Genomic DNA, 55439 nt, shown 5'->3' on the forward strand with positions numbered 1-55439 from the left:
TTCAATATCGGTCAGGCCAGTGCGCGAGAACGGCGACAGCGCCGCAGCGCTCTTGTGATAGTTGACGGCATCCTCGCCCTCGGCGGGGTAGAAAAAGGGCGTGTCCATTGGGCCTGGCCCCACTGCAGTCACCGAAATGCCACGAGGTCCCAGCTCTTTTGCCGCCGCCCGAGTGAACTGTTCCACGGGCGCTTTGCTGCCGGCATACGCCGCATAGAACGGCGTGAATGCCCCGAGCAATGAGGTGACGATCGTGCAGATCTTGCCGTTGTCATTAAGATGCTTGCCGGCTTCCTTGATAAAAAAGAAAGCGGTCTTGGCGTTGACCGCCATCATCTCGTCGTACTCCGCCTCGGTGATCTCGGCCATCGGCTTCTTCAACACCTTGCCGACCGTGTTGATCGCAATATCCGGTCGTCCCACTGCCAGCACTGCATCGTTGAACAGCTTTTCCACGGCGCCGGCGGTGGTCAGGTCGGCCTGCAAAGCCACGGCCTTGGCCCCAAGGGTTTCAATGGCGGCTACGGTGGCGTGCGCATCGGCCTCACTGGAAGGGCTGTTGTAATGCACGACCACTGCCTTGGCGCCATGCCCGGCCAGGTCGCGGGCGATCAACCCTCCGAGGTTCTTCGCGCCTCCGGCGATCAGTACGACTTTGCCGTTGATTGAATGATTCGGCATCGCAACGCTCCTTGAGCTGAGAAAGGTGTGACCCAGTCTAGAGCGGCGATCGGCAAAGATAAGCAGGGTCGGGCTGGATGCACTGTTCAGCATTGCCAGCCAATCACGACGTCATGCGGACACGCGTTCAACGATCAACCGTCAGGTTGCCTGTAAAGACCCATCGGGCACCCAATGCCGACCGCGTTGGCAATCGTGCGCCACGGTTGCCAACGGGCCTGAAAGTACAGGTACTTTGTTTCGCGCGATACTGAATTGAATGGCTCACATCGCTGGCTTCGAGAAGTCGCCATGGGCCGGTCGCTTTACCCTGCGTCGGGGGGCGGGTCTTGACGGGCACAGATAGCCTCCCGCAGAGGGGAGGCCGTTTCTACGCGGTGCCTGCGTCGTCAGAAGTCGAAGAACACGGTTTCCGCTTCACCTTGAACGTGAATATCGAAGCGGTAGGCCAGCTTTCCGTCAACCGTGCAGCGCCTGGCAATCAGCGATTCGCGCCGCTGGGGTTGTTCGATCAGATTCAGTACGGGGTCCACGGCATTCGCCTGGGCTTCGTCGTCGAAGTACAGCCGGGTCTGCAAGTGGATGTTGATACCTCGGGCAAACAGCGACACGTTGATGTGCGAGGCCATGGCAACGCCCGCGGCGTTTTTCACCACGCCGGGTTTCACGGTGTTGATCGTCCATTCACCGACATCGGTCGTGGCGGTACGGCCAAAACAGTTGAACGGTTTTTCCAGGTCGTAAGCACTGTCATAGACGCCATCGTGATTGGCCTGCCAGAACTCCAGGAACGCGTCACGAATCAGGTGGCCGTTACCGTCATAAACGTGGCCCAGCAGTAAAATGTGCTCACCTGGCGCGCCAGGCTTGGCCATGTCGTTCCAGATTTCCTGTTCGCGCGGCGCATTGCCGGCAGCCTCCAGGGCCAGGCCGATGTGCACATAGGGGCCGGCTGTTTGCGATGGGGTTTCAGGCAGAAGTTGAACGGGCATACGCAGGCCTCCTCAGCGGTTTTCGAAGTGGGTCTTGCGCTGGCCGCGCAGGACGATATCAAAACGATAAGCCAGGCAATCCATCGGATTGGCCATGCTCATGTCCAGTCTGGCGATCAGGCTCTGCACCGCTTCATGATTCGAGATCGATTTGACGATCGGGCACATGGGGATCAGCGGATCACCTTCGAAATACAGCTGGGTAATCAACCGCGTCGCAATGGACGGGCCGCTGATGGAGACATGGATATGGGCTGGCCGCCAGTCGTTGGGGCCGTTGCGCCAAGGGTAGGGACCGGGTTTGACGGTACGGAAGCTGTAGTTGCCATCGCGGTCGGTCAGTGCACGGCCGACACCGCCGAAATTCGGGTCGAGCGGGGCCAGGTAGCTGTCCTTCTTGTGCCGGTAACGGCCACCGGCATTGGCTTGCCACATTTCCACCAGGGTATGGGGAATCGGCTTGCCGTGCTGATCACACACGCGACCGGCGACGATGATGCGTTCGCCAATGGGCAGGCCACCGTGATTGAAGTTCAACAGCAGATCGTTATCGTGCTGTCCCATTTTCAAATGGGAAAAGTCCGGGCCGCTGGTTTCCGACAGGGATTGGGGAATGCTCACCAATGCCTGGCGCGGGGAGCGCAGGATCGACGTCTTGTAGTCGGGGGTCAGGGCTTTTGGATGCCAGTTACGGTCACGAATGACGAAGCGGCTGTCGTGCGCATCAGACATGTCGTTTTTCCTGTTGTTATGGTTGGACGGAGGCGGGCACTGCGTGGGCAGTGACTCGTGACCGCAGTTTCCCCCTGCGCGACCTGATGCAAAATTGAAAAAAACGACTCTATCCATATCCAAATGGTTATGGATATTGTCCTTCGCGATATTCCTGGCCGATCTCGCGCAGGGCTTCCACGCACCACTGCGCCGCTGGCGTCACGGGTAACGCAGGATTGGTGCACAGCCCCACCGAACCGCCAGGTTCGCGCATCCCCAGATCCAGCTCCACCAACTCACCTTGCCTCAAGTCCTGCCTGACCGCGTCATGGGGCGCCACCCAGATCGCCTGACTGCATTGCACGTAGCGCCGACTCAGGGCGACCGACAGGGTTTCCAGGCGCTGGCGCGACGGCGTTATCCCGTGCTGCACAAACAGGCTATCGGCGAATTTGCGGATCGTCGTCCCCGCCGAGGGCAAGACCAGCGGGTAGTCTTCGAGATTTTTATGCCCCTGTGCAGCGGTGAGCGCCGGGTGACCGGCCCGCACCACCAGGGTCATCGACTCGCTGTAGAGATGCTCGAACGTCAGTCCGGAAATCAACGGGCTATCGGTCATTCGACCCACCACCAGGTCCAGTTCGCCGACCCGCAATTGCGAGAGCAAATAGGCGCTAGGCCCGGTCATGACGCTGACCACCAAGGCAGGGTGCCGGTCATGCAGACGGCAGACCACCTCAGGAACCAGTAAGCTTTCGACGGTGGACAGCACGCCGAGCTGCACGGTAATCGGTTCATGCACACCGGAACGCAGACTGTTGACCCCCTCGCGCAGCGATTGCACGCTCGGCCCGGCGTAGCGCAGAAAGGCCGCACCGGCCTCGGTCAGCGTCGAGCCCTTTTTGCCCCGCTCGAACAGGGTGGCCTCCAGCAGGGTTTCCAGTTCCTTGAGGGTTTTGGAAAGCGCCGGCTGACTGATCGCCAGCTTGTCGGCAGCACGTGCCAGGCTGCCCTGGCGCGCCACTTCGAGAAAACACACCAGATGACGGAATTTGATTCGGGTATCGATGTTCAATCAGGTGTTCTACCTTGGTGGTGTGATGCGGCTCGAACCGCAAGTGGACAAAGCTTATTGCAAAATGAATCGCTTGAACCAACGGTATGACAATCAAGCGTGAGTTACGGCCGACCGCGAGTCGGAAATTGCCGTGACTCAATGGGCGTACCCGACTCGATCAAGTCGGCCGCGTATTCGCCGCAGATCGCCGCGTGGGGCCCCATCCGCGAAGCGCAAGACGTGCGCGCGCGCCATCCGGATGGTCGCAGGGGGGCGGCCCCGGCCCGGGTAACAGTTCGTGGTTTCACTTGCTCAACATCAGCAAGTCGACCAGCAACCCGGCAGGCATTTTCTGAGTGATTGAAAGTTGTTGCGGACCGAGGGTTCGATAGCACTCGTCAATCGGCACTCAAATTAGTGTATGCAACCGGGAGATTATTATTGGCCGGTTGTTGTCCGTCTCGAAGGGCAGTAATAGACCGAAAGTAGTCAACTAAATCGCGCCAGATCTTTGGCATTCTTTTGTTCTGGTTTGGGATAGATGCATCGGTCAGGAATAGAGGCAAAGTGTGTATCGGAGTTTGGCTGGGCATCGGCCAGGATTACGAATATGTAACATGTCTTTTTTTTCATGTTCAGCAGTCGCGTTGAGGCGCCGTCTACACTCAGTCCTTATCGGACACATCTACCACAACTGGCAAGTTTGCCAGGATGGTTATCGGGTCCTGCCACCGCGCACACATTCCGAGAGCCTTTCAATGAAACTGAATTACGCTCTGCTCAGGGACAATAACAATGCGGATTTGCTGCGCCTCGTCGCTGCATGTGCGGTCATCTGGGGGCATGCTTACGCTCTCGTTCCTGGGGCCGCGACGACAGAGCCTATAGGGGGGTTGCTTGGATTTGACTATTCGGGATCGCTGGCCGTTGAGTTCTTCTTTTTCTTAAGCGGTATTCTTGTAACGAATAGCTGGATAAACAATAGTTCACCGCTTGATTTTATACTGGCACGGTTTTTTCGGGTGTTCCCAGCCATCCTGGTTAGTGCGGCCGCTTGCGTCTTACTGCTTGGACCGATGCTCACCACACTGCCGTTGAATAGTTATTTTGCTGACAGCTCCGTTTTTTCAGAAATATTCCGGCACCCCTATATCCAATATTCATTGCCTGGTGTGTTTGAAAACAGCAACTTCCCGCTGACCAATGGATCTATTTGGACGATCCGGTATGAGCTTATTATGTACGCCATGTTGCTGGCTGCGGGACTCTGTGGGGTATTCCGTCATAGGCTCTTCGCGACGGTGGTTCTCATCGCAATTCTTGTTACTTCAATGTTTTTCCCGCAAGACATTCAACTGATTGGTCTGATGAACATAGACATTGGTGGGCGCCTCCCGGCCTTTTTTGCTTTTGGTGCTCTCCTTGCGCTTTATAAGGACCAGGCAAGTATCAATATCCGTGTGGTTTCCGGCTTAATCCTCTTCGCTTGGATATTTCGGCATGGATCGGCGTTCCAGTTTGTGTTTTATCCGGCATTTTTGATGACTGCGCTTTGGCTGATGACCACCGGCCCAATCAAGGCATTGCGGCTTCCAGGCGACTTTTCGTATGGTGTGTATGTCTTCGGATGGCCAATACAAAAGGTTATAGCCGCCGAATTCCCGAATTTCAGCATTCATGCAAATCAGGCTGTTACGATCGCCGTTTCTCTTGCGTTGGCCAGTATTTCCTGGTTCGTAATTGAAAAACCCTGTATCCGATTTGGACGCCAGTTAGGTCGGTATTTTGCAGCGTATAACAGCAGTCGCGAAGCCAATTCAGAGGCAACGCTAGCGACTGAACGCAGGCCCAGCGAATAACGACTGGCATGTGAGTTGTCACTGCGCCAAGGGGGGGTGTTTCCTTCAGGGAGCATTCTCTGGGCGGAATGCTTGGGCGGATGTCTGCTCCTGGCCGTTTTCAGCCGGTCGTGATGGTCAGCAACCGGCCAATTGCTGCCTGTCACGAAGCGCCGCAATCCACAACCCAAAGCGGACATCCATTGCCCCTACTGCCCCAACTTGACCGCCTCTTGGTAAACAAAATTGGCAGTGCAGTCAGTCATCAGGCGTGGGGACTCCGTCTGAATGCTTCAGTCCTGCTGCCAGCCATCCTGATTTTGCACACTGCGTCCAAGTTAAATCTCTGTGTTTGTTGACGCAGACGCATTGTTGCCGAAATCCCAGGAAATAGCTGTGGCCTTTACCAATAGGGATCGCAAGTAATAGAAGCTTGGTTCCATGGCTTAAACAGCTCAAGGTTTCAGATCGAACTGGTGGAGTTTCTTCGCTGCCGTGCCGAAGTGCCCAAGCTGGTACACCGCCGCACCCTCTGGCGAGAACGTGAACGTATCAAACGGTTCGGCGATCATCTTGTCCAGGTACTCTCTGGGTGCAAGACCGGTGGTGACGTGCGGATGGTAGTTCTCGCCAGAAGACTTAGGCACGAAGTCCGAAACGTAAGTGATTAAGGCAGGGAGGACCTCAGGAACGTCGCCGGTGACGAACGCGGCTGAGGTTCCAGTTTTCACCGTGAACGGAGTCACCGCGTCGATCACCTGCATTTCCAGTTTGATCAATTCGGGAGTTGGCTTGATGACAATGCCCGAGAGGCCAAGGTCTTTGTCCGGTATGTAGTAATACTTGATAGCTTCCAACTTCAGGCCGGTCACATTGGTGCTGGCGAAGACTTTACCGACGGCGGCATACACTTTTTCAAGATTCTCGGTGAGGACGAAACGCTGTACCAAGGTGATGTGGGGGCGGTGTGTGGCGTCCAGCGCAAAGCCCTTCGGGAAAACTTTGAGCAGGCGGTCATTCACGGCTTGCGAGTGCTGGAGCATCGTATTGTCCGGCTCAAGCAGGATGTCGATGGCCGTGACCGCAGGTGTTGCTTGCTGAGCATGCGCAGTCGCACCCAGAATTACCAAGGCGCAAGCCATCAAGCCTTTCAACACAAAAGGTTTGAGGTTCTTCGTCATGAGTTGCATGGCTGTATTCCTCTCTTCGTTTGCAGATTATTGGCGGGGGCTAACATTAATTATTTGTCGAAGGCAAAAATACGTTTCCAGTCGTCCTTCATGCTGACCACGATCCACCCCTGATTTTTCGCCTGCTCATCTAGCGCGGCAGGGAAGGCACCAAGTTTCACATCTGGCAGTCCGCGAGCCGGGCCGTAGGCATATTCGCGCGTCGCATCATCATGCAGGACCAGTAGCATAAGCCGCGCGCCCTTGCCGCCCTGCGTGTACTCCAGCATTTCTTGATCGCCAATCGAATTGCCAAATGCGGCAATCGGGCGCCGGCCAATAAACTGGTTGATGCCGACGGGCTTTCCGCCCTTGTCGTCAATGAAGTTCAACTCAGGCAATCGCACTATCACCGGTTTTCCGTCACGCAGTTCAAACTGCGTCTTGATGCTACTGCCGACGACCTGTTCTGGAGGCACTCCGTAAACCTGCTCCGTCCACACACGCATGAACTCAATGCCACCGCCAGAGACAATGTAAGTCTTAAATCCGTTCTCGCGCAGATAAGCGAGCACTTCGAGCATCGGCTGATAAACCATTTCTGTGTAGTGCTTGCCAGTTTTTGGATGCGTTGCGGTGGCAAGCCAATCCTTGACCACCTGCTCAAACTCCACAGTAGTCATGCCGGCATGCGTGGCCATGATGAGTTCCAGTAATGCGTGGTCTCCTCCGGCGAGCGCTGTTTTCAGATCCCCCTTGAGCAATGAGCTAAATGGTTCCTGTGTCTTCCACTCGGGATGCTGTGGCGCAAGTGCTTTTACACGGTCAAGCGCGAAGTAAAGCTGAACGGGCATCGGCTGCTCGCACCAGAGCGTGCCGTCGTTGTCGAAAGTAGCGATGCGTTCAGCGGCCGGCACAAAGTCTGGTGAGCCCGGTTTTGTCACCTTCTCCACGAAGTCGACGATGGATTGCTTGGCAATCCCGTCGTGCCACAAGGGCAACGGATCAGCAGCATGGGCGATGTTTGTAGCGAGCACCAACGCGCCAACAAGCGCGATGAAGAGGAATCTAAGTGAACGTACAGTTTTCATGGACACCTCCTGTCAGATTTTAGGGAAGTCCTTCAGTCAATATGGCCTGAACTCAACACATGGGTGCCGCGCAATCAGGGGGGTGGGAACCGATGTTGAATTACCCCTGATTACGCGGTGGACGAGATGCAATTCGCGACCTCGGCTAAGGTCACCACGGCGGTTTCAGTTGTCAGCTGGAATCTGAATTTTGATGCCTTCTTTTTCAAGGTCGTCGCGCACTGACTGGAATTTCTGGTACTTGGACAATTCGATCGGGCCGTCGTAGCTCATGCTTTGCAGTTTGCGAGGAGGATACTGAACATAGGTTTTCATCAGCTTCGCAATTGCTGTGCTGATAGGCACCATGGTCCAGGTATGCTCGGTGTAGTTGTTCATGAAAATGTCATAGCGTTCCTGTGGATCTTGCAGCAAGTCGAATACTTGCGGCACGGTTGCTACGTATTTGGTTGGCCCCTTCCAACCCTGGTTGGTGTCGACGGCCAGACCGCCCGTCACGGCCCCGTCGTCGCCCCTCAGGTTGAACACCGCTTTGTAGTTACCGACACGGGCAGCACCGGGCGACAACTCGTTTTCGGTGAAATAGAACCACTCTTTACGCGGGTCGGGTCCAGTGCCGAGCAGCACCGGTGTCATATCGTAGCTGTCGAAGATGATCGGCTTACCTTCGCGGTCTTTCTCAGGCAGTTTGATGCCGGCCACGGAGGCGAACGTTGCCATCAAATCGAGACCACCGATGATGTCGTGATTTTTTGTGTTCGGTTTGATTTTGTCTGGCCAGGCCATGATCGCCGGAACCCGGTTGCCACCTTCACGCACCGTGCCTTTGGTTCCACGGAAGGGCGTGTAGCCAGCGTCTGGGTAAACATCCTGCCAAGCGCCGTTATCGGTGGTGTAAACCACCAGGGTGTTTTTATCCAGACCCAGCGCTTTTAGCTTGTCCATGATGCGGCCAATGCGGGTATCGAGTTCGACGATTGAGTCGGCGTATTTGGTCTTGGAGATCGACTTGTGCACAAACTCCGGTGCCGGCAAGTTCGGCTGGTGTACTTTCATGAAGTTGACGTTGATGAAGAACGGTTTATTGGATTTTGACGCGGTGTCGAGAAATTCCAGCGTGGCTTTTTCCACATAGTTGTCAAAGAACGGAATGCCGACCACACCGGGTTTGCCATCAATGACCGGCGTGTCTACGTACTGACCGTTGATCTTGAACTCCTCAACCGGCTTTTCCCCGGCTTTGGCAGACAACGCGCCCTTCGTCACTTTGGCAAACATCGCGCGGGTTTCATCATCCATGTCCGGGAACCAGGTAGGGTCCGCGTAGGTGTAGGCGTTCAGGTGATACAGGCCGACGTACTTCATTACGTCGTAACCTTGAGCATTGGGTAGCGCGTAATCGTCTTCGCCCAAGTGCCACTTGCCGGTGAAATAGGTGTCGTAACCACCGGTTTTGAGTACTGATGCCAGTGTCCATTCCGCTGCTGGCAAGCCACCACCCTGACCCTGAAAGGCTACCGTGGTCATGCCGCTACGGTTGGGGATGCGTCCGGTTTGCATGGCAGCCCGGCCCGGTGTGCAACTGGGTTGAGCATAAAACGAGTAAAAGGTGGTGCCTTCTGCGGCGAGTTCATCAATGCTCGGCGTCGGCATGCCTCGACCTACACCCCCTCCGTAGGGGCCCAAATCTCCATAGCCAGTATCGTCGGAGACGATAAACAGAATATTGGGTTTTTCGGTTTGTGCTGCCTGGACAAAACCGTTCATCGCTATCAGCAATGAACAAGCAAAGTAAAACCTGGAGAAGTGTGAGAGCCTTTTCATGCTTGGTTTCCTTTCTCAAAAGCTGATCCTTTGCTCACCCAACAACGCGATGAGTGCAAGCCAAGGATCCTGCGAGGGACCACCCAATCAACAGCCTGGACAGATCTGGAGACTCGCTAACTTCGAAATAGAAATTCCCACACACTATTCAGGGTTAATGTCGAAGCCTAGTACGAAAGGTTTCATGTCGTTTGGTGCCTTCATACCGCTCGTCGAATATGTCGGCTCTAGGGCATTTGTAGCTCGATCAGGCAGTGCAGTGCCGTGTATGGACGGGGGGCATTTCCTCTCTCAATGCCCGCTTTTGGCCGATTGTACCTCTCGCGAAGGGCAGCAAAGGGTCGGTAGCGGTCGCTTGCCAACGTCCGCTTCTGGCCGATTCGTGACTGTTGCGAAGGGCTATTAGCGACCCTGAACCGCCAGTCTCTGCGGGAGAACAGCGCTACCCGCCTGTCATCAATCACATGGGCGTGGCAATGAGTAATATTGCGGTCCCGTGTGCGGCTGTGGCGGCGTTTACCCCGTAGCGCATGCGGATGAAAGAACAGGTCAGGCCCTCAACCAGCGTGAACAATAAAATCGGCCAGCCAATCCGGGTGACGGTTAGCGCCAGGAACGAATGGCAGGCCGCGAAGGCGACAGCGCTGATCAGGGCTGCCCGTAGCGCAGAGGTATGGTGTTCGAGGTGACCTTGCAGGATTCCGCGAAACAGCACCTCTTCGAGCGCATTACCACCGAAAGCCAGCACGACCATGCTTGGCAGCCAAGGCCAATAACCCGCGATCCCGGCAGTATCGATTCCTTGATAAAGGCGCAGCGGAACGCCGATCGCCAACCCTGCCGCGATGCCCAGAGTGAGCCCGACAACCCGATTGCCCTGACTCCAGGCGATGAGTTTCCATAGTTCTGGAGCGATCCTTGCCAGCGCGGCGACGACAGCCAGCGACAGCACGCCCAGTGTGGTTAAGACAAACGGATTCGAAATGAAGCTGATCTGCACGTCGCCACTCAGGGACCATAAGCGCAGCGGGGTCATCAGGTCGCGCATCAGGACGAAGCCAAGCAGCAGGATAACGATGCGCAAACCAAGCTGTGTCTTCGGTGTCAGACAGAACCAGAGGGCGAAGAGGCCAAGACCAGGAAGCAGGTAGGTGCCATAGTCGATGAGCAGCGAAAGTCCGTCTGCGATCATTTGGCTGTCCGCGAGTCTTGAAGTACATGCTGAGCCAACTCATTAAAGGCAGGCCGTGTGACCGGATCATTGGCCGTAACGGGCAACGTTGATGTCTTGCTCGCGCAGACCGCTGAGGTCATATGAGAAAGTGGCGAAGCGATCTTGCCTTTGTAGATGCGTTTGAACAGTGTGCCGAACATCCCCGTTCCCCCAGTGCTATCCATCGCAATATGTTTGAAAGAGGGAGAGTGCGGTACACGGGCCTGCGCGCGCAACAGTACCGCCAGTGGGCGATGGGGCTGGGAAGCCTGGTTGACGTTCAACGCGATCCGACCGGCAGCTTTTGGCCGATTCTGTTGAAAAATTGAATCATCCGAAACGGCCGTTTGCTACCTGTCACAAACGACAACAATCCCTCTTCCTCAATACTCTTCAACACAAATTGTTTGTCGGTTTCATTGAGTATTCGCTCTGTTCACGCCGCCCAGCGCAGTCCGGCGACAAATAAAAATCTCCAGAAATCGGGCTACGACCAGCGGCAACCACGATGCGTTGTCAGTCACTCGATAACACCCCCCAGGCAAGAAAAGCGCGCCGGTCCCCTTGAATTAAAAAAAGCGATCGCTGCGAAGTCACTAGAATCAACGGGGCGCAGTGACTCGGCACGATGACGCATCCCTTTTGAGGAACCTACAACGATGTCTAACAAGTGGCTGGACCCTGCGCTATTGCTGCTGACTGCCCTGACACTGCTGGCGGGCGGCATTGCGCAGGTTGCCCAGAAGCCTGACTGGGCGGCGATGTGCTGGCTCTCCGGGAGCCTGGTCATGGCCGTGGTGCTGCTGGTGGAGATTGTCAGGCGCCTGGCCCGGCGCGAGGCCGGCGTGGACTTGATTGCGCTGTTGTCGATCGGCGCGGCCCTGGTGTTTGAGCAGATGCTGGTGGCGGCGGTCATTGCCTTGATGCTGGCTTCCGGGCGTACCCTCGAATTTTTCACCGCGCAACGCGCCGACCGCGAGCTGCGTGCACTGGTCGACCGGGCGCCGCGCTTTGCCTGGCTGCAGGAACCGAACGACTTGCGCCAGATACCGGTCGAGCAGATCCAGCCGGGTCAGATGCTGCTTGTACGCCTGGGGGAGGTGGTCCCCGTCGACGGCCGTCTGCTCAGCCCCACGGCAACGCTGGACGAGTCGGCGCTCAGCGGTGAGTCGTTGCCGGTCACCCGCCGGGAAGGCGAGGTGTTGCGCAGTGGCGTCGCCAATGCCGGCGCGCCGCTCCAGCTGTTGGCGACGCAGACGGCGGCGCAGAGTACTTACGCCGGTGTCGTGCGGCTGGCCGAGGCGGCACGGCGATCGCGCGCGCCTTTCGTGCGTCTGGCCGACCGTTACGCCTTGCTCTTCATTCCGCTGACGCTGCTCATGGCCGGGCTGGCCTGGCTATGGAGTGGAGACCCTCTACGGGCGCTGGCGGTTCTGGTGGTGGCCACGCCCTGTCCTTTGATCCTGGCGGTGCCGATCGCCATCATGTCCGGTATCTCCAGGGCAGCGCGGCGCGGCATTCTCATCAAGGACGGCGCCACTCTGGAAGCGCTGGCAGGGGCCAAACAGCTGTTTCTCGACAAGACTGGCACCTTGACCAGTGGTCACGCCCGCCTGCAGTCGGTCGAGGTCAATGGCCAGGTCGATCCACAGCACCTGCTGGGCCTGGCCGCTTCGCTGGCACAGGCCTCGGTGCACCCCATCTCCCAGGCCATCGTCGACGCAGCGCGCCAGCTCCGATTGCCGCTCAGCGCCCCGCAAGCGGTTGAAGAAAGCCCGGGCTCCGGGCTGTGTGGGCTGATTGAGGGGAAGCGAGTGCGTCTCGGCACGCTGTCTTTTGCTCATACCGAGGCCTCTGTCAGCGATTGGGCCACCGCGATGCTGCGCCAGATGGATTATTCGGCCTGCGGTGGAAGCTTCGTTGAAGTGGATGGGGCGCTTTGCGGTCTGCTGATTTTTTCGGACAGCCTGCGTCGGGAAACCCCACAAACCCTTCGCCGGCTGCGCAACAGCGGTATCGAACGAATTGTCATGCTCACGGGTGATCGCCTGGAAACGGCCGAAATGATTGCGTTGTCTGCCGGCATCGACGAACTGCGTGCCGGGTTGACCCCGGAGGACAAGGTGCGTGCCGTACAAGAGGGCTGTACGCGCGCCAGCACGCTGATGGTCGGTGACGGTATCAACGACGCGCCTGCGCTGGCGGCGGCCACCGTTGGTGTGGCCATGGGGGCCAGTGGTGCCACGGCCTCTGCGGAAGCGGCGGGTGTTGTGCTGTTGGTGGATCGCCTGGACCGTCTGGTCGAGGCACTGGAGATTGCCCGCCGTACCCGCCATATCGCGCTGCAAGGCGTGCTGGCCGGCATGGGACTGTCGCTGCTGGCGATGACGGTGGCCGCCCTCGGTTACCTGCCGCCACTCGCCGGCGCCGTGGTTCAGGAAGTCATCGACGTGTTCATCATCATTAATGCGTTGCGTGCGTTGGGGTCTTCGGCAGGACCGGGCCTGCGACGACTGGCCGGCGAGCACATTGATCGGCTGCAGGACGAACACAGCCAACTCGCCACTGTGTTGAGTGATCTGCACCAACTGGCCGGCGATTTCGCCCGGCGCCCGCTTGAGCAGGCGCAGACCGATCTGCAGGAACTGGTCGACAAACTGCAAGCCTCCCTGGCCAGCCATGAACGGGACGATGAAAACACTCTGTATCCGCTGCTGACCCTGAGCATGCCGGGCGAGGACCCCTTGTCGGCACTGAGCTATGGACACCGCGAGATTTTTCGCCACATCCATTTGCTGGCGCGCATGAGCAGCGACTTCAGTGCCGACCCGACCACGGTTCCCGCCGAAGAGATTCAGCATCAGTTAATTCGCCTGGATACCCTGGTGCAGTTGCACTTTGACCAGGAGGAGGAACTGTTCCGTTATCTGGATAGGCGCTGAAGGGGCTGGCGGGATACTGTTCAAGAGAGCGGCTAATCGTTGTTGCCTCTCCATTGATAGCGCATGCCCGGCTCACCTTGCGTGAGATAGGGAGGCACTGATGCGGCAGCAAGGGGGCGATCTCAAATGTGCCTGCCGATGCCGGCGGATTCGGAGCTCTTTCCGAAGTCCCGCCGGCTGCAGCATTTTTCGATTGGCTTTTGTGCGGTGCCCTCCACGGCACGGGAGTGAAGACAAGATCAACGTTCGGTTGTCTTGAGGCTCCGGCTCCTTGTGTGAAGGTTCAGCCGTCAGCCCTCAATGCAGAAACTTGACCCAGCCTGCCACTGCAAGTGCCGCAAAGCAGGTCCAGCCTGAGAACAGCCACCGCCAGACAAGCATCCGCGGGACAAAACCCACACCTCTCACAAAGGCCACGCTCATGGCGACGAACAATGCAGTCGCCAGCGCATGGTCAGGCTTCCCATCGGGGGAGACCATCATGGGAGGGTAGAGCGTACACGCGAGCATGATGACGATTGCGATAACCAAACTCGACACTTGAATGTGCGAGGAGGGCGGGGGCGTCGCGACACCCGGCGTCATGACAGTGTCTCGTCATTGTCGCTCATGGCGCGGCCAGCTTCGTTCTCGCCCCACATCGCATTCAATATGGCCAGTAGCAACGCGAAACCGACCCCCAGCATCCAGGCGAAATACCACATGTTTATTACTCCTCTGCCGTCACTTAATAGGCGGAATGTTCGTTGGCTTTGATCTGGGCGACGGTGACCTTGCCGCGCATGACGCGGTACGCCCACGAGGTGTAGATCACGATCAGCGGCATGAAGATCAACGTGGCCCAGAACATGATGGCCAGGCTTAAATGACTGGAGACGCTGTCCCACACGGTCAGGCTGGCCGCAGGCACCGTTGACGACGGCATGACGAAGGGGAACATCGATACACCGGCGGTGCTGATCACCCCGATCACCGCGAGCGACGAGGCGACAAACGCGGCCAGTGTGCGGCGCATCAGCAGCAACAGCGCGGCACCGGCGGCGCCCGCCAAGCCAAGCGCCGGCAGTAGCCACAACGCAGGATAGTGGCCATAGTTGGCCATCCAGGCCCCCGCTTCGCGTACCACGGTCTTGTTGAGAATGTCCGGCAACCCGGCGATATCCACCACCGAGGTAATGCGATAGCCGTCGATCGATTGCAACCAGACGCCGGCAATGACGAATGTGCACAGCAGCACCAGCGCCGCGCCAACCCCGCCCTTGATGGCACGGGACTGGATCACGCCTTCAGTGCGGTGCGCCAGATAAGTACCGCCTTGCAGGGTGATCATGGCACTGCTCACCACGCCGGTCAGCAGCGCGAAAGGGTTCAGCAGTTGCCAGAAACTCCCGGTGTAAGTCGATACCAGCATGTCGTTGAAGTGGAACGGTACGCCTTGCAACAAGTTACCGAACGCGATGCCGAACACCAGCGGCGGCACGGCCCCGCCGATGAACAGACCCCAGTCCCAGGTGCTGCGCCATTTGGCGTTGTGAATCTTGCTGCGATAGTCAAAACCCACCGGGCGGAAGAACAGCGCCCACAGGACCAGAATCATCGCCCAGTAAAACCCGCTGAACGCGGTGGCATACACCACCGGCCACGCCGCAAACAGTGCGCCGCCGGCAGTGATGAACCACACCTGGTTGCCGTCCCAGTGCGGCCCTACAGTGTTGATCGCAACGCGTCGTTCCAGGTCCGTGCGGCCTACAAAGGGCAGCAAGGTGCCGACCCCCATGTCGTGGCCGTCCATGATGGCGAAGCCGATCAGCAGTACGCCGACCAGTGCCCACCAGATAATTTTCAGGGTGACGTAATCAAGCATGGTGGAGTTCCTTCAGGTTGGCATCGTGAGCATAACGGCCGGTTCCGAGGCTGCCGGGCCCTTGGCGGGCGAACTTGACCATCAGGAACATTTCAACCACCAGCAGCACGGTGTAGAAAGCGACGAAGCCTGCCAGCGAGCCATAGAGGTTATTGACGCTAAGGGTGGAGACACTCATGTGAGTGGGCAGCACGCCGTAGATGGTCCAGGGTTGACGGCCGTATTCAGCGACGAACCAGCCCAGCTCGCAGGCAATCCAGGGCGCAGGCAGCATGCAGAGTGCCCAACGCAGCAGCCAGCGGCGGCGTGTGCAGGCCGACTGCAAGGTGCTCCAGAAGGCCACCCCGAACAGCAGGAGCATGGCAAAACCAAGGGCGACCATGATCCGGAACCCCCAGAACATCGGCGTCACGCGCGGCACGGTATCGTTCACTGCCTTGTCGATAATCGCCGGCGTGGCCTGGTTGACATCCTCAACGTACTTTTTCAGCAGCAGGCCAAAGCCCAGGTCCGTCTTATAGGCTTCGAAGGTCTCGAACGCCGCCTTATCGGTGCGATCGGCCCGCAGGGCTTCAAGCGCATTGACGGCGGTAATGCCACGCAGAATGCGCGCGCGGTTTTTCTCTTTGATGTCATGAATGCCAGGGATCTGCTTGCTGACCGAGCGCGTGCCGATCAAGCCCATCACCCACGGCACGTCGACTTCCCAGTTATTTCTGGATTCGGCTTCATTGATGCTGGCCAGCAAGGTCAGGCCTGCCGGTGCGGGTTTGGTTTCCCACATGGCTTCCATGGCCGCCAGCTTGGTTTGCTGCGCCTCACCCACCGTGTAACCCGACTCATCCCCCAGCACGATGACGCTGAGCACGGAGGCCAGGCCGAAAGCCGCCGCCACCCGAAAACTGCGCTTGGCGAACTCGACATCACGACGCTTGAGCAAGTACCAGCTGGAAATCGACAACACGAACATCGAACCGGTGACATAACCGGCGGACACCGTGTGCACAAACTTGGCCTGGGCCACCGGGTTGAACACCACCGCCCAGAAATCGACCATCTCCATGCGCATGGTGATGTAGCTGAACTCTGAACCCACCGGGTTCTGCATCCAGCCATTGGCGATCAGAATCCACAGCGCCGAGAGGTTGGTACCGATGGCCATCAGCAGCGTGACCAGCAAGTGGTGCTCTTTCTTCAGGCGATCCCAGCCAAAGAAGAACAGGCCGATCATGGTCGATTCAAGAAAGAACGCCATCAGGCCTTCAATGGCCAGCGGCGCGCCGAAGATATCGCCCACGTAGTGCGAGTAATACGCCCAGTTGGTACCGAACTGAAATTCCAGGGTGATACCGGTTGTCACCCCCAGGGCGAAGTTGATGCCGAACAGCTTGCCCCAGAAGCGCGTCATGTCTTTCCAGATGACATTGCCGGTCATCACATAGACACTTTCCATGATGACCAACAGCCACACCATGCCAACCGTGAGCGGTACGAAAAGAAAGTGGTAAAGCGCAGTGGCTGCGAACTGCAGCCGAGACAAATCTACCAGGTGTTCTGAAATCACTTGCTTGCCCCTTGAGTCGAGGTGGGTACACCGAAACGGTTGCCGATAATGTTCGGGTCGACACTGACGTGCGAATCCCGGATGAACAGCCACCACAGCACTGTCAGCACCAGTAGTTTGATCACTACTGCCGTGAGCAGATGGCGTCGAAGTCGTTTGTCGGAAATGGTCATGACTTGCAGTTAGCACACGGCATGCCAAGGGGAGGGCGTCTGTTTTTATCGTTTTAAAACAATTACTTAGTGATCAGGGTGAGCTGGTGCGGCAGGCCTTGGCGGGTAAACGCGCTGCCAACCTGCCAGGGTGGCAGCGATTGGCAGTCGTTGGCAGTCATGGGGCGCGAGTGCGATTGGTCAGGCCAAACCTTGTTCTTTCAGTCGTCTGTACAGCGTACGTTCGCTGATGCCCATGTGCCTGGCCAGTTCACTGCGGGTGCCTTTGAAGGTAGCCAGTGTCTGTGCCAGCGAGCTGCCGTCGAAAGGCGTTGAAGCGGGGGGCTGAGGAGATATCGCCACGGATGCCTGGGGTAAATGTGTGGAGCGGATCACTCCATCGTCAGCGAACAGACTGGCTCTTTCCAGCACATTGCGTAATTCGCGGATATTGCCGGGCCAGGAATGGCGCTGCAGTTGTGTCAGAGCCTCCGCCTCTATTGTCAGCCGGCGCTTGCCGGTACCGGCACGTTGTAGAAATGAATTGGCAAGCAAACCGATGTCTTCAACCCGGTTGCGCAAGGGGGGCAACTGAATCGGAAAGGCGCTGATGCGGTAGTACAGGTCCTGCCTGAACTCACCGTTCTCCATCATTTTTTCCAGGGGTTTGTGGGTCGCGGCAATTAGCCTGAAGTTGGCGTGAAGGGTCTCGACACTGCCGACACGGCGATAGGTGCCCGATTCGATCAGGCGCAACAGTTTCACCTGCATGGCCAGTGGAACATCCCCAATCTCATCGAGAAACAAGGTGCCGCCCTGGGCCGTTTCAACCAGTCCGGGCTTGCGCGTGGTGGCCCCGGTGAATGCCCCTTTTTCATGGCCGAACAGTTCACTCTCAAACAACGTTTCGGGCAATCCCGAGCAGTCGACGACGACGAAGGGGCCCGTGGCCCGGTCGCTGTTTTCATGTACGGCGCGGGCGAACAGCTCTTTGCCCGTACCGGACTCGCCCAGCAGCAGTACCGGTAGCATGGATGGGGCCACCCGCTGCAGTTCCGACAGGGCAAGGTTAAAGGCCGGTGAGCGACCAACCAGGCCTTCGTTGCTGGGTCGCGCGGAGGCGCTGCGAACCAGCGTGAGACGCTCCACATAGGCCGTGATGACGCCGTGCTCGTCCAGAATCGGGCGCAGTTCGACGTCGACGTGCTCTGGACCGCGAGGCGTGTGGTGAATGTGCAAGACACGATCCGGTCCGCGCATTTCCTGGGCCTTTTTCATCGGACAGTTCTCACCCGCCTGATCACAAGGAACGTCGTAGTGGTGTGAGATTTGATAGCACTTATGGCCGATAAAGGGCTTGTCAGCGCTGCCAAACTGCCGCTGATAGGCCGTGTTGGCAGCCAGGATGTTGTAGTTAGGATCGAGCACGATCATCGGCTGTGGTTCGTGCTCAAGAAACGAAACCAGTGACTGCACTTGATCCGAGTGCGGGAGTGGGTGGGTTGGGGTGGGCAAGAAAGTCTTCATCGTGGCTCCTGAGAATCCATCCATCCTGTTGTGGCACTGCCACCTCTGTCAACAGGCACTGCCAATGGCAGTGAATCCAGATGGATACAGAAAAAATAAAACTGTATTTAAAAAATAAAACCAACAAAATCAGGTAGATAGGATCATGTTTTGGCTCTGCTTGAGTCTGGCAGACTTATTGCTATGTCAGTCCTTAGTGTGAGCGGCTTGGTAAAAGCCCCTAAGGAGACAGGCCAATGAGTGTAAAACTTCACGTCGAAGGATTCTTCGATTCTGCTACCAATACCGTCAGCTATCTTGTGCTGGATGAGGCGACCCGCCACTGCGCGTTGATCGACAGCGTGCTGGATTACGACCCAAAGTCCGGCCACACCGGCACAACCTCTGCCGACCAATTGATTGCGAGGGTGAACGAACTCAATGCGAGGGTCGACTGGATTCTCGAGACCCACGTCCACGCAGACCACCTGACGGCAGCGCCCTACCTGCAGGAAAAGCTTGGTGGGAAAATAGGCATCGGCAGCCAGATTTCGACGGTGCAGGAGGTGTTTGGCACGCTGTTCAATACCGCTGGCGAGATGCCCCGCGATGGAAGTCAGTTCGATCACCTGTTCGTCAATGACGAGCCGTTCACCATCGGCACGCTGCAATGCCACGCACTCCATACACCTGGCCATACGCCGGCCTGTATGACTTATGTGATCAGCGACGGCACCGAAACGGCGGCATTCGTTGGCGATACCTTGTTTATGCCCGACTACGGTACTGCACGCTGTGACTTTCCCGGCGGCAACGCGCGCACGCTGTTCCAGTCAATCAACAAGGTGCTGAGCCTGCCGGCCAATACGTTGCTCTACATGTGCCACGACTATCAGCCGGGTGGCCGCGAGGTGCAATTCGTCAGTACCGTCGCCGACCAGCGCGACCACAACGTTCATGTGCGTAACGGCATCAGTGAGGAGGAGTTTGTGGCGATGCGCACAAAGCGTGATGCATCGCTGGAAATGCCGACACTGATCCTGCCTTCGGTTCAGGTCAACATGCGCGCCGGGCACTTTCCCGAGCCTGAAGCGAACGGAACGCGCTACCTGAAAATCCCGCTCAACGTCGCCTGACGTTGCCTACCCCAAAAAACGCATAAGAAAAAATACCCATAACGGAGTCACTTATGGACATTCGCCACCTTGCGCCCGGACTGTCGGTATCCGAACAGATTTTTCCCAACCAATTGGCTGAACTAAAGGAAGCGGGTTTTCGCACCGTCGTGTGTAACCGTCCCGATGGCGAAGGCAGTGATCAGCCCTTGTTTGCCGAAATCAAACGAGCCGCCGAAGCGGTCGGCATCGAAGCGCATTACCTTCCCGCGGAATCAGGCAAAGTCACTGATGAGCAAGGTATTGCCTTCGGCAAGCTCCTTGAAACGCTTCCAAAACCCGTGTTGGCCTATTGCCGTTCCGGCATGCGCTCGACCACGATGTGGGCCCTGTCACAAGCGGGCAAACAATCCCTGCCACACATCGTCGAGACGGCCAAAAAAGCCGGGTTCGATATGAAAGGCGTCATTCGCCGGATTGCCAACCAGGGGCGTACGCCGGTCGAAGTGGCTGAGGCGCAGCATGCCGTGGTCATCATCGGCGGCGGTGCGGCCGGTATCGCGGCGGCATCCAGTTTGCTGGCGCGAGAGCCTGGGCTCGACGTCGCCATCATCGATCCGGCAGATGTGCACTACTACCAGCCAGGCTGGACACTTGTCGGCGGTGGCGTCTTCGACGCGCCCCAAACGGCGCGCACGATGGGTACGACCATCCCCCACGGTGTGCATTGGATCAAATCGGCGGTCGCCGCTTTCGAACCCGAGAGAAATGCCGTCATTCTCGATGGGTGCAGAGTCGTTAAATACGAACAACTGATCGTGTGCCCTGGTCTGAAGCTCAATTGGCATGCCATCGAGGGGTTGTCGGACACCCTGGGCCGCAACGGTGTGACTTCAAACTACCTGTATCACCTGGCCCCCTATACGTGGGAACTGGTGCAGCAACTGCGTGGTGGCCGGGCGGTTTTCACGCAACCGCCCATGCCGATCAAATGTGCCGGGGCGCCGCAAAAAGCCATGTACCTGTCGGCCGATCATTGGAAACGTAGCGGTGTACTGGACAACGTCGAGATCGAGTTTTGCAGCGCCGGCGCGGTGCTGTTCGGGGTTCCCGACTACGTGCCCGCACTGATGGAATACGTCGCGGCCTATGGGATCGACCTGAATTTCGGCAACACACTCACCAGCGTGAATGGACCGGCACGGACCGCAACGTTCAACTGCGTTAATCCGGATGGCAGCGCCCATGTCGTGACGCGTGACTTCGATATGCTTCATGTGGTGCCACCACAGATCGCGCCGGATTTCATTCGGATCAGCCCTCTCGCTGACGCGGCCGGCTGGATTGATGTCGACCCTGCCACTTTGCGCCACAAAAGCTGGGCCAACATTCACGCGCTAGGCGACGCTGCCAACTCCAGCAACGCCAAAACCGCGGCTGCGGCACGCAAGCAGGCGCCAGTCGTCGCCCATAATGTGTTGGCGGCAATGGGTAAAGCGAAAGGCAGCGCCCATTACGACGGTTATGGCTCCTGCCCGCTGACGGTCGAGCGCGGCAAGATCGTACTGGCTGAGTTCACCTATGGCGGCAAGGTCGCCCCCAGCTTTCCATCCTGGCTGATTGACGGTACCCGACCATCGAGGCTGGCATGGCTGCTCAAGGAGCGGATTCTTCCACCGCTGTATTGGAAGGGAATGCTCAAGGGCCGTGAGTGGATGGCGAAACCCGAGATGGCTGACGTATGAGATCAGGCCTGCAAACAAGGAGACTGAGATGATCGTCGTCTTACTGCTTGGGCTCACTGTCGGGGTCATTCTGGCGCTGACCGGCGCCGGAGGGGGCATCCTGGCTGTTCCGTTACTGGTGTTTGGAGCGGGACTGAGCATGGCCGAGGCAGGGCCAATCGGTTTACTGGCGGTCGGTTTGGCCGCGACCCTGGGTGCCGTGATGGGCCTCAAAAACGGCACCGTCCGCTATAAAGCTGCGCTTTTAACGGCAGGGGCGGGGATCGTATGTTCCCCACTTGGCCTTTGGCTGGCGCAACGCACGCCTAACCGTCCGTTGACGATCATGTTTGCCTTCGTGCTGATGTACGTTGCGTTCCGGGTATATCGACGATCGCTATCGCCCTCCACGGAATCGAAGGCCCCCTTCACCTCCAAGCCGCCACCATGTCTATTGGATGTGAACCGGGGAAAGCTCAACTGGACGGGGCCGTGTGCATGGGCACTCACGCTCTCTGGCATTGTCGCAGGAGGGTTGTCCGGCCTGCTCGGCGTGGGCGGGGGCTTTGTGATGGTGCCGGCGCTCCAGCGATACACCAATCTGACACCGCAGTCGGTGCTTGCTACGTCTCTTGCCATTATTGCGCTGGTTTCAATTTCCGGCGTTGCGGCAAGCTCTGCGGCCGGGCACTTGCAGTGGGCAGTGGCCATTCCGTTTTCCACTGGCGCATTGGTCGGGATGGTCGGCGGCCGTCTGATTGCGGCACGGCTGGCGGGGCCACACTTACAAAGAGGCTTCGCCGCCGTTTCCATCGTGGTGGCGGTGGCCTTGCTGGTGAAAGCCATTTAGTCATGTGCAAGAGCCGTCCACTTCCAGGCCTCGCCTATAATCCGGGACTTGCGCCCGACTTCAACATCAACCATTTTGCGCCGGAGAAAGCTCATGAATGTCGACTGGCTCAACTTCACTCCCTGGTCATCCCTTGCCGGTGGTGCATTGATTGGCCTGGCGGCCAGTCTATTCGTCGTCGCCAACGGGCGTATCGCAGGCATCAGCGGCCTGATCGGCAGTCTTTTACAGCGTGGGAGCGAGGGAGTCAGTGAGAAAGCACTTTTTCTCCTGGGCCTGCTCATCGCGCCGCTTCTATGGGGCTTGTTCACCGCGCTGCCACAGATTGAGTTCAAAAGTGGCTGGCTCGGACTGATCGCCGCCGGTGTATTGGTGGGCATCGGCACCCGATACGGATCAGGTTGCACCAGTGGCCATGGGGTCTGCGGCATATCGCGCCTTTCGCCGCGATCGATGGTCGCCACGGCGTGCTTCATGTTCAGCGGTTTCGTCACGGTGTTTGTCTTGCGTCATCTGCTGGGGGGTTGAACATGAGCAAACTGACCGCGTTCATTGCTGGCCTGCTGTTCGGCCTGGGCCTGCTTCTGGCAGGCATGGCCAATCCGGGCAAGGTACTCGCTTTCCTGGATCTGGCCGGTGCCTGGGACCCTTCTCTGGGGTTGGTCATGGTCGGGGCCATTGGCGTGGCCATCGGCCCGCTGACCTGGGCCCGCCGACAATCCAGTTCGCTGTTGGGAAGGCCGATGCAGCTACCGATCAAACGTGAGTTGGACCCGCGCTTGATTGGCGGGAGCCTGGTGTTCGGTATCGGCTGGGGAATAGCGGGCATCTGCCCTGGCCCCGCAGTGGCCATTCTGCTGACAGGGCACTGGCAAGTGATCGTGTTCATGTTGGCCATGCTGGCCGGCATGTTGTTGTTTACTGCGCTGGAGAGCCGGCGCAGCCATTGATCGGGAGATCGGCCATGAAAGCGAACATTGGAACCATTGACCGTTGCCTGCGCATTCTCGCGGGTCTGCTTCTCATTGGCCTCAGTCTGTCCGGTGTGATCGGCGCGTGGGGTTGGATAGGTTTAGTGCCGCTGGCCACTGGTATTTTCCGTTTCTGCCCTGTCTATACGTTGCTGGGCATCAAAACCTGTAACCGTCGCTGAACGCCAGCCGTTGCACACTGGCGGGCGCCTGAAGGCGCCCGTGGTGGTTTAGCGCTCGCGTTCCTGGATTTAACCGGTGTCACGAACTGGCGCGGCTGGAGCATGAGCCGGAACGGCGGGTGGAGCGTTTCAAGGTCTAGGAATTCGTCCGGCTCGGTGGAACAGACGCGACCTGTCGATCGTTCAACACCGTGCCGGCGTTGCGTCCCAGCCCATAAATCGCAAGGGCCGCCAGACCGGACGGCACCACCAGTGCCGCAAACACCTGCGCGAAGGTCCAGCCCCAACTCAGCATCTGCGCGCCGGCAAAGGCGCTGAGGATCGCGCCAAAGCGACCGATACCGCTCATCCAGCTGGCGCCAGTGGCTCGCGCCTGGGTAGGGTAAAACGTGGCGGCCAGCGCGTTCATGCCGACGCTGGCGCCATTGAGGCCGAACCCGACCATCCAGGCGACCAAGCACAGCAACAGGAAATGCCCCGTGGCCTGTCCGATCGCATAGATCACACCCCCGCTCAACACGAACACCGCCATCAACACCCGGTATTTATTCCAGCGATCCATGACCCAGCCGACACACAGCGCGCCGGCGGGTCCACCGATCTGGAACATCGCGGTCACAATGGCCGCATCCGCAACGCTATAACCGCCCCCGTCTTTCACCAGGGTCGGTAACCAGCCGCTGAACAGGTAGACCAGAAACAACGCAAGCACATAACCGCTCCACAACATCAACGTGCCGAAGCGATAGGACGGGGACAATACGATCTGCATCGCCGAAGACCGCATCAGCGGATGAGCCGGCAGGCAGAAGGTCGATTTCGCGTCACTGACGCCCGGCGCGAGTTTTTCCACAATGGCGCGGATACGTGTGTTCGGCGCCCGCCTGGCGACCAGGAACGTCACCGACTCGGGCAGTTTGAAATACAGCAGCGGCGCCACCAGCAGGGGCAAGACACCGCCCAGAATCAGCATGCTTTTCCAGCCGAAGGCCGGGATCATCCAGGCTGACAGAAACCCGCCACCGGCGGCGCCCAGGGAGAACCCACAGAACGCCACCGTGATCAGGAACGAACGGCTGCGCTGCGGCGCGTACTCCGACACCAGGGTACTGGCATTCGGCATGGCCGCGCCGAGCCCCAATCCGGTCAGGAAGCGCAGGATCACCATGGTGCTGATGTCCGGGGAAAACGCCGTCGCCAGCGTCCACAGGCCAAACATGGAGACACTGCTGACCAGCACGATCTTGCGTCCGTAACGGTCGGCCAGCGGCCCGGCGACCAGTGCGCCGACCGCCAGACCAATCAGCGCCGCACTCAACACCGGGCCCAACTGCTGGTGGCTCAAGCCCCAGTCCATTTTCAATTGCGGTGCGATAAAGCCCATGAGTGCCACATCCAAACCATCGAGGCCGATGATCAGGAAACCGAGAAAGACCACCCACTTCTGAAAGCTGCCAATGGGGCGACTGTTGATCAGCGCGTGGATGTCGATGGGTTGAGTTGTCAGCATGAAAGTCACCTCTGTGTTGTGGGGGCGCTCAACCACGGCGCCCACTTTTTTATTGGGGTGAAGCGAGGACGGTAACCGGCGGCTCAAGCGCTGCCGAGACTGTGGAACCGCACCGGGCGGATAATCCGGGTTTCCTGGGCAAGGATCAGATGTGCGGAAGCCTGCAGGTAGGCCGGGAAGCGGGGATCGCCATCCCGCGCCTGGCTGCGTCGTTCGAAGTCATCGAGACTGTCGTAGCCCCATAGGTGCACGACTTGGTTCAATGGGCCGATGCTGCTGGTATAAAAGCCCAGCGGCGCGCCCAGATGCTCGAGCAAAATCGGCATCGCCAGACGATCGAAGACCTCAATGAACTCGGGCATGCCCCGTGGGCGGATGGTGTAGATACGGTGGTCGACGACCGGCTTGTGATTCATCAGGCCACCTCCTGCCGAGGGTTGCCCGGTGTTTTTTCGGCGGCCACCCGGGACAGGTGCATCCCGGTGAGATAACCGAAGGTCATGATCGGCCCGAGCGTGATGCCGGCAGCGGGATAGTTGCCCCCCATGATGCTCGCCCGGTCGTTGCCCACCGCGTAAAGCCCATCGATTGCCCGGCCTTCTTGGTCGAGCACTTCACCGCAGACGCTGGTTTTGATGCCATCAAAGGTGCCCAGATCGCCCATGATCACTTTGAGGGCGTAGTAGGGGCCGTCGCCAATCGGCGCCACGCACGGGTTCGGCAGGTTCTGCGGGTCGGCGAGGTAGCGGTTGAAGCTGGTGGTGCCACGGCCGAACTGCCGATCCACGCCTTGCCCCGCCGTGCGATTGTAGTCACGTACGGTCTGTTCCAGCCCGGCAGCGTCGAGCCCGGCGCTACGCGCCAATTCAGCCAGGGTGCGGCCACTGTGCAGGTAGCCGTTGCGCAGCAATGGCGCGAGGGGCATCGGTGCCGGCTTGGCGTAACCCAGTCCGTACTTGGCCATGGTCCGGCGGTCGCAGATCAACCACATGGCGGTTTCGGTCTGGTGGGCACAGGCCTCGATCATCGCCGCGCCGACATCGTGGTAGGAGTTGGACTCGTTGGTGAACCGTTGGCCATTGCGGGTCACACCGATAACGCCGGGCTTGTAGCGATCGAGCAAATGCGGGAAGGCAGTGAACCTGCCGTTACCCATCGGCACTTTCGAGACAGGCATCCAGGCAGCAGCCGCCTTGAGCCGTATATCGACGGTGCCGCCCAGGGCTTCGGCCATACGCGCGCCATCCCCGGTGTTGCCTTGCGGCACCGGTGAGAAATGCTCGCCACCGCGGCGCACATGGGGATAGGCCTGCTTCAACCGTTGCAGGTCATGGGAAAAGCCGCCGCTGGCCAGTACCACAGCGTGGCGGGCTTCAAACCGCAACTCACCGCCCTCGGTCTGAGCGACCACCCCAGTGACCCGGTCTGCGCTTTTCAACAGTTGACGGGCGCTGGTTTGCGTCAGAATCGGAATCCCCAGGTCCAGCGCCGATTTCGCCAGTCGCGCGGCCAAGGCATTGCCGCTGGTCACCTGAATGCCGCGCCGGTAAAGCAGCAACTCTTTGGCGTGAGTCATCAGGCGCTTTGCAACATAGAGGAACGAGGTCAGGGATTTGGTGGCGTTGAAGAAATGCTTGAGGTCGGCATTCGACGAATTGAACATCATCCCGATGAACGTGATGGTTTTGAGCGGCGGCCGCAGACGCGCCATGTCGGCCCCCAGCCTGCGAATGTCGAACGGCGCGGCGAGGATCGAACGGCCGATATCGACGCCCCCGGCCACGTCCGGGTGATAGTCCGGGTAGAGGGTCGGGATGAACTGGACTTCGGTCTCGCGCTGGAAAAAGTCGATCATCTGCGGCGCGTTATCGAGAAACGCATCGACGGCCTCGGCATCGTAGAAATCGCCCGTTTCGTTCTTCATGTAGGTCAGCGCCGCCTCCCGACTGTCCGTGATGCCCTTGGCCTTGGACAGCGCGTTGCCGGGAATCCACAGCACCCCTCCGGAGAACGCGGTGGTCCCGCCGAAGTACGCATCCTTTTCAATCACAATGACGTCCAGCCCCTGCTTGCGTGCAGTGATGGCGGTCGCCAGACCACCGGCACCGGCGCCGATCACCAGAACGTCGCACCGACGGATCGCCTCGGTAGTTGTCGTCGTCATAGTCAGTCTCTCTCGGTAAAAGCCAGCCGAACGCTCGCCGTGGTAGCCATCGACAGCACGACAGGCACAGGTTCGCTGGGGGATTCGGAGTCGGCCATCATCGGCCGAACGGAGGTCAGGCCTGGCGGCTGGCCATGGGGGATCCAAAGCCGGGGCGAGGAATCAACGCCATCAACATGCTTTCCAGGCCACCGTCGACGGTCAACTCGGCAGCGTTGACATACGCTGCCCGCGGGCTCGCGAGGAAGAGGACGGCATCGGCGATGTCCTGGGGCTCGCCGATCCGCTGGTTGGCGGTCATTGCCTTGCGCTGCTGCTCGACCTTGGGGTCGGCGTAAAACGCCGCCGACAGCGGCGTGCGAATCAGGCCCGGGCAAATGGCATTGCTGCGGATGCCCCGTGGTCCCCATTCCGCAGCGATCTGCCGCGAGAGCATGGCGACCCCGGCCTTGGCTGCACTGTAGGCACCGCTGAAGGTTTGCGGGTAATGCGCGGCGATCGAAGCGATGTGCACGATGCTGCCGCTTTGCCGGGCCAGCATCAGCCGCCCGAACGCCTGGGCACACAACAGATAGCCCGTCAGGTTGACCGAAAGCACCTGGTTCCAGTTGTCCAGGGTCAGCTCTTCAAGCGCGCCGGCCTGCAGCACGCTGGCGTTGTTGATCAGCACATCGCAGCGCCCATGGAGCGCCTGCACTTGCTCGGCGGCCTGTTGCACGCTGAGGGGATCGGCAATATCGCAGTGCAGCACAGAGACATCCGCTTCACTGTTTTGCGCCAGTTCGGCGGCCAGTTCGCGGCATTTTTGTTCGTCGCGATCAAGCAGCACCACATGGGCGTTCTGGCGAACCAGCGCGGCGGCAATCGCGGCACCGATACCGCCAGCTGCGCCCGTGAGCACGCAAACCCTGGAATCGAGGTTCAGCCAGCTTTTCTGCAGGTCGTTATTATTCATTGTTATCTCCAACACGCATTTCAAGACAGTTCGCCCACTGCACTGGAGGCAGCAGGCGGTGCTCAGGATAGAAGCGTGGGATGGCTCACAAGAATGGACAAAACCTTCAACCGTCGAGACTTTTCCGACAAATCAACGGCGAATTGCCCAACGCGCGGATTCTTCGCTAAGGTAGAAAACACGTGCCCGTAGAACATAAAAATAATGAACAAGATTCCCAGCTATGCCCTGTACGGCGAGGCGGTGGCGCCGATATGGCACGACTCACTGCATGTCGAATCGATCTCCCTGCGCTCCGGCGCCTATAACTGGGAGATCGCCGCCCATCGCCACGACGGGTTGTTGCAGATGCTGTACCTGCAAAGTGGCGAAGGCGAGGTGCTGCTGGACAACCAGCGAGTCGAGGTCAAGGCACCGTGCCTGCTGTACATCCCTGAGCAGATCGTCCATGGCTTCGCCTGGCACGGACGGGTCGAAGGGCATGTGATCACCGCCGTCCAACACCCGCTGGAAAGCATCGTCCAAGTGCTCTCACCGGGCCTGCTACCGCATATCCAGAAAGCCTGTGTCGTCGCGCTGCCGCAATGGGAGCCGGCCGATAATCCGCTGGAGCCGCTGTATCGGGCGTTGTATGGGGAGTACCACGGTCGTGGTCGGGAACACACCGCGTGCAGCATGTCGTTATTGCTGGCACTGGTGATCCAGATGCTGCGCCTGAGCGAATACACACACGACCTGCAGGCGCCCCGTCACGATCGACGCAGTCAGCAGGTGATCGCCTTCCGCGAACTGGTGAACCGGCACTTTCGCGAACACCTTTCGCTGCACGACTACGCCAATTCCCTCGGGATCACCGTGGTGACCCTGGGACGGCTGTGTCATGAACAACTCGGCATGACCCCCATGACCTTGATCAACGCCCGGCTGATCCTCGAAGCCAAACGCGAACTGGCCCATTCGGCCCAAAGCGTCAAGCAGATTGCCCACGGCATGGGGTTTTCCGATGTCGGTTACTTCAGCCGTTTTTTTCGCAAACACGCCCAGCGCAGCCCCAGTGAGTTTCGCCTTCAGGCCCAGGCCCAGCACACCGGCTCTCATTCCCCCGGCGTTGTTCCGGAGTGAGGCAAGTCTGCTGTCTGTTCACGACTCGCCGCCCACAAGCCTCACCCTGTGGCAGTCAGACGGTCCGAGTTTTTGACCGTTTGATGAGCGAACATCCATCGGCATCAGAGGCTGGCCGGACGCGTTGTCCAACAGCACGGAACGCGTCTCCTGCGGCTTGAACAGGTAACGTTCGCCCCACTGCCGCATGCTGACTACAACCGGAAAGATCTCCCGTCCTTTGTCCGTAAGGACGTACTCCTTGTAGGCGCTGCCATCGGACGCCGGACGCACGTCGAAAACCCCGATCTCGACCAGCGTCTTCAGTCGCGATGCCAGAATATTTTTGGCCACGCCCAGGCTCTTCTGAAATTCGCTGAATCGGCGAATGTCGTCAAAAGCGTCGCGGATGATCATGAGCGACCAACGATCCCCGATGGCCTCCAGTGTTCTTGCTACCGGGCATTCGCTGCAGTGTGGTGAGGCGTCTTCTTCCATTTTTTTGACCTTGCGCAATGTGGTTTCAATTAAAAACCAGATACCGCAACAATGGATACTAGTTTTTAATTGAAACCAGTTTAACGCCATGGAGGTGCACATGACAGTAGAGGCCGACTCAGCCACCAAACGGTTCTCCAGACAGCCTTCAGGATGGCTTCATCCGGATACCGGCGAAAGCAGCAGGGGCGACCGGTCTCCAGGGCTTTCCCCGTCACTCACGTTATTGTTTTCTGTCACCTGTGCACTGGCAGTGGCCAACGTTTACTTCGCACAACCATTACTCGACTCAATGGCCCAGAGCCTGGGTGTGGCTTCATCGATCATCGGCGTTGTGGTGACGGCCACTCAGGTTGGTTACGCGTTGGGGTTACTGTTCATCGTCCCGCTGGGCGATTTGGTAAACCGCAAACGGCTGATTCTGACGCAGGTACTGTTGTCTGCGGTGGCGCTCGCGGCGGTCGGTGCAGCACAGCAATGGCTGGCCCTGTTGGGGGCCATGATCATGATGGGCTTGTTGGCAGTGGTCGTTCAGGTACTGGTGGCATACGCCGCCGCGCTGGCAACACCCTCACAACGCGGGCAGGCCGTCGGCACGGTCACCAGTGGAATTGTCCTGGGTATTCTTCTGGCGCGTTTCACTTCAGGCCTGATTGCGGACATCGCGGGCTGGCGCGCCGTTTACTTCGTGTCCTCGGGATTGATGCTGACCCTCGCGGTGGTGCTGTGGAAAGTGGTTCCTGTCACGGCGCCGTCAAGGCACCAGGACTCCTACCTGGCGCTCATTCGTTCACTTTTCAGACTGTTCATCACCGAACGCACTTTACGCACCAGAGGCCTTCTGGCCTTACTGATCTTTGCCGCTTTTTCTGTGCTGTGGACATCCATGGTACTGCCGTTGAGCGCGCCTCCTTTGTCGCTTTCACACACTGCCATCGGTATGTTTGGATTGGCCGGCGTCGCCGGGGCCCTTGCTGCCAGTAGAGCCGGGCGCTGGGCCGATCAAGGCCTTGGGCAACGAGTGACCGGCATTTCGCTGGGGCTCCTGACGCTGTCCTGGTTGCCCATCACGTTTGCCGAAACGTCCCTGATCGCGCTGGTCTGCGGCGTAGTCCTGCTGGACTTCGCGGTGCAAGCCGTACACGTCACCAATCAGAGCCTCATTTTTGCTGCACGACCCGATGCCCAAAGTCGCATGGTCGGCGCCTACATGTGCTTCTATTCGGTCGGTAGCGCGCTGGGAGCCGCAGCCGCGACCCAGGTTTATGCGCTGTGGGGCTGGATTGCAGTCAGCCTGCTGGGCGCTTTGATCAGCGCAACGGCCCTGGTTCTGTGGTTTCTCACCGTTCATTTTTCAACGGCCCATCAGGGATGATCAGCGCGATTTTCACCGCCTCAGCCCCGCAATGGCCCCGCGTGCTTTTGCTCATTTGCTGGTGGCAGGGGCTGCACTTTCTCGGGCGGTCTGATCGAACCGATGTAAACCGCGAAGATCGTCAATAGCGCTCCGCACACTTGGAAGGTGGAGCTGGCCTTGCCCAGAAAAGTCACGTCGATGAAATAAGTAATCACCGGTTCCAGCAGCAAGATAAGGCCAGCGACCCCCAGGCTGATCGAGCCGATCGAACGGTTGACCAGCAGCCATCCGACAAACTGCACCAACACGCCGTAGATGATCAGCATCACCAAGGTCTGGGCGTCGACGATAGCCAGGCTCTCGCCATTGAATATCGCGTAACCGAGCAGCACCAGCGCTGCCCAAATGCCCAGGTTAAGCATCTGGGCAGTCTTGTCGCCGCCACCGTCAGGTAACTGCGTGTTGATTTTCAGGAAGTAAACGCAAATAGCGTAGGCAAGGCCCGACAAGACACCAAACACGACCCCCTTGATACCCAGCGAACTCGTCATTTCGGGCACCAGCAGCAAATAAAGCCCAACGAACGCGAGGAGGATGGAGATCAGGAAATAGATCGAAGGCCGCTCCTTGAGCAAGCACATTCCCAACACGGTCATGAAAAACACCTGGCAATTGGAGAGGATAGAGCCGATGCCGGGTCCCACCACATAGATACTCTGATGCCAAAGCACCAGGTCTATGGCCAAAAACACCCCCGCCAAACCGGTGTAGAGTTGGGCTCGAAAGCTTTTTAGCAGCACTGGAATCCGGCGGGCTTTGAGCAGCAGGAAACACAATATCGACGCAAACAGCATTCGATAGAACCCAGCGCCTCCGGCACCGATATGAGCAAAAGCCACGGCTAACGCCGAGAGGCTGAGCATCAGCCCACCGACCGTCAATTCGATAATGGCACGGTTATTACTCAGCGACATGTGTACCCCCTTACACGACCCACACGCATTTCTCCTTTCCCTGTTGGACGGATACAACGACGTCCGACAAACAGAAAAGCTCCAAGGGCTTTTCTGTTGCCGCGATCGCTACTTTTATTAGGTCTGAAACATCCGTGCTCAGGCTGAGCCTTACACTTCTTCAGCCGCTTTTTTCAGCCACTGTTGAACCGGCCCGTAAGCCACAACCAGATCCACATACTTTTGCAGTGCTGGCGGCACGCTGATTCCATAACGGCGGAAGCGGAACACCACGGGCGCGAACATCGCGTCCACGATGCCGAACGGGCCGCACAGGAATGCGCTGGATTGGCTCGCTGCCAGCAACCCTTCCCAGATGGAAAAAATCCTGTCGATCTCTTCCTTGGTTTCTGCGGTCAACGCACCCGCATCGTCGCCAGCGCCCAGGCCAAACGCCATTTGTGTGCGCAGATGGGTAAAGCCGGAATGCATTTCAGCCGCGGCGGAGCGCGCCAATGCCCTTAGACGCGTATCTCGGGGCCACAGGTTGGCATCGGGGTAGGCTTCGGCAATGTATTCACTGATGGCCAGGCTGTCGTTGATCACAACGCTGTCTAACAACAGCGCCGGGACTTTCCCTGAAGGTGAGTATTCGCTGATTCGGCGTTGCGTGTCAGGCTGTTCCAGCTTGATCTGTACCGTATCGAATGCAGCATCAGCGGTCACCATTACCAACCACGCACGCAGTGACCAGGAAGACTTTTTGAAGTCCCCTATAACCAGTTTTGCCGTCATATTCTTCCCTAGCGCATGTTATGAAACAGGTGCTAACTTTACGGCCGCATTTTTCAGTCGTATTGCACAAAACTGGACACGTCATGGAAAAGACAGAAGGCCTGAAAGACCCTCTTTATGAAAAGGATTTCGTACGTTTCTGGCGTATTCCCGAAGGCGACTGTGAGCTGTTGTCGGCGCGCTACACCACCCAGTCTTTTGGTCGGCACTCGCACGACCGTTATGCGGTGGGGGTGATAAGCGCAGGGGTTGAAAAACTGTTTTACCGCGGCAGCTATGCCTTGGGCGGGGTAGGCAGCGTTGTTACCATCACGCCTGGCGAGATACACGACGGCCTGCCTGGACACGACAATGGCTGGATGTACCGCATGCTCTACCTGGATCCAGACTGGGTTAATCGCTCGGTGTTCCAAGGGCGCGTGGCCAGCGATCACGTACATCTTTTCCAAGAGGCACTCAGCTCAAATCCAGCTTTTGCCCAGACCTTTCTTCAGCAGCATCAACTAATCGAGCAGACGCCGCCTGGACTGCAGCGCGAGTCCATCTTGCTGGAACTGGTGTGTCAGGTATTCGAGCGCAGCGGTGGCCCTGCCTTGTCAGTCCTGCCATCAGAGCAGCAGGCGGTAAAACGGATCAAACAGAAGTTGGAAGACGAGTTCGCCCGGGACATTCCCTTGGAGACCTTGGCGCAGCTGGTTGATCTTGATCCGCTGTACCTCATTCGGGTTTTCAAGAAGCACGTTGGTGTTTCGCCGCACAGCTATCAAATACAGAAGCGCATCGCGCATGTGCAAAAACTTCTGCGCGCTGGCGCCAGCCTGACGGAGGCTGCCTTTGCTTGTGGATTCTTCGATCAAAGCCACATGACACGGGCCTTCAAAAAAGTAGTCGGGGTCACCCCCGGAAGCTTTCGCAATAACTGAGCGTTTCGAGAGAACACTTGAGGGGCAGTAACCTGTCCATCATGACGTGGTCGTCACAAAGCGTGTAATAGCGCGTTCGTGTACAGCCCGGAAAAAATGCGCTCTACCGGTCCTGTGAGAAAGACAGTACCCACGCCATCCCATTGAACGGTCACTGTTCCGCCATCACATTCAACCTCGACACAATCGTCCAGCAAGCCACGTCGTATGCCGTTCACAACGGCGCCGCAAGAGCATGAGCCCGAACCCAGCGGAATGCCTCCCCAGCGCTCCCAAATTCGCAAGCGAATGTATTTTCGATTAATGATCTGGACGAAATGCACGTTTGTCCTGAGGGGGAAAAGGGGATGGGATTCAATGCCCGGTCCAGTCGCCGCTATATCAATGGCTGTCAGATCATCCACAAAAAAGGTGCAGTGTGGATTGCCCATGCTGCAAGCGGCCGGGGCTCCTGTCAGGGGCAAGGTAGCAGTGTCCATTGCCTGAGCCAGCGGGACCGCCGACCACTCGAACAGTGGCGCTCCCATGGCGACGGAAATAGCGCCGGTCGAGGTTCGTTCGCAAGTGAGCAGGCCACGGTTGGTTTGAAGCGTTATCGACGAACTGTTTGATTCGCGCATCAGCGAATCGGCGGCACCACGCGTCGCGCTGCCACAAACGTCCAGCGGGGAGCCATCGGCATTCCAGAACATCAAACGTGCATCTGCATTGTCGTCATCGAGCATAACCGCAAGTTGATTGAACCCGATGCCACGGTTCCGGTCACCCATTCGCCGAGCCAGGTTGTCTGTCATTGAGTTGGACGAATTGCGCAAGTCCACGATGACGAAGTCATCGCCATTAGCATGCATCTTGTGAAACTTCAGCGGCATAGGTTGACCCTGGCAATGAGAAATGGGGTGAATTGATGTTTGACGTCGATCCATGGCCGAAATCAGTCAGTCAGGAACATCCGCTATCGGCCAAACGCAGCCTGTATCGACGACAGTACATTCTTGTAAAGGGCAGCTACAATCCCTCAAGACTCTTCTGGGCTTTGCTTCAGCCGCTCAAAGGAGCTCCAAAGCAGCACACCTTTGCGATCCAGCGCCTCATGGCGTCAACAGTGATGTCCGATACGCTCCTGTAGAGGATTTCTTGTTGCACCCTGACAGGTCGTACGGACGATTAACCATTTACATGTGGTGCTTTTATGTGGGGGAAAGTTAATGGTGTCGTCACTTTAAGCCTGGTGCTTTCAAGCTGTTTTCTACAGGTGTCCGCAGAGCCGGTTCCTCCAGATCCTGACCAGGCGATTGGCCGCTCGTTGTCCATTATTCGTTCAGCCACAGCGGAGAAGCCGCAGGTCCTGAAAATTCTTTTCTATGGACAGTCGATCAGCTCGCCGGCATGGACCGATCCGGCTATTGCGGCTTTGCGAGTCAAATATCCCAACGTGGCCTTCGTGTACCGTAACCTCGCTTTGGGGGGGTGGAGTGCCGTTCTCCTGGAACAGGCGGTCGCTCGCGACGTGGAGGAGGTCTATCCCGATCTGATCGTTTTCCACGTGTATGGCGATCACCGTGCCTACGAGCGAATCATTCGGACCCTTCGCTCAAAAACGGCAGCCGACATCATCATTCAAACCGACCATGTCGTGAATCCGCTTGAACCGGTGTGTGACACTGGCTTTCATCTTCAATGGTCGCCGCCCGAGGGCTGTACGGGGCATTTCTGGTTCAAGCAAAAGAGCTGGGAGGAGTTCATGTCCAGCGTCTGGAAGCCAGCCATGGCGGCGAAATATGACCTTGCGCTGGAACCGCGTCGCCAGCGCTGGAATGCCTACTTGCAGGAGAATAATCTCCAAATAGCGGATCTTCTCGCCGACCCGCCGCATCCCAACGCCGAGGGGTGGGCCCTCATGGCTAACCTGTTCACCAGTTGGATCGAGGAGCTTGTGGATCACCCTCAAAACAATGGGCGGAACACTTCCGACCAGGTTCGCAGTTTTACTGCGCCTGTTCCTGGCGAAAAGACCCGCTATGAGTTTTATGGCAACCGCGCCGAACTCATTGCTGCGGGGCCCCTGGACGGAAAAGTCAATCTCACAATCGACGGAAAGCCGCCTCGCGAGCTCGACGGCTGCTGGCAAACCAGCCGCGTGACGGGTTTGCCGAATGTCCCGGAATGGCCGGCCCTGAAAAAAGTCGACGTCCGCCAGTCATATCGCGAAGAGGATGTCTGGACGCTTCGGGTACGGAATTTAGACACTTCGCAAGAAAGCTTCGACTTTGACGTCGAGAGCGCGCGTACAGGAGCAGAGGGAAGCGGATCGGGCAAGGACGTTTTCAAGTCGCGCTCGGGGAACGTTACCCTGCAGCCGGACGCCTGGAACTTTTCCTACGCCAAGTTAATATCCGGCAAAGGTCTCGCGGATGAACAAAGCTTTCAATGGGAGCGACGCTTCGTCTGTGGCGACGAGCCGCCGACTGCCCTGGCAAATGGCTCGGTGCAGCAGCGTCATGTACTGGGAACCGGCCTTCCCAATGCACATCATGTCATCGAGTTGACTGTACCTTCCGATACGCCTGCGATATTGGAATTGCGCGCTTATCGGCCGCCCCTTGTTGAGTGATATTGCCCATAATGAACGCGTGATCGGGCAGATCTCCGACAGTACTGTACAGAAACGGGAAACACCTTCATGGATCGAAAAAAAGACCCATCCGCCGCCTCCGACTGGGTCATCCGCAGCGCTCGACCCGGTAGCGTCGAGCGTATCGAAGCGTGGTTCGGCAGCCACGGTTACGACCCGCACCGCCACGATACTTACTCGATCGGTCGCACCCTCGCAGGCGTGCAAAGCTTTCATTACAAGGGTTCGTTGCGCCACGGCGTTCCAGGCAACACCCTCGTGCTTCACCCCGACGAACTTCATGATGGCATGGCCGGCACCGACGCAGGTTTTCGCTACCGCATGGCCTACATCGACCCTGGATCGATCCAGAACGTTCTGGGTGGGGAACCTTTGCCCTTCATCGCCGGGGGGCTTTCGAACGATCCGCGCCTGTACCATGCCAGCCAGGCCTTCGTGCAAGCGGTGGATCATCCCTTGGAAGCGCTGGAGGAGCAGGATGCCCTGTATGACCTGGCGATGGCGTTGCGTGCTGTCGCAGGCAAGCCGCGCGGCCGCAAGAGCCTGGATTACCGCTCAGCCGAACGCGCCAGAGCGTTCATACTGGAGCATTTGCACCTGGGTATTACGCTGGAGATGCTCGAAAATGCCAGCGGGCGCGAGCGCTGGAGTCTGTCTCGGGACTTCAGGGCGCTCTACGGCACCAGCCCCTACCGTTTTGTCACCCTGCGTCGCCTGGATCGCTTTCGCGGGTTGATCCTTGACGGCTTCACACTGGTTGACGCCTCCCTCGCCGCAGGCTTTCACGATCAAAGTCACATGACCCGACATTTCACGCGCTGCTACGGCGTGCCCCCCATGCGTTGGCTGGAACGCTTGCGGCCTGCACGCGGACTTGCAGGATCGTACAAGATCGATGGATTCACGGTTCGATAGGCTGACGACTTCCATTCAAGAGGATCTGTCATGTCTGAGTCCCGTCACCCACACACATCGCTGCCCATCAACCTCGCGCAAAAGGCTTCGCTGATCGAGCAGCAATGGAGCCCCAGAGTTGTAGCGGAAATGAACGACTACCAGTTCAAGGTCGTGCGAATCGAAGGCGAATTCATCTGGCACTCACACCCTGAGACCGACGAAGCGTTTCTTGTGCTGGAAGGCACCTTGCGCATCGACCTGCCAGAGAGCTGCGTCCACGTAAATCCGGGTGAACTCTATGTGGTGCCACGCGGCGTTGCACACCGGACCGCCGCGCAAGGTGAGGCGAAACTGATGATGATCGAACCGCGAGGCATTTTGAACACCGGCCATGAAGAGGGCGAACGAACGGCCTTGAACGACGTCTGGATATGACTTAACGCCGCCGTGCGCCATGGATTATCAAAAAACCTGGAAATATCCACGGGCGCACGCCGGGGTTTACAAGGCAGTCTCACGCGAGGCGTGTTCGAACCGTTCACACAAGAAATCCAGCAATGCCCGTACCCGTGGCGCCAGGTAGCGGCTACGGGGATAGAGCGCGTACACGGGGGCTTCGTCCGATTGCCATTGCGGCAGCACCAGGCTCAAGCGTCCTGCCGCCAGGTCCGCGCTCACGTCCCAGATTGATTTGAGGACGATGCCGTGGCCATCGATCGCCCATTGGCGGGCCAACGCGCCGTCGTTGGTCTCGCGCGCTGCCTCCAGAGGCACCTTGAACAGCATCATTTCCTCGCCACGCTGCAGGCGCCATTCGCTGGACCACCCCGACTGGCCGGCGACAATATGATCGAACTCGTCCAACTGCCGCGGATGCTCAGGGGTGCCCTTGCGTTGCAGATAACTCGGCGCGGCGCACAGGACGCGGCGATTGGCGGCCAGGGGGCGGGCGATCAACGAGCTGTCCGGCGGCACACCGAAGCGGATCACCAGGTCGACATCGTCCGCGATCAGGTGCGACAGCGAGTCGGACAGCAGCAGCGCCGGTACCACCTGGGGATAGCGGGCAGTGAACTCATCCAGCCAGGGATTCAACACATGCCGGCCGAAATCCGAGGTGGCGGACACCCGGATCTTGCCGCGGATTTCCTTTTTCTCCGCTGACAGCGCCGCTCGCGCATCGTCCAGCGCCTGCAACGCCTGACGGCAATGTTGCAGGTAAATCCGCCCCTCATCGGTCAGCCGCAGCTGGCGGGTGGTGCGCTCGAACAGGCGAGTGGCCAGCGATGCTTCGAGCTTGAGCAATCGGGCGCTGGCGGCGGCTGGCGACAAACCCAGCTTGCGCCCCGCAGCTGAGAGTCCACCCAGTTGGGCCGCTTCGACAAACAGGCGGATGGCTTCCAGGTTATCCATCATTGTTCCAGTATTTTTGAAAATCCATCAAAGATTAGCCTAATTATCAAACTCGATCAGTAGTCGCAGACTGAGTCCATCCACTTCATTTGGCTCAGGAACGCTCACCATGACGACCCCTTCAACGTTGTTTGAACCCATCGCCTTCGCCGGCCTGAACGCCCCTCACCGGGTGGTGATGGCACCCATGACCCGGGCGCGCAGCAGCCAGCCCGGCGACATCCCCAACAGCCTCAACGCGCAGTACTACGCGCAGCGTGCGTCGGCGGCATTGATCGTGACCGAGGCGGCGCAGATTTCCCCGCAGGGCAAGGGTTATTCCTTTACCCCTGGCATCCACACCGAAGCGCAGGTGGAAGGCTGGCAGGGCGTGACCGAGGCGGTGCATGCCGAGGGCGGTCGCATCTTCCTGCAACTGTGGCATGTGGGGCGCTTGTCCCATCCGGACTTCCATCAGGGCGCAGTGCCGGTGGCGCCGTCCGCCGAACCCTTTGAAGGGCAAATCTGGAAGGTCGACCCGGTCACGGGGCAGGGGGGCATGTTCGATAGCCCGACGCCTCGCGCGCTGACCAAGGCTGAGATCGCACAGATCGTCGACGACTTCCGTCAGGCCGCACGTCGGGCAATCCGGGCCGGTTTCGATGGCGTGGAGATCCATGGCGCCAATGGTTATCTGGTGGATCAGTTTCTGCGTACCACGTCCAATACGCGGACCGATGAATACGGCGGCTCGCGCAGCAACCGCCTGCGTTTTCTCAAGGAAGTGGTCGATGCGGTCAGCGATGAAGTCGGGGCCGAACGCACGGCGATTCGCCTGGCCCCCTTTCTGACGGCCCGTGGCATGGCCTGCCCGGACATCCTCCCGACCATACTCGAAGCGGCCGAGTACCTGCAGGCCAAGGGCATCGGCTATCTGCATCTGGTCGAAGCGGACTGGGACGATGCACCGGTGTTCACCGAGTCGTTCCGTCAGGCGATCCGCCAGCGTTTCACTCGCCCGATCATCGTCGCCGGCAACTACGACCGGGCGCGCGCCGAGTGGGTCATTGGCCAGGGCTATGCCGACCTCGTGGCGTTCGGCAGACCCTTTGTCGCCAATCCGGATTTGCCGCTGCGCCTGGCGCAGGACCTGCCTTTGGCCCCGCTTGATCCTGCCACGCTGTTCGGCGGCACGGCCAAGGGCTACAGCGATTACCCCTCCATCACCAAGGAAGAAACCCCATGCGCTCGTTGATCACTGGCCTGTTGGCCGCCGCTGTCACGGCTACGGTTCTGGGCCAGCAGGCAGTCGCCGCAGAACCCACGCTGGTCACCCCCAAAGTGCTGATCGTCGATCCCGGTGCCAAGCCTGAACAGGTTCAGGCTCAGACCCTCGCGGCACGGCGTTACGCAACCTTCTGGTCGTCCGGCGACCCGGCGCTGGCCCGCATGGCATTGGCGCCTGACTTCATGGACCGCGCCTTGCCGCCGGGTCGAGCCCAAGGCATCGCCGGGCCCCTGGCGGCGTCCACGGCTTTCCACGCGGCCGTGCCCGACCTGAACTGCGAAGTCCGGCAGATGATCGTCAGCGGTGATCGGGTGGTGTCGTTCCTGCGTTTCACCGGGCACTTCACCGGCACGTTCAACGGCGTGAAAGGCCAGGGTCAGGCGGTGAATTTCATTGCCACCGACATCTACCGCATCGCCGACGGCAGGATTGCCGAAAACTGGCACCTGGAGGACAACCTGACGTTCCTGCAGCAGATTGGCGTTATCGCTCCATGACATAGGTGCCAGGGGCAGGGCAGAGGGGTGGGTACTTGCGCGAGCCGAGCTTCTTTGGTGCCGGCCGGCTGTCGCCCGAGCGCTGCCCGATCCATTCGCGCCAATGCGGCCACCAACTGCCTGGCTGGCGCTCCCCGGCGTTCTGCAGCCAGGTGTCCGGGGTCTCGGCGTCGGCAGGCGCCGCGTAGTAGAACGACTTGGGGTTGCCCGGCGGGTTCACCAGGCTCTGCAGGTGGCCGGCGTTGGACAGCACGTAGGTGGTGTCCTCGCCAAATAACCGGGCCGTGCCGTAGCAGCCCTGCCAGGGAGTGATGTGATCGGTGGTACCGCCCACAACATAGGCACCCACCTGCACCTGGGTCATGTCGATCGATTCACCGGCAATCTCCAGGGTGCCGGGATTGCTGTAGGGGTTCTGCTGGATCAGGTCGAGGTAGTCCGCGTGCAGTTGGGCGGGCAGGCGTGTGGTGTCGTTGTTCCAGGCCAGGATGTCGAAGGCCGGCGGCTTGTTGCCCAGCAGGTAGTTGTTGACCCAGTAGTTCCAGATCAGGTCGTTGGGCCGCATCCAGGCGAACATGCGGGCCATGCCCTGGCCGCTCAGCACGCCCTTGCGCCGGGAGCCGGCCTTGGCCGCGCGCAGGGCAGACGGGGTGGTGAACAGTCCCAGGGTGGTGTCGTCCAGCGCCGAGGGCATGTCGAGCACGCATACGGCCCAGTTGGTGTTGGCCACTTTGTGGCCTTCGCCACGGGCCGCCAGCCAGCCGAGGTAGGCCGCCAGGGTGATGCCGCCCGAGCAGGAGCCCCACATGTTCACATCCGGGCTACCGGTGATCCTGCGCGCCACGTCCACCGCCTGGTCGAGGCACAGCGCGTAATCGGACAAGCCCCAGTTACGGTGCTCGCGGGTGGGATTGCGCCAGCTGATGACGAAGAGGGTCACGCCGCTGTCCTGAATCCACTGGATCAGGCTTTTCTCCGGCGACAGGTCGATGGCGTAGTACTTGTTGATTTGCGGCGGCGACATCACCAGGGGCCGGGCATAGATATTTGCGGTGGTGGGCGCGAACTGCAGCAGCTCGAACATCTCGTTGCGAAACACCACGGCGCCCTTGGCCGTGGCGATGTTTTCCCCCACTTTGAACGGCGTGCTGTCGACCTGTCTCGGCAGCCCACGGTTGGTCAGCATATCCTCGCCGAACTGGCGGATGCCCCTGGCCAGGCTCATGCCTCCGGTGTCCACCAGCTTGCGCAGCGCCACCGGATTGGTCAGCGGCGAGTTGCTCGGCGCCACTGCATCGGCCAGGAGCGCCGGGACGAACCGCGCCTGGCTCTTTTCCAGCGGGGCCAGGTCGGTGGAGTCGATGAAGCGGGTCAGCTCACTTTGGCCGGCCAGGTAGCTCTGCAGCAGTGCGCGCAGAAAGGCGTTGGATTGCCACGCCGGATCGGCAAAGCGCTTGTCCTTCGGGTCCGGCGCGATGCTGGAGTTGCCGCCAACGATGCCGCGCAGTTCCTTCAGGTAGCCTCCCAGATGAGTGCCCGCCTTGAGCGGCGACTTGGCCACGGCCTTGAGCAGGCAGCCGGCCGAGCTGGCCAGATCTGCCGCGCGCACGCTGACCAGCGGATTGCCTGCCAGGGTCTGGTTGGCAGCCGTGCCGATCAGCTCTTGTTGCCGGGTGTCGTCCGGGAGATCGGCATCCTTGCGCGCGCGACGCTTTCGGCTGGTCGTCGGGGTGCGCGGGGTGGGGGTTTCGGTCTCGCTCGTTCGGGTGGATCTGCTCATGTCGGCCCTCGTGTCCGGTCTTGTTGTTTTGCACCGACTCTAGGGGGCAACGGCGGCGGCCATTTCACATCGCACGACAGCGAATTTTCATTTCATGACAAGGGCGATCGCGGGAACGCCGATTGCCCGGGTCGGGACGTGGTGGCGGACGTGCAAAATTCGCGACATTCGAGGACTGCGGCTGTTTTTTTGGTAAACACTGCGCAGATTGACGCGGCAAACGCTGCACAGCCTCTGCGGTCGACTCATCGACCGGCAGCGAAGTCATTTGATCGTAACCACGACCTTGCCCTTGGCGTGTCCCTGCTCGACGTACTTTAAGGCCTCTGCCGTTGATTCAAAGGTGAAGGAGCGGTCAACCACAGGTTTGATGATTCCGGCCTCAATGAGCGCAGTGATTTGTTGCAGTTGGGCGCCATTGGCCCGCATGAACACGAACGCGTAGCTGACGTTCCGCTTGCGTGCCTTGCGCCGAATACCGAGGCTCAGCAGGCGCATGACTTGCTTCAATGGCCAGGACAACCCCTGCTCCTGCCCGAACTGCGCAGTGGGTGGGCCTGAGATGGATATGAGCTGGCCACCGGGCTTTAGGACCTTGAGTGATTTCTCCAGTACGTCCGCGCCGAGGCTGTTCAACACCACGTCGTAGTCATGCAGGACGGTTTCGAAGTTTTGCCGTGTGTAGTCGATCACCCGATCGGCCCCGAGCGCTTTTACCCATTCGACATTGTCGGTGCTGGTGGTGGCCGCGACAAAGGCGCCGAGGTGTTTGGCAAGCTGGATGGCCAGGGTGCCGACGCCGCCGGAACCCGCGTGGATCAGTACTTTCTGGCCCTTTTTCAGTTGGGCGGTTTCGACCAGTACTTGCCAGGCGGTCAGTGCGACCAAGGGGATGGATGCGGCTTGAACCATGGTGGTATTGGCCGGTTTCTGCGCGATCGCATTTTCATTCACGGCGATCAATTGGGCGAACGTCCCGATCCGCGTTTCGGGCGGGCGAGCGTAGACCTCGTCCCCCGGTTTGAAACGTTTCACTTGGGCGCCAACCTCAATCACCACGCCCGCCAGGTCATTGCCCAGTACCAGCGGAAATGAGTAGGGCAGGATCAGTTTGAATTCGCCTTTGCGGATCTTCGAATCCAGCACGTTGACGCTGCTGGCGTGTACCTCAATCAAGACGTCGTGGGCACCCACCGCAGGCCTGGGCACTTCGCCAATGCGCCCGGGATTCTTGCCATAGCGATCAATCAAAAATGCCTTCATCGTTGTGCGGCTCTTGTCGGTTGGAATGGGTGGGCGGTGCTTTTGCGGCGTCGCGTTGATCAGGCATCAAGGAAGGCCAGTGCCTTGGCCACACAGTCAGCGTAGTGCTGGAAAATACCGCCATGGCCGGCATCCTCATGAATCAAAAGCTGCACGTTGATTCATGACACATGCGACCCTGCGTGGTTATTAGTATTCGTTGGGTTCATTTCGACTGCGGACAGCGGGCCGGATTCCATGCAGTGCCTTGCGCCTGCTTCGAATCCGGCCCGGGTGCTCGCTACCAAAAGATCACTGTTGGGTTTGGTAGCGCTGGGCAACCGCAGACTGGCGGATTTGCCCCAGCAAGCCCTGACGTGCACTCTGCAGGTCATCCCAGCGTTCGGCTTCTTGCAGTGGCGGGATCGTCACCGGTTCGCGACGATCAAAACCGAGCAGTGCGGCATCCACCAGGTCGCCCACTTCCATGATTTCGTTCAAGGTGTTGATGTCGACGCCGGAGCGATCCCAGATTTCCGTACGGGTGGCGGCCGGCAGTACGGCCTGCACGTAAACGCCCTGAGGTGAAAGCTCCAGGCTCAGGCCTTGGGAGAGGAACAGTACAAATGCCTTGGTCGCACCATAGACCGACATGCCGAACTCCGGCGCGAGGCCCACCACCGAACCGATGTTGATGATTGCACCGTCACCCGCTTTGGCCAGGCGAGGGGCGATGGCGCTGGCGAGCCGCACCAGCGCCGTGGTGTTGAGGGCGACCAATTGCGCAACGCTGTCGGTGCTTTGGTCGATGAAGTGGCCGGACAGCGCGGCGCCGGCGTTATTGACGAGAATACCGATACGGGCGTCGTCGCGCAGGCGGGACTCAACGGTTGTCAGATCGCCGAGTTGGGTGAGGTCCGCCGCAATCACCTCGGCGGCGACGCCGTGTTCGCTGCGCAATCGGGCTGCAAGGGCATCCAGGCGTGCCTGGTCCCGGGCGACCAGGACCAAATCGTGGCCGCGTTTCGCGAAGCGTTCGGCGTAGACGGCACCAATGCCAGTGGAAGCGCCAGTGATGAGAACGGTAGGGCGAGTGCTCATGGGGTCATCTCTCTATCAAAATGGGTGAAAACAGAAAGCGCGGTTACGGATTGCTCAGCTTGCGGAGGCGCTCGATTCAGCCAACGTCGGGTAGTCGATGTAGCCTGTCGCGCCGCCGCCATACAGGGTGGCGGGATTAAACGCGGACAGCGGCGCGCCACGTTTGAGACGCTCCACCAGATCCGGGTTGCCAATGAAGGGACGACCGAAGGCGATCAGATCGGCCTGGTCTTCGGCGAGCTTCGAAGTTGCCAGGTCCAGGTCGTAGCCGTTGTTGGCGATGTAGGTGTTTTTGAAACGCTCGCGCAGGGCGCCGAAATCGAAGGGCGCCACGTCGCGCGGGCCACCGGTCGCACCTTCGACCACGTGCAGATAAACCACATCGAGGGCGTCGAGTTGCTCGACGACGTAATCGAATTGCGCTTGGGGATCACTGCTGGAAACGCCGTTGGCCGGCGACACTGGCGACAAGCGCACGCCAGTGCGATCCGCGCCGATTTCATTGACGACGGCCGCCGTCACTTCGAGCAACAGGCGCGCACGATTTTCAATCGAACCGCCGTAAGCATCGGTGCGCAGATTGGCACTGTCCCTGAGGAATTGATCCAGTAAATAGCCGTTCGCGCCGTGAATTTCCACGCCATCGAACCCGGCGCAAACAGCGTTTGCGGCGGCCTGGCGGAAATCGGCGACGATCCCCGGTAGTTCGTTGATATCCAGTGCGCGCGGCTCGGAGACGTCTTCAAAGCGGTTGTTGACGAACACTTTGGTGGCGGCTCGCAGCGCAGAAGGTGCCACGGGTGCGGCGCCGTGTTCTTGCAGATCAACATGTGAGACGCGGCCGACATGCCACAGTTGCAGAAAGATTTTTCCGCCCTTTGCATGGACCGCGTCGGTCACTGTGCGCCAGCCATCGATCTGCGCCGGCGTGTAGATCCCGGGGGTGTCCTGATAGCCCTGACCCTGTCGGGAGATCTGCGTGGCTTCGCTGATCAGCAAGCCTGCGCCGGCGCGTTGGCTGTAATAGGTGGCCGCGAACTCACTGGGCACAAAGCCTTCGCCTGCGCGGTTGCGTGTCAGTGGTGCGAGGACGACACGATTGGACAGCGTGAGGGCGCCAAGCGTGTAAGGGGTGAACAGATTCTGGTCGGTCATTGGGTATTTTTTCCGTGCCCGTTGATGGAGATTGGTTATGCATGCAATTAGGATGATGATCGCAATCTAAGCTGTCAACCATTTTGATTATGATCGGCATCTATGTATCATCGGGCGCATGATTTCCCAGTGGACACGAGGTATTGCACGTGAGAGTGAGCAAAGCCCAGGCGCAAGCCAATCGGGCGCACATCGTTGAGACGGCCTCTGAACTGTTCCGTGAACGCGGCTTCGACGGCGTCGGTGTATCGGATCTCATGGCGGCAGCCGGTTTCACCCACGGAGGTTTCTACAAGCACTTTGGTTCGAAGGCCGACCTGATGGCTGAAGCCTCGGCCAGCAGCCTTTCAAAATCGCTGGAAAGTGCTCAGTCGCTCGATGTTCCGGGCTTCATCGACGCCTATGTGACGAGGGAACATCGGGACGGACGCGGCAGCGGTTGCACCATGGCCGCGTTGTGTGGCGATGCGGCGCGTCAATCGGATGATTTGAAAGCGACATTTGCCGAATGGATCGAGCACACCCTGCAAACACTGGGGGACAAATATCCGACGAGGCCGGATGCCCCGGCGGGTGAGGGGAGAAAGAAAATGATCGACCTGCTGTCTCGTGCTGTTGGCGCAATTATTTTGTCGCGTGCCTGCCCGGATGATTCCGCGCTGGCGGATGAGATCCTTGAGGTGTGCCGCGCTGAAATGTTTGCGTCGTTACCGGTCGATGAAGTGGAAGCGGTGTAGAAGTGTGGTTCAGTTGGACGAATTGTTCAGCTGCTGAAGCTCAAGTTGCTTGGCAGCACTGGCTTCGAGGTTTGCACGCTCTTCATCCAGATACCGATAAATGCTTTGCAAGTCGGCGATTTTCTGTTTGATTTCTGCCATCTTCTTTTCAATTAACTTGGCACCGTCAGCACAATCGATCAGATTGTTGCGCTGCGCATCCAGAATCTCGCCTATTTCCCCCAGGGAAAACCCCATGCTTTGCGCGCGCTGGATAAAGACCAGGTCCTGCAGGGTTTGCGCTGTGTAAACGCGATAGTTGTTAGTTCCCCGCAGCGCTGAGATCAGGCCGATTTGCTCGTAGTAACGCAGCGTATGGCGGCTGGCACCGCTGCGGGCCTCGAGTTCGCCGATTTTCATGAAAACATCACTTGACTATAGAGTTGGGTCGATAGTTTACGCTTGATTTCTCACCTTAACCAGGAGCAGGAAATGAGCGTGGAGTGCTTTGTCACGGGGGGTACCGGCTTCATCGGTCAACATTTGGTGGCGTACCTGAGTGCAAAAGGTCACACCATTCGGGTGTTGATGCGTCGCCCAGAGCGACTGGCTGCACTGCGCGAGCAAGTCGACAATCTGGGAGGGAATGCAACCCGGGTATTTGCCGTCGCTGGCGATCTGGAACGGGACAACCTCGGGCTGAGTCTCGCTGACCGAGAGGTGCTAAGGCACGCCAGCGTTGTATTCCACCTGGGCGCCCACTTCGCCTGGGGGCTTTCAGTGGAGCATTCTCGTGCGGTGAATGTGGAAGGGGCGAAGCGCGTGGCGCTGTTGGCGGCTGAGCAAAAAAGCCGGTTAGTGATGATCGGCGGCTACATGCTGAAAAATCATGAACATCTGCAACGCATCGGGATTGATCCTCGTTATCCGGAGCTGACGAATTGGCCTGCCGTCTACCGGCACGTCGGTGGTTACGAGGGGAGCAAGCTGGAGGCGCATTTTGCGACCCTGGAGGTCATGGCCGCCAAGGGCGGGGAGATCACCGTTGTCCACCCTGCGACGGTGTGTGGCCACAGCCGCACGGGGCATATCCTTGACGGTCAACCGCTGGTGGAGCTGATACGCAACCTTGTACAGGGAAAGCTGACTGCCGTGCCCGGTACCGCCGAGCACTGGCTGCCACTGGTCACCGTGGATCACCTGGTTGAACTGATGGCGGTTTGTGCTTTTGATCCTGCCATGGTGGGCCAGGAACTGCTGGCGCTTGATGACCAAACGCCCAACTTGCGAGAGCTCCTGGTACAGGTGGCGCAACCTTTGGGCTTAAAGTCTCCCAAGCATTACATTTCACTCCGATTGCTGAAGTTGCTACTGAGTATTCCTCCCGTTGCGCGGTTTTTGAATTCAAAACCCGAAGCCTTGGACTTTATCCAGACCACTCGTTTTGATACAGCGGCGGTCGAGCAATTTGCCAACAGGCATGGAATAGCCAAACCGGATATACGTCAGTCTTTGCAGCACACTGCAATGTTCGTCAACTCGCATTGCATAGCCAGGGGCCAGGCACTCTGACTTCTCCCTTGGCGGCGACAAGAAGGCGAATAGCATCCTACTGGGCGATCCAGTGCTTATGCCACAATCGATACCCGGGTTGGTGGGAGCTTCATATCCTCAAACTTTGCGCCGTCGATGCAGGGCGGCATTCTATCGAACGACAATTCAGCGACAGGGATCGTCATCAATGCAATCTACTTTCAGCAAAGGCGTCATATTTGCACTCTCCGCTGCGGCACTGAACGCAACGATCGGTGTACTCAGCAAAGTACTCATGAGCGATGGTTTCACCGCTAGCAGTGTCGCGGTCATCAAGACCGTACTGGGTTGCGTGCTTCTCTCGATCTTACTGTTTTTCCTCAAGCGCCCGGCGGCGTCGACCAAATGGACTCAGGCGGCTATCTGCGCATTCCTTGGCATCTTTGTGCTGTTCCATTTCGAAACGTCCGCCTATCGACACTACGCTGCGGCAGGCGTGGTGGTGGTGCTGATGGCCAGTGCCTCAATTTCCTCAATCATTCTGGGGCGCATTTTCCTCAAGGATGCCATCACCGCCAACGCTACCGTTGGCGCCGCACTGGCTATTGCCGGGATCTCGGTGATCTTCGGCGGCGACCTGCAGCAGGGCTTTACCCTGCAAGGTGCTGCGCTTGCCTCCATGGCCGGCTGCGGCTATGGGGCTTTTTCGGTTGCCATGAAGCGTATGGGTGTGTCGGGGGGGCTGCACTTCACCCGACAATTGTTGTTCTTTGGCAGCCTGTACCTGCTGATGCCGGCTGCGGCCGATGGTTTCGCGATGGGCGAGCTGTCGCCGCTGGCGATCGCCGCGCTGCTGGCGCTGGCCACGCTGCCGACAATCCTGGGCTTCTTCTGCACCACCAAGGCCATCGAGTATCTCAAGCCATCCCAAGTGCAAGCGCTGGAGCTGACCGAGCCACTGTTCGCCGCGCTGCTGGCGTTTGTGGCGCTCAATGAAGTGCCGCGCGAAAGCCTGTACGCGGGAGCGGCACTGATCATCGTCGGCCTGTGTTTCTCCAATGAACTAATTCGCTTGGGCAAAGGAGCATCCGTCCCTTCGACCGAGTGAGCTATTTTCGGATCCTGATTACTTCAGCAATCAGTGGTTTTTAAGTGTTTTGAGCGGCTGACCGCTCATGGCCGACCTCTGCCGGTCACGAAAGGCTGGTATCGGCCAAAAAGCGGTCTGTTGCGAATGTTCCTTCTCGTACTTCTCAACAGACCCGCATAGCAGGATTACCCGCTGAAGGCGAAGGGCGGTCAGGTCCGCGCCGTATGAAAGGTGATCGCGTAGCCATCGGGGGCGCCGCAGAACGCCGTTTTACTTGCCGTCGCCGGTAACCCGCAAATCTCCAATGCCGAGTTGGCTCGTGCGGCGTTTGTGACGCCGCAGACCATGCAGGCGACCCGCGTCATATTCGTTGAAGATCAGCGCCCTGGGCCGGCAGTGCCCAGGGCAGGATGCCTTCCTGGCGTTCACACGTTCGGTATGTGCGGCGGGCAAGATGAGGGCTTAGTTAACCATCACCTCGTCCAGTGCCTGCTCGAGAGTGCTGACCGTGCGTTCAATATTGTGCAGCTTTTCGAGTCCGAACAGTCCGATGCGGAAGGTCTGGAAGTCGGCCGGTTCGTCGCATTGCAACGGCACTCCGGCGGCGATCTGCAGGCCGTGGTTGGCAAATTTCTTACCGCTCTTGATGTCGGCATCATCGGTGTAGCTCACCACTACGCCCGGGGCTTGAAAGCCGGCTGCGGCCACGCTTTTGAAGCCTTTGCCGGTCAACATTGCGCGCACCCGATCGCCCAGAACCTGTTGATCGCCACGGATCTTGTCGAAACCGTAGGCTTGCGTCTCTTTCATCACTTCGTTGAATCGCGCGAGAGAATCGCTTGGCATGGTCGCATGGTAGGCATGCCCGCCCTGTTCGTAGGCCTGCATGATCTGAAGCCACTTTTTCAGGTCGCAGGCGAAGCTGCTGCTCTGCGTCTGCTCGATGCGCTCAAGGGCCAGGGAACTGAACATCACCAGGGCGCAGCAAGGGGAGGCGCTCCAGCCTTTCTGCGGTGCGCTGATCAGCAGGTCGACTGCGCATTTGTGCATATCAACCCAAAGCGTGCCTGAGGCGATGCAGTCCAGCACGAACAGGCCACCCACCGCATGCACGGCGTCGCCGACGGCCCGCAGGTAGTCGTCGGGCAGGATAATCCCTGATGAGGTCTCAACGTGGGGGGCGAAGACAATCTGCGGCCTCGAAGCCGCAATGGCTGCCAGCACTTCGTCCAGAGGGGGAGGGGCGTAGGCGGCCTGGCGCCCCGTGTCGACCGGTCGGGCTTTCAGCACCGTAGTGGCCGCCGGGATGTTGCCCATCTCCAGGATCTGGCTCCAGCGATAACTGAACCAGCCGTTGCGTATCACCAGGCATTGCTGGCCGGTGGCAAACTGTCGCGCCACCGCTTCCATGCCGAATGTGCCGCTGCCCGGGACCACCGCAACAGCCTGGGCGTTGTAGACCTGTTTCAGGGTCCTGGAGATGTTCTTCATCACGCCTTGAAATGACTGCGACATGTGGTTGAGCGAGCGGTCGGTATAGACCACTGAGTACTCGACCAGCCCCTCGGGATCGATACTGGGATAGAGCTTTGACATGGATGACTCCTTTGGCAGAGATATCAGTGGTATCGACCCTGCCCTAAGCCCTGGCAAATGACAAGATTGCTCGGATTGAATGGCGACTGCTCACTCAGGAAAATGCAGCTTCTACAAATGCCTCTAAGGCCTTGTCTTCCAGGATTTCGATAGAGAAGTGCCCGAAGCGCTTGGGCAACCAGATAATGCGTGTCCCGGACGGGGATTGCAGGTTCGCGCGGGCCAATGGCTTTCCGTTTTCGTCTTCTGGCTGAACACCGGCGACCATCAGTTCGTCGTAGGCCTTCTCGATGTCTGGCGTCGAATAGCAGTGGCGATAAATCATCCCTTCTCCCGAGGAGTCCAATAGCTCCCTCAGGTTCCCCGCCAATGGCTGTACCAACATGAAACGCTCTTGACCGATCAGCGCAATCGCGTAGCGCACGTGCAGACCACCTCGTTCCCAAACGAGGGTTTTGGAGATCCTGGCATTAAGTATCTGTGCGTAGTAAGCACAGGCTTCTTCGAGATTATTGACCAGTACATCTATGTGACTGAACTTCAGATCCATTGCAGCGTTCCTGTTGAGCCGACGTCCATGTTAAGCCCGGCACGCTCAGAATTCGATGGACTACATGAAGCTATACAGAAGTGCGCCAATCCGGCGATAAACCAGCGTTCAAACTGAGGCAACCGAGGGGCTGTCCATCGCTATAACAAAAAGGGGCCAGATTTATTTTTCAGATAATAAATCTGAGAATCATCTGGCCGGCCTCCCCATCTCACGGAGGTGGCGCAAAATTCAAGGTGCGAACTTAGACTTTTGCTGTGAGGAGGCCGTGATGAAATTCTGTGGCATAGACCTGCATTCGAACAACAGCGTTGTTGTGGTTACCGACGAAACGGACCGAGTTTTGATCAGCCGACGCTGCCCCAATGAGCTGACGCAAATCCTCCCGTTACTCGAACCACATCGTAGAGAATTGCTCGGCGTCGTGGTCGAGTCTACGTACAACTGGTATTGGCTGGTCGACGGCCTGAAGGCGGCAGGCTTCGAGGTAAAACTGGCCAACCCGGTGGCGATGCAACGCTACAACGGTTTAAAGCATTCCGACGATAAGGATGATGCAGCGTTCCTGGCGCATTTACTGAGGCTGGGGATATTGCCCACTGGCTATATCCATCCGCCACAAGAGCGAGCGCTGCGCGATCTGGCACGTAAACGGATTCAATTGGTACGCAACAGGACACAGCACATTCTGGCCGCTGAAAACATCATGGCGCGTCAGTCTGGCCACCGCCTGACCTGTAATGAAGTCAAAAGCCTGTCAGCCACCTCCGTGGACAGGCTGGGCCTGTCCACGGAGGTGGCTTTGGCGATGAAAGCCAATGTCGCCATTGTCCAGGCATTACAGACTCAAATTGATGTTCTCGAGGAGCGATTGCTGCATGAAGTCAGCCTGCGCCCCGAGTTCTGTTTATTGAAAACAATGCCTGGAGTTGGCGAAGTCTTGGCCACGGTCATCATGTTGGAAACCGGCGATATCGAGCGCTTTGCCGATGTCGGCAACTTCGCCTCTTATGCCCGCTGCGTAAAGAGTGCGCATTACTCCAACGGCAAGAAAAAGGGCGAAGGTAACACCAAGAACGGGAACGCTTACTTGATCTGGGCCTTTATCGAAGCGGCCAATTTTGCGCGACGCTTCAGTGCGGACGCCAAACGCTTTTTTGAGAAAAAGAAAGCCAAGACCAACGCCGTGGTCGCTACCAAAGCACTGGCGCACAAACTGGCGCGGGCGAGTTACCACATTTTGAAGGAGAAACAGCCTTTTGATGCCAAGCGCTGTTTCGCCTGAAGGGCGAGTTAAGGTGATGGCCGATCAACCAAAAAGGGACTGGCGTAAGCCATAAAATCTGAGTGGCGGCCGGCTGTCACCGCCTGAGTGTGTTGTAACCGGGTCGTCTGCCAAATGAGCCCGTCGAGACTGGACGTGCTTTTGCACGAGCCACAGATCTGTGACATCTTTTTGGACATTTGGCGGCACCAACGTTTCTCTGGGGCAGTTGACTGCCAGGGCGGTGCTGGGTGTATCGCTACCGCTTGATCCACATGGGTGTCAGGCACGACTCGGTCGTAGCCAGCGATGAGGAAACGGATACGACGGGTTCAACCAGTCGGGTTTAGTGATAGGAGAAAACCCCGCAGCAAGAGCTGCAGGGCAAGTTGGCTTTTAGCCTTGACTCGAGACCGGCTAATGGGTGTCCCCCATTTTTCACATCGCGTCCTTGCCATGGTCGGAAAGCTGGGCGTCAAACCACTGGTGGAGCGCCGCTATCAAGGCTGGATCGGAGGTCTTGAAGAGCAATTGGGCGCCGCCTTCAATGTCGCTGTAGTCGATCTCGATTTGTCCGGGCTTGGCGGCTTTCAGTTCCGCGAGGCCGGGCATGTCCTGGCCATGGATGTGCGCCGGGCCTGAAAAATCACCTTTGAGAAACCGCTGCTGGATTTCCTGGAGGTGCTGGCGAACCAATTGCACTTGTGTCGCATCTTCCGGCGTTTTGGCGACGACTTGCTGAATGCCGCCTTCGGCGGTTTTGCTGAAGACATGGGTTGTCGCTGCGAGGCTGAACGGCATGACATCCTTGCCGCGACCTGCCACCTCGGCTTGCCGCTGGGCGTCGGCATGCGAATGGTCGAGGGTCTGAGCGTGCAGGTTTGCAGCCAGCGTCCAGAGCACTGTTAAGGCGATGGCCGTTTTTAGCACGGTCTTTCTCCAATAGAAGCAGGGCGTCGAGCCGATGCCGGCGCTTCAATCCAGCAGGCGCGTGAACGCTGCGACGCCCACAGGCGGCATACCGGATCAATCACTCAGTGTATCGGCCCAGGCGGGACGGCTGGAATCATGCGCCACCCTTCGGGGCACTGGCGCACATTCGGGTAGTAGCCTCGGGCGGAATCGCAGTAGTACCAGTTGGCGGCGGGTGGAGGGGCGGGTGGCGCTGAAGCCGCAGTCCCGGGAGGTGGGGCAACCATCACTGGTGGTGGGCTGGCCTGGTAGTAGTACACCGGCGGGGCCGGATAGTAATAAACCGGGTAGGCGGGGTAGTAATACGGGTTGAAGACGTGCGCAGCTTCCCAGCCCAGGCCCAAACCAATGCCCAGGCCCCACCATCCGGCATCCCCGCCATGACCGCCATGTCCACCGCCATGGGGCCCGGCATTGGCCGGTAGCGCGAAACTGGCGACCAGCAGGATGATGCCTGCCAACAAGCACCGTCCGATCAGGCTTGATTTGTTCATTTGGGCTCATCTCGACACCGAGGGGTCAATTCGAGCATAGGAGCCGGCAGGGTGGGGCATCTGATCCACATCAGTAAACGGATAGACAAGAGAGCAAGGGGATGGGTGGTCAATCGCGACCTCGACGTCAAAACGTGGTCAAGCGACGGGCAGCAAACGGCCCTGACAACCCGGCCTTTTCCTGTGAGTAACGTCGAGGTGCCAGCCAACAGGCTGCCAGTACAGTGACAGCGCAGAACAACGCAATTACAATTTGATTAACATCCAGCGACTCGAGCGATTGAATACTCCATGGAAAGCAAGACTGCGCGCCTCACTGTGCTCATTGATCCCGTCAAGAAAAAAGCGTTCGAGGAACTCTGTGCAGCACAAGACCTGACGTCTTCGCAGGTTGTCCGGCAACTGATTCGTGACTATCTGGCCACTCACGGCGCCAGCTATACGACCAAGAGCAAGCATGCCGTCAGTACCAAGTCATGACCCAATACTGGCTGTTAGCCTCTAGAGGGTCGACGTACCCTCTACGTGACTGACAGCTTTGGCCAGCGCGGTATTGAAGTCGGCGTGGTAATGCTCCGGGCCAATTTCTTGCAGGATGCCCACCCTGTCGAGCTTGCCGAGCACCTTCGTATTCGCCTCGCAGAGCTTTACCACGATATTGCGCTTGTGCAGCTGCTGAATGACTTCCTCCAGCACTTGCAAGCCCGTGATATCCATAAACGGCACGCGTTTCAGACGGATAATCAACAGGCGTGGGTCTGTATGGGTCTGTGCCAGCACTCGCTCGAAGGTCTCGGCCGCAGCAAAGAACAGTGGCCCTTCAATCGTGTAAATCAGTATCCCTGGGGGCAAGTGCGCATGGCCATTGGCTCTCAGCTCTTCTTCAAGCTCGTGCTCGACGACCTGTTGCACTTCCACGGATGAAGCCATGCGCCGCATGAAATGCAGCATGGCAAGAATGACACCGATATTTACGGCGATCACCAAGTCACTGAACACTGTGAGGCTGAAGGTGATGAGCAGAATAGACACGTCTGCGCGTGGCGCTCGCTGAACCATGCGCTTGAAATGTTTCAACTCGCTCATGTTGTACGCGACCACGAAAAGAATGGCGGCCAGGGCGCACATCGGGATGTTTGCAGCCAGAGGTGCCAGAAACAGAATAATGAACACCAGGGTGACCGCGTGCGTAATGCCGGCCAGCGGGCTTGTGCCGCCGTTACGGATATTGGTGGCAGTACGGGCAATGGCTCCGGTCGCTGCGAAGCCGCCAAACAACGGCGTGACCAGATTGGCAATCCCCTGACCGATCAGTTCCTGATTGGAATCATGCTTGGTGCCCGCCATGCCATCGGCCACCATTGCAGACAGAAGCGATTCGATTGCTCCCAGCATGGCGATAGTGAAAGCCGGACCAATCAAATCGATGACGCGAGAGAGCGTGATTTCAGGCAGGCTTAACGCTGGAAGGCCTTGAGGTATGCCACCAAATGCGCTGCCAATCGTGGCGACTCCCTCGAAATGAAAGGCCG

General features: G+C 58.7%; 55 protein-coding genes and 2 pseudogenes (2 of these 57 cut by a window edge). 23 read left to right on the plus strand and 34 right to left on the minus strand.

Features of this window, described 5'->3' with window-relative positions; genetic code table 11:
* The 4 genes from ACX3YD_RS11525 to pcaQ all read right to left on the minus strand — a co-directional run.
* Nucleotides 1-681 carry the 5' portion of an SDR family oxidoreductase gene (locus ACX3YD_RS11525; RefSeq protein WP_458959995.1) on the minus strand. 93 nt of this gene lie to the left of the window's left edge, so only the first 681 of its 774 coding nucleotides appear in the window; the start codon lies at nucleotides 679-681; its stop codon lies off the left edge, out of view.
* 389 nt (nucleotides 682-1070) lie between these two features.
* A complete protein-coding gene (gene pcaG, locus ACX3YD_RS11530; protein WP_103404972.1) occupies nucleotides 1071-1673 on the minus strand; it encodes a protocatechuate 3,4-dioxygenase subunit alpha in 603 nt (200 codons plus the stop codon).
* A gap of 12 nt (nucleotides 1674-1685) precedes the next feature.
* Nucleotides 1686-2405, minus strand: a complete 720-nt coding sequence (gene pcaH / locus ACX3YD_RS11535) for a protocatechuate 3,4-dioxygenase subunit beta (protein ID WP_047530324.1) — start codon at nucleotides 2403-2405, stop codon at nucleotides 1686-1688.
* A 127-nt stretch (nucleotides 2406-2532) separates the two neighbouring features.
* The gene (pcaQ, locus tag ACX3YD_RS11540) at nucleotides 2533-3462 is read right to left on the minus strand and encodes a pca operon transcription factor PcaQ (RefSeq protein WP_458959996.1); all 930 of its coding nucleotides are present in this window, start codon (nucleotides 3460-3462) and stop codon (nucleotides 2533-2535) included.
* Between the two features lie 121 nt (nucleotides 3463-3583).
* Here pcaQ and ACX3YD_RS11545 point away from each other — a divergent pair.
* Both ACX3YD_RS11545 and ACX3YD_RS11550 read left to right on the plus strand, forming a co-directional pair.
* A pseudogene (locus ACX3YD_RS11545) lies at nucleotides 3584-3804 on the plus strand (creatininase family protein); the annotation flags it as partial.
* A 398-nt stretch (nucleotides 3805-4202) separates the two neighbouring features.
* The gene (locus ACX3YD_RS11550) at nucleotides 4203-5303 is read left to right on the plus strand and encodes an acyltransferase family protein (RefSeq protein ID WP_458959997.1); all 1101 of its coding nucleotides are present in this window, start codon (nucleotides 4203-4205) and stop codon (nucleotides 5301-5303) included.
* A gap of 434 nt (nucleotides 5304-5737) precedes the next feature.
* Here the strand turns inward: ACX3YD_RS11550 and ACX3YD_RS11555 are convergent, their stop codons facing one another.
* The 4 genes from ACX3YD_RS11555 to ACX3YD_RS11570 form a co-directional block, all read right to left on the minus strand.
* Nucleotides 5738-6472 carry a hypothetical protein gene (locus ACX3YD_RS11555; protein WP_458959998.1) on the minus strand — a complete coding sequence of 245 codons (735 nt, stop codon included), beginning with the start codon at nucleotides 6470-6472 and terminating at the stop codon, nucleotides 5738-5740.
* 50 nt (nucleotides 6473-6522) lie between these two features.
* Nucleotides 6523-7542 (minus strand): HAD family hydrolase, encoded by a 1020-nt coding sequence (locus tag ACX3YD_RS11560; protein ID WP_458959999.1) that lies wholly within the window; start codon nucleotides 7540-7542, stop codon nucleotides 6523-6525.
* A 165-nt stretch (nucleotides 7543-7707) separates the two neighbouring features.
* The gene (locus ACX3YD_RS11565) at nucleotides 7708-9366 is read right to left on the minus strand and encodes an arylsulfatase (protein WP_458960000.1); all 1659 of its coding nucleotides are present in this window, start codon (nucleotides 9364-9366) and stop codon (nucleotides 7708-7710) included.
* A gap of 460 nt (nucleotides 9367-9826) precedes the next feature.
* Complete coding sequence (locus ACX3YD_RS11570) at nucleotides 9827-10558, minus strand: CPBP family intramembrane glutamic endopeptidase (protein ID WP_458960001.1); 732 nt, start codon at nucleotides 10556-10558, stop codon at nucleotides 9827-9829.
* Between the two features lie 680 nt (nucleotides 10559-11238).
* Between ACX3YD_RS11570 and ACX3YD_RS11575 the strand changes: the two genes are divergently transcribed.
* Nucleotides 11239-13521 (plus strand): heavy metal translocating P-type ATPase, encoded by a 2283-nt coding sequence (locus ACX3YD_RS11575; protein ID WP_458960002.1) that lies wholly within the window; start codon nucleotides 11239-11241, stop codon nucleotides 13519-13521.
* Nucleotides 13522-13818: 297 nt separating this feature from the next.
* On the opposite strand, the gene ACX3YD_RS11580 is transcribed toward ACX3YD_RS11575, so the two are convergent.
* The 6 genes from ACX3YD_RS11580 to ACX3YD_RS11605 all read right to left on the minus strand — a co-directional run bounded on the left by ACX3YD_RS11580 (nucleotide 13819) and on the right by ACX3YD_RS11605 (nucleotide 18628).
* Nucleotides 13819-14106 carry a cyd operon YbgE family protein gene (locus ACX3YD_RS11580; protein ID WP_458960003.1) on the minus strand — a complete coding sequence of 96 codons (288 nt, stop codon included), beginning with the start codon at nucleotides 14104-14106 and terminating at the stop codon, nucleotides 13819-13821.
* Nucleotides 14103-14225: a cytochrome bd-I oxidase subunit CydX gene (gene cydX, locus ACX3YD_RS11585; protein ID WP_047530299.1), complete on the minus strand. Its 123-nt coding sequence runs from the start codon at nucleotides 14223-14225 to the stop codon at nucleotides 14103-14105. Before cydX ends, ACX3YD_RS11580 begins: the two co-directional genes overlap by 4 nt.
* A 23-nt stretch (nucleotides 14226-14248) precedes the next feature.
* Complete coding sequence (gene cydB, locus ACX3YD_RS11590; RefSeq protein WP_047530297.1) at nucleotides 14249-15385, minus strand: cytochrome d ubiquinol oxidase subunit II; 1137 nt, start codon at nucleotides 15383-15385, stop codon at nucleotides 14249-14251.
* On the minus strand, nucleotides 15378-16949 hold the full coding sequence (locus tag ACX3YD_RS11595; protein ID WP_458960004.1) for a cytochrome ubiquinol oxidase subunit I: 1572 nt from the start codon (nucleotides 16947-16949) through the stop codon (nucleotides 15378-15380). The genes cydB and ACX3YD_RS11595 overlap by 8 nt, the downstream gene beginning before the upstream one ends.
* Complete coding sequence (cydP, locus tag ACX3YD_RS11600) at nucleotides 16946-17122, minus strand: cytochrome oxidase putative small subunit CydP (RefSeq protein WP_047530293.1); 177 nt, start codon at nucleotides 17120-17122, stop codon at nucleotides 16946-16948. Before cydP ends, ACX3YD_RS11595 begins: the two co-directional genes overlap by 4 nt.
* Nucleotides 17123-17302: 180 nt before the next feature.
* Nucleotides 17303-18628, minus strand: a complete 1326-nt coding sequence (locus ACX3YD_RS11605) for a sigma-54 interaction domain-containing protein (RefSeq protein WP_458960005.1) — start codon at nucleotides 18626-18628, stop codon at nucleotides 17303-17305.
* 236 nt (nucleotides 18629-18864) lie between these two features.
* Between ACX3YD_RS11605 and ACX3YD_RS11610 the strand changes: the two genes are divergently transcribed.
* The 6 genes from ACX3YD_RS11610 to ACX3YD_RS11635 all read left to right on the plus strand — a co-directional run bounded on the left by ACX3YD_RS11610 (nucleotide 18865) and on the right by ACX3YD_RS11635 (nucleotide 23449).
* The gene (locus ACX3YD_RS11610; protein ID WP_458960006.1) at nucleotides 18865-19743 is read left to right on the plus strand and encodes an MBL fold metallo-hydrolase; all 879 of its coding nucleotides are present in this window, start codon (nucleotides 18865-18867) and stop codon (nucleotides 19741-19743) included.
* Between the two features lie 53 nt (nucleotides 19744-19796).
* Complete coding sequence (locus ACX3YD_RS11615; protein WP_458960007.1) at nucleotides 19797-21467, plus strand: bifunctional protein tyrosine phosphatase family protein/NAD(P)/FAD-dependent oxidoreductase; 1671 nt, start codon at nucleotides 19797-19799, stop codon at nucleotides 21465-21467.
* Nucleotides 21468-21495: 28 nt separating this feature from the next.
* Nucleotides 21496-22296: a sulfite exporter TauE/SafE family protein gene (locus tag ACX3YD_RS11620; RefSeq protein ID WP_103406899.1), complete on the plus strand. Its 801-nt coding sequence runs from the start codon at nucleotides 21496-21498 to the stop codon at nucleotides 22294-22296.
* Between the two features lie 93 nt (nucleotides 22297-22389).
* On the plus strand, nucleotides 22390-22824 hold the full coding sequence (locus ACX3YD_RS11625) for a YeeE/YedE family protein (RefSeq protein ID WP_103406900.1): 435 nt from the start codon (nucleotides 22390-22392) through the stop codon (nucleotides 22822-22824).
* Nucleotides 22825-22826: 2 nt separating this feature from the next.
* Entirely contained in the window at nucleotides 22827-23246 is a 420-nt protein-coding gene (locus ACX3YD_RS11630) for a DUF6691 family protein (RefSeq protein ID WP_103406901.1), read from the plus strand.
* A gap of 14 nt (nucleotides 23247-23260) precedes the next feature.
* A complete protein-coding gene (locus ACX3YD_RS11635) occupies nucleotides 23261-23449 on the plus strand; it encodes a YgaP family membrane protein (RefSeq protein WP_458960008.1) in 189 nt (62 codons plus the stop codon).
* A 136-nt stretch (nucleotides 23450-23585) separates the two neighbouring features.
* Here ACX3YD_RS11635 and ACX3YD_RS11640 read toward each other — a convergent pair whose 3' ends face one another.
* The 4 genes from ACX3YD_RS11640 to ACX3YD_RS11655 form a co-directional block, all read right to left on the minus strand.
* Nucleotides 23586-24959, minus strand: a complete 1374-nt coding sequence (locus tag ACX3YD_RS11640; RefSeq protein ID WP_458960009.1) for an MFS transporter — start codon at nucleotides 24957-24959, stop codon at nucleotides 23586-23588.
* Nucleotides 24960-25042: 83 nt separating this feature from the next.
* Nucleotides 25043-25375: an NIPSNAP family protein gene (locus ACX3YD_RS11645; protein WP_090462718.1), complete on the minus strand. Its 333-nt coding sequence runs from the start codon at nucleotides 25373-25375 to the stop codon at nucleotides 25043-25045.
* A complete protein-coding gene (locus ACX3YD_RS11650) occupies nucleotides 25375-27123 on the minus strand; it encodes an FAD-dependent oxidoreductase (protein ID WP_458960010.1) in 1749 nt (582 codons plus the stop codon). Before ACX3YD_RS11650 ends, ACX3YD_RS11645 begins: the two co-directional genes overlap by 1 nt.
* Nucleotides 27124-27238: 115 nt before the next feature.
* Entirely contained in the window at nucleotides 27239-28078 is an 840-nt protein-coding gene (locus ACX3YD_RS11655; protein WP_458960011.1) for an SDR family NAD(P)-dependent oxidoreductase, read from the minus strand.
* 204 nt (nucleotides 28079-28282) lie between these two features.
* Between ACX3YD_RS11655 and ACX3YD_RS11660 the strand changes: the two genes are divergently transcribed.
* Nucleotides 28283-29200, plus strand: coding sequence for a helix-turn-helix domain-containing protein (locus tag ACX3YD_RS11660; RefSeq protein WP_103404317.1), 918 nt, complete (start codon nucleotides 28283-28285; stop codon nucleotides 29198-29200).
* An 18-nt stretch (nucleotides 29201-29218) separates the two neighbouring features.
* Here the strand turns inward: ACX3YD_RS11660 and ACX3YD_RS11665 are convergent, their stop codons facing one another.
* Nucleotides 29219-29677 (minus strand): winged helix-turn-helix transcriptional regulator, encoded by a 459-nt coding sequence (locus ACX3YD_RS11665; protein ID WP_103404431.1) that lies wholly within the window; start codon nucleotides 29675-29677, stop codon nucleotides 29219-29221.
* Nucleotides 29678-29777: 100 nt separating this feature from the next.
* On the opposite strand from ACX3YD_RS11665, the gene ACX3YD_RS11670 reads away from it, so the two are divergent.
* The gene (locus tag ACX3YD_RS11670) at nucleotides 29778-31052 is read left to right on the plus strand and encodes an MFS transporter (RefSeq protein ID WP_458960012.1); all 1275 of its coding nucleotides are present in this window, start codon (nucleotides 29778-29780) and stop codon (nucleotides 31050-31052) included.
* A gap of 20 nt (nucleotides 31053-31072) precedes the next feature.
* On the opposite strand, the gene ACX3YD_RS11675 is transcribed toward ACX3YD_RS11670, so the two are convergent.
* A complete protein-coding gene (locus tag ACX3YD_RS11675; RefSeq protein ID WP_458960013.1) occupies nucleotides 31073-32008 on the minus strand; it encodes a DMT family transporter in 936 nt (311 codons plus the stop codon).
* Between the two features lie 150 nt (nucleotides 32009-32158).
* Nucleotides 32159-32782 carry a glutathione S-transferase gene (locus ACX3YD_RS11680; RefSeq protein WP_103404320.1) on the minus strand — a complete coding sequence of 208 codons (624 nt, stop codon included), beginning with the start codon at nucleotides 32780-32782 and terminating at the stop codon, nucleotides 32159-32161.
* An 83-nt stretch (nucleotides 32783-32865) separates the two neighbouring features.
* On the opposite strand from ACX3YD_RS11680, the gene ACX3YD_RS11685 reads away from it, so the two are divergent.
* Entirely contained in the window at nucleotides 32866-33705 is an 840-nt protein-coding gene (locus tag ACX3YD_RS11685; RefSeq protein WP_458960014.1) for a helix-turn-helix domain-containing protein, read from the plus strand.
* Nucleotides 33706-33758: 53 nt separating this feature from the next.
* On the opposite strand, the gene dapF is transcribed toward ACX3YD_RS11685, so the two are convergent.
* Entirely contained in the window at nucleotides 33759-34577 is an 819-nt protein-coding gene (gene dapF, locus ACX3YD_RS11690; protein ID WP_458960015.1) for a diaminopimelate epimerase, read from the minus strand.
* Nucleotides 34578-34612: 35 nt separating this feature from the next.
* On the opposite strand from dapF, the gene ACX3YD_RS11695 reads away from it, so the two are divergent.
* The 4 genes from ACX3YD_RS11695 (at nucleotide 34613) to ACX3YD_RS11710 (ending at nucleotide 37672) form a co-directional block, all read left to right on the plus strand.
* Nucleotides 34613-34834: a hypothetical protein gene (locus ACX3YD_RS11695; RefSeq protein WP_103404323.1), complete on the plus strand. Its 222-nt coding sequence runs from the start codon at nucleotides 34613-34615 to the stop codon at nucleotides 34832-34834.
* 63 nt (nucleotides 34835-34897) lie between these two features.
* Nucleotides 34898-36319, plus strand: a complete 1422-nt coding sequence (locus ACX3YD_RS11700) for an SGNH/GDSL hydrolase family protein (protein WP_458960016.1) — start codon at nucleotides 34898-34900, stop codon at nucleotides 36317-36319.
* A 69-nt stretch (nucleotides 36320-36388) separates the two neighbouring features.
* Complete coding sequence (locus tag ACX3YD_RS11705; RefSeq protein ID WP_458960017.1) at nucleotides 36389-37255, plus strand: AraC family transcriptional regulator; 867 nt, start codon at nucleotides 36389-36391, stop codon at nucleotides 37253-37255.
* Nucleotides 37256-37285: 30 nt separating this feature from the next.
* Nucleotides 37286-37672, plus strand: coding sequence for a cupin domain-containing protein (locus ACX3YD_RS11710; RefSeq protein WP_103404326.1), 387 nt, complete (start codon nucleotides 37286-37288; stop codon nucleotides 37670-37672).
* Between the two features lie 66 nt (nucleotides 37673-37738).
* On the opposite strand, the gene ACX3YD_RS11715 is transcribed toward ACX3YD_RS11710, so the two are convergent.
* The gene (locus ACX3YD_RS11715) at nucleotides 37739-38650 is read right to left on the minus strand and encodes a LysR family transcriptional regulator (protein WP_458960018.1); all 912 of its coding nucleotides are present in this window, start codon (nucleotides 38648-38650) and stop codon (nucleotides 37739-37741) included.
* Between the two features lie 109 nt (nucleotides 38651-38759).
* Between ACX3YD_RS11715 and ACX3YD_RS11720 the strand changes: the two genes are divergently transcribed.
* Both ACX3YD_RS11720 and ACX3YD_RS11725 read left to right on the plus strand, forming a co-directional pair.
* Nucleotides 38760-39884 (plus strand): alkene reductase, encoded by a 1125-nt coding sequence (locus ACX3YD_RS11720; RefSeq protein WP_458960019.1) that lies wholly within the window; start codon nucleotides 38760-38762, stop codon nucleotides 39882-39884.
* Entirely contained in the window at nucleotides 39872-40414 is a 543-nt protein-coding gene (locus tag ACX3YD_RS11725; RefSeq protein ID WP_458960020.1) for an ester cyclase, read from the plus strand. Before ACX3YD_RS11720 ends, ACX3YD_RS11725 begins: the two co-directional genes overlap by 13 nt.
* Here ACX3YD_RS11725 and ACX3YD_RS11730 read toward each other — a convergent pair.
* The 5 genes and pseudogenes from ACX3YD_RS11730 to ACX3YD_RS11750 all read right to left on the minus strand — a co-directional run bounded on the left by ACX3YD_RS11730 (nucleotide 40401) and on the right by ACX3YD_RS11750 (nucleotide 45692).
* Nucleotides 40401-42194 carry an alpha/beta fold hydrolase gene (locus ACX3YD_RS11730; RefSeq protein WP_458960021.1) on the minus strand — a complete coding sequence of 598 codons (1794 nt, stop codon included), beginning with the start codon at nucleotides 42192-42194 and terminating at the stop codon, nucleotides 40401-40403. The two genes, ACX3YD_RS11725 and ACX3YD_RS11730, sit on opposite strands and share 14 nt — an antisense overlap.
* Before the next feature lie 264 nt (nucleotides 42195-42458).
* On the minus strand, nucleotides 42459-43457 hold the full coding sequence (locus ACX3YD_RS11735) for an NADP-dependent oxidoreductase (protein ID WP_458960022.1): 999 nt from the start codon (nucleotides 43455-43457) through the stop codon (nucleotides 42459-42461).
* Between the two features lie 59 nt (nucleotides 43458-43516).
* Nucleotides 43517-43615, minus strand: a pseudogene (locus ACX3YD_RS11740) (alpha/beta fold hydrolase); the annotation flags it as partial.
* A gap of 133 nt (nucleotides 43616-43748) precedes the next feature.
* A complete protein-coding gene (locus ACX3YD_RS11745; RefSeq protein ID WP_458960023.1) occupies nucleotides 43749-44537 on the minus strand; it encodes an SDR family NAD(P)-dependent oxidoreductase in 789 nt (262 codons plus the stop codon).
* A gap of 54 nt (nucleotides 44538-44591) precedes the next feature.
* A complete protein-coding gene (locus ACX3YD_RS11750) occupies nucleotides 44592-45692 on the minus strand; it encodes an alkene reductase (RefSeq protein WP_458960024.1) in 1101 nt (366 codons plus the stop codon).
* 149 nt (nucleotides 45693-45841) lie between these two features.
* Here ACX3YD_RS11750 and ACX3YD_RS11755 point away from each other — a divergent pair, with 149 nt between their 5' ends.
* Nucleotides 45842-46429 carry a TetR/AcrR family transcriptional regulator gene (locus ACX3YD_RS11755; protein WP_458960025.1) on the plus strand — a complete coding sequence of 196 codons (588 nt, stop codon included), beginning with the start codon at nucleotides 45842-45844 and terminating at the stop codon, nucleotides 46427-46429.
* A gap of 9 nt (nucleotides 46430-46438) precedes the next feature.
* On the opposite strand, the gene ACX3YD_RS11760 is transcribed toward ACX3YD_RS11755, so the two are convergent.
* Complete coding sequence (locus tag ACX3YD_RS11760; protein ID WP_458960026.1) at nucleotides 46439-46828, minus strand: MerR family transcriptional regulator; 390 nt, start codon at nucleotides 46826-46828, stop codon at nucleotides 46439-46441.
* Nucleotides 46829-46900: 72 nt separating this feature from the next.
* On the opposite strand from ACX3YD_RS11760, the gene ACX3YD_RS11765 reads away from it, so the two are divergent.
* Both ACX3YD_RS11765 and ACX3YD_RS11770 read left to right on the plus strand, forming a co-directional pair.
* Complete coding sequence (locus tag ACX3YD_RS11765; RefSeq protein ID WP_458960027.1) at nucleotides 46901-47980, plus strand: SDR family oxidoreductase; 1080 nt, start codon at nucleotides 46901-46903, stop codon at nucleotides 47978-47980.
* A gap of 169 nt (nucleotides 47981-48149) precedes the next feature.
* Nucleotides 48150-49049: a DMT family transporter gene (locus tag ACX3YD_RS11770; RefSeq protein ID WP_458960028.1), complete on the plus strand. Its 900-nt coding sequence runs from the start codon at nucleotides 48150-48152 to the stop codon at nucleotides 49047-49049.
* A 444-nt stretch (nucleotides 49050-49493) separates the two neighbouring features.
* Here the strand turns inward: ACX3YD_RS11770 and ACX3YD_RS11775 are convergent, their stop codons facing one another.
* Entirely contained in the window at nucleotides 49494-50627 is a 1134-nt protein-coding gene (locus ACX3YD_RS11775) for an alanine--glyoxylate aminotransferase family protein (protein ID WP_458960029.1), read from the minus strand.
* A 94-nt stretch (nucleotides 50628-50721) separates the two neighbouring features.
* Nucleotides 50722-51177, minus strand: coding sequence for a VOC family protein (locus tag ACX3YD_RS11780; RefSeq protein ID WP_103404338.1), 456 nt, complete (start codon nucleotides 51175-51177; stop codon nucleotides 50722-50724).
* A gap of 271 nt (nucleotides 51178-51448) precedes the next feature.
* On the opposite strand from ACX3YD_RS11780, the gene ACX3YD_RS11785 reads away from it, so the two are divergent.
* A complete protein-coding gene (locus ACX3YD_RS11785; protein WP_458960030.1) occupies nucleotides 51449-52462 on the plus strand; it encodes an IS110 family RNA-guided transposase in 1014 nt (337 codons plus the stop codon).
* A 417-nt stretch (nucleotides 52463-52879) separates the two neighbouring features.
* On the opposite strand, the gene ACX3YD_RS11790 is transcribed toward ACX3YD_RS11785, so the two are convergent.
* Both ACX3YD_RS11790 and ACX3YD_RS11795 read right to left on the minus strand, forming a co-directional pair.
* A complete protein-coding gene (locus tag ACX3YD_RS11790) occupies nucleotides 52880-53371 on the minus strand; it encodes an aspartate carbamoyltransferase (protein ID WP_458960031.1) in 492 nt (163 codons plus the stop codon).
* Between the two features lie 104 nt (nucleotides 53372-53475).
* Complete coding sequence (locus ACX3YD_RS11795) at nucleotides 53476-53907, minus strand: hypothetical protein (RefSeq protein WP_458960032.1); 432 nt, start codon at nucleotides 53905-53907, stop codon at nucleotides 53476-53478.
* Between the two features lie 291 nt (nucleotides 53908-54198).
* On the opposite strand from ACX3YD_RS11795, the gene ACX3YD_RS11800 reads away from it, so the two are divergent.
* Entirely contained in the window at nucleotides 54199-54387 is a 189-nt protein-coding gene (locus ACX3YD_RS11800; protein ID WP_047530236.1) for a ribbon-helix-helix protein, CopG family, read from the plus strand.
* Between the two features lie 21 nt (nucleotides 54388-54408).
* On the opposite strand, the gene ACX3YD_RS11805 is transcribed toward ACX3YD_RS11800, so the two are convergent.
* Nucleotides 54409-55439, minus strand: partial view of a SulP family inorganic anion transporter gene (locus ACX3YD_RS11805; protein WP_458960033.1) — the 3' portion only. 631 nt of this gene lie beyond the right edge of the window; 1031 of the gene's 1662 nt are visible here — the last part of the coding sequence; its start codon lies off the right edge, out of view; it ends in the stop codon at nucleotides 54409-54411.

This window comes from Pseudomonas fluorescens group sp. PF-1, from assembly GCF_054481335.1.

What these genes read in the sequence shown, in the direction of transcription:
- pcaG (WP_103404972.1), bottom strand. Translation starts at nt 1,673, where the DNA reads ATGCCCGTTCAACTTCTGCCTGAAACCCCATCGCAAACAGCCGGCCCC.
- pcaH (WP_047530324.1), bottom strand. Translation starts at nt 2,405, where the DNA reads ATGTCTGATGCGCACGACAGCCGCTTCGTCATTCGTGACCGTAACTGG.
- ACX3YD_RS11550 (WP_458959997.1), top strand. Translation starts at nt 4,203, where the DNA reads ATGAAACTGAATTACGCTCTGCTCAGGGACAATAACAATGCGGATTTG.
- ACX3YD_RS11555 (WP_458959998.1), bottom strand. Translation starts at nt 6,472, where the DNA reads ATGCAACTCATGACGAAGAACCTCAAACCTTTTGTGTTGAAAGGCTTG.
- ACX3YD_RS11560 (WP_458959999.1), bottom strand. Translation starts at nt 7,542, where the DNA reads ATGAAAACTGTACGTTCACTTAGATTCCTCTTCATCGCGCTTGTTGGC.
- ACX3YD_RS11565 (WP_458960000.1), bottom strand. Translation starts at nt 9,366, where the DNA reads ATGAAAAGGCTCTCACACTTCTCCAGGTTTTACTTTGCTTGTTCATTG.
- ACX3YD_RS11570 (WP_458960001.1), bottom strand. Translation starts at nt 10,558, where the DNA reads ATGATCGCAGACGGACTTTCGCTGCTCATCGACTATGGCACCTACCTG.
- ACX3YD_RS11575 (WP_458960002.1), top strand. Translation starts at nt 11,239, where the DNA reads ATGTCTAACAAGTGGCTGGACCCTGCGCTATTGCTGCTGACTGCCCTG.
- ACX3YD_RS11580 (WP_458960003.1), bottom strand. Translation starts at nt 14,106, where the DNA reads ATGACGCCGGGTGTCGCGACGCCCCCGCCCTCCTCGCACATTCAAGTG.
- cydX (WP_047530299.1), bottom strand. Translation starts at nt 14,225, where the DNA reads ATGTGGTATTTCGCCTGGATGCTGGGGGTCGGTTTCGCGTTGCTACTG.
- cydB (WP_047530297.1), bottom strand. Translation starts at nt 15,385, where the DNA reads ATGCTTGATTACGTCACCCTGAAAATTATCTGGTGGGCACTGGTCGGC.
- cydP (WP_047530293.1), bottom strand. Translation starts at nt 17,122, where the DNA reads ATGACCATTTCCGACAAACGACTTCGACGCCATCTGCTCACGGCAGTA.
- ACX3YD_RS11605 (WP_458960005.1), bottom strand. Translation starts at nt 18,628, where the DNA reads ATGAAGACTTTCTTGCCCACCCCAACCCACCCACTCCCGCACTCGGAT.
- ACX3YD_RS11610 (WP_458960006.1), top strand. Translation starts at nt 18,865, where the DNA reads ATGAGTGTAAAACTTCACGTCGAAGGATTCTTCGATTCTGCTACCAAT.
- ACX3YD_RS11615 (WP_458960007.1), top strand. Translation starts at nt 19,797, where the DNA reads ATGGACATTCGCCACCTTGCGCCCGGACTGTCGGTATCCGAACAGATT.
- ACX3YD_RS11620 (WP_103406899.1), top strand. Translation starts at nt 21,496, where the DNA reads ATGATCGTCGTCTTACTGCTTGGGCTCACTGTCGGGGTCATTCTGGCG.
- ACX3YD_RS11625 (WP_103406900.1), top strand. Translation starts at nt 22,390, where the DNA reads ATGAATGTCGACTGGCTCAACTTCACTCCCTGGTCATCCCTTGCCGGT.
- ACX3YD_RS11630 (WP_103406901.1), top strand. Translation starts at nt 22,827, where the DNA reads ATGAGCAAACTGACCGCGTTCATTGCTGGCCTGCTGTTCGGCCTGGGC.
- ACX3YD_RS11635 (WP_458960008.1), top strand. Translation starts at nt 23,261, where the DNA reads ATGAAAGCGAACATTGGAACCATTGACCGTTGCCTGCGCATTCTCGCG.
- ACX3YD_RS11640 (WP_458960009.1), bottom strand. Translation starts at nt 24,959, where the DNA reads ATGCTGACAACTCAACCCATCGACATCCACGCGCTGATCAACAGTCGC.
- ACX3YD_RS11645 (WP_090462718.1), bottom strand. Translation starts at nt 25,375, where the DNA reads ATGAATCACAAGCCGGTCGTCGACCACCGTATCTACACCATCCGCCCA.
- ACX3YD_RS11650 (WP_458960010.1), bottom strand. Translation starts at nt 27,123, where the DNA reads ATGACGACGACAACTACCGAGGCGATCCGTCGGTGCGACGTTCTGGTG.
- ACX3YD_RS11655 (WP_458960011.1), bottom strand. Translation starts at nt 28,078, where the DNA reads ATGAATAATAACGACCTGCAGAAAAGCTGGCTGAACCTCGATTCCAGG.
- ACX3YD_RS11660 (WP_103404317.1), top strand. Translation starts at nt 28,283, where the DNA reads ATGAACAAGATTCCCAGCTATGCCCTGTACGGCGAGGCGGTGGCGCCG.
- ACX3YD_RS11665 (WP_103404431.1), bottom strand. Translation starts at nt 29,677, where the DNA reads ATGGAAGAAGACGCCTCACCACACTGCAGCGAATGCCCGGTAGCAAGA.
- ACX3YD_RS11670 (WP_458960012.1), top strand. Translation starts at nt 29,778, where the DNA reads ATGACAGTAGAGGCCGACTCAGCCACCAAACGGTTCTCCAGACAGCCT.
- ACX3YD_RS11675 (WP_458960013.1), bottom strand. Translation starts at nt 32,008, where the DNA reads ATGTCGCTGAGTAATAACCGTGCCATTATCGAATTGACGGTCGGTGGG.
- ACX3YD_RS11680 (WP_103404320.1), bottom strand. Translation starts at nt 32,782, where the DNA reads ATGACGGCAAAACTGGTTATAGGGGACTTCAAAAAGTCTTCCTGGTCA.
- ACX3YD_RS11685 (WP_458960014.1), top strand. Translation starts at nt 32,866, where the DNA reads ATGGAAAAGACAGAAGGCCTGAAAGACCCTCTTTATGAAAAGGATTTC.
- dapF (WP_458960015.1), bottom strand. Translation starts at nt 34,577, where the DNA reads ATGCCGCTGAAGTTTCACAAGATGCATGCTAATGGCGATGACTTCGTC.
- ACX3YD_RS11695 (WP_103404323.1), top strand. Translation starts at nt 34,613, where the DNA reads ATGTTTGACGTCGATCCATGGCCGAAATCAGTCAGTCAGGAACATCCG.
- ACX3YD_RS11700 (WP_458960016.1), top strand. Translation starts at nt 34,898, where the DNA reads ATGTGGGGGAAAGTTAATGGTGTCGTCACTTTAAGCCTGGTGCTTTCA.
- ACX3YD_RS11705 (WP_458960017.1), top strand. Translation starts at nt 36,389, where the DNA reads ATGGATCGAAAAAAAGACCCATCCGCCGCCTCCGACTGGGTCATCCGC.
- ACX3YD_RS11710 (WP_103404326.1), top strand. Translation starts at nt 37,286, where the DNA reads ATGTCTGAGTCCCGTCACCCACACACATCGCTGCCCATCAACCTCGCG.
- ACX3YD_RS11715 (WP_458960018.1), bottom strand. Translation starts at nt 38,650, where the DNA reads ATGGATAACCTGGAAGCCATCCGCCTGTTTGTCGAAGCGGCCCAACTG.
- ACX3YD_RS11720 (WP_458960019.1), top strand. Translation starts at nt 38,760, where the DNA reads ATGACGACCCCTTCAACGTTGTTTGAACCCATCGCCTTCGCCGGCCTG.
- ACX3YD_RS11725 (WP_458960020.1), top strand. Translation starts at nt 39,872, where the DNA reads ATGCGCTCGTTGATCACTGGCCTGTTGGCCGCCGCTGTCACGGCTACG.
- ACX3YD_RS11730 (WP_458960021.1), bottom strand. Translation starts at nt 42,194, where the DNA reads ATGAGCAGATCCACCCGAACGAGCGAGACCGAAACCCCCACCCCGCGC.
- ACX3YD_RS11735 (WP_458960022.1), bottom strand. Translation starts at nt 43,457, where the DNA reads ATGAAGGCATTTTTGATTGATCGCTATGGCAAGAATCCCGGGCGCATT.
- ACX3YD_RS11745 (WP_458960023.1), bottom strand. Translation starts at nt 44,537, where the DNA reads ATGAGCACTCGCCCTACCGTTCTCATCACTGGCGCTTCCACTGGCATT.
- ACX3YD_RS11750 (WP_458960024.1), bottom strand. Translation starts at nt 45,692, where the DNA reads ATGACCGACCAGAATCTGTTCACCCCTTACACGCTTGGCGCCCTCACG.
- ACX3YD_RS11760 (WP_458960026.1), bottom strand. Translation starts at nt 46,828, where the DNA reads ATGAAAATCGGCGAACTCGAGGCCCGCAGCGGTGCCAGCCGCCATACG.
- ACX3YD_RS11765 (WP_458960027.1), top strand. Translation starts at nt 46,901, where the DNA reads ATGAGCGTGGAGTGCTTTGTCACGGGGGGTACCGGCTTCATCGGTCAA.
- ACX3YD_RS11770 (WP_458960028.1), top strand. Translation starts at nt 48,150, where the DNA reads ATGCAATCTACTTTCAGCAAAGGCGTCATATTTGCACTCTCCGCTGCG.
- ACX3YD_RS11775 (WP_458960029.1), bottom strand. Translation starts at nt 50,627, where the DNA reads ATGTCAAAGCTCTATCCCAGTATCGATCCCGAGGGGCTGGTCGAGTAC.
- ACX3YD_RS11780 (WP_103404338.1), bottom strand. Translation starts at nt 51,177, where the DNA reads ATGGATCTGAAGTTCAGTCACATAGATGTACTGGTCAATAATCTCGAA.
- ACX3YD_RS11785 (WP_458960030.1), top strand. Translation starts at nt 51,449, where the DNA reads ATGAAATTCTGTGGCATAGACCTGCATTCGAACAACAGCGTTGTTGTG.
- ACX3YD_RS11795 (WP_458960032.1), bottom strand. Translation starts at nt 53,907, where the DNA reads ATGAACAAATCAAGCCTGATCGGACGGTGCTTGTTGGCAGGCATCATC.
- ACX3YD_RS11800 (WP_047530236.1), top strand. Translation starts at nt 54,199, where the DNA reads ATGGAAAGCAAGACTGCGCGCCTCACTGTGCTCATTGATCCCGTCAAG.